This window comes from Paenibacillus sp. MER TA 81-3 (genome assembly GCF_023713585.1).
Lineage (GTDB): Bacteria > Bacillota > Bacilli > Paenibacillales > Paenibacillaceae > Paenibacillus_B > Paenibacillus_B profundus.
The window spans coordinates 461,241-507,229 of the sequence record NZ_JAMAWB010000001.1 but is presented as its reverse complement, the minus strand read 5'-3'; the positions used below and the strand labels follow the sequence as shown (position 1 = coordinate 507,229).

Genomic DNA, 45,989 nt, shown 5'->3' with positions numbered 1-45,989 from the left:
AAGACAAATAGCGCAAAATGCCGTAGCCGATGCCTTTGTGCGGGATACTCCGCAGCGTTTCCTTGACCAGCTTGATGCGCCGCGGCAGATCCAGGCCCGCCTTCATGTCAAGCATGACCGGGTACGCGCTGGTGAACCAGCCTACCGTCCGGCTGATATCCACATCCGGCAGAATGGATTCCCTGCCGTGTCCCTCCAGCATGACGGCCACCTGCTCGATTCCGCTCCACTCCTGAACCGCCATTCCCAGCGCGGTCAGCAGCAGGTCGTTGATCTCCGTCCCATAAGCCCGGTGCGCTTCGGTTAACAACTGCTGCGTCTCGTGCCGGGACCATTGCAACGCCAGCGTTTCGCTGTTTTCGACTGCGTCTCCGCCTTGCTCGTTATCCTTCGGCAAAGGCGCTTGTTCGACATTCGCCAGCTGGCTCCAGTATCCGCGTTCCGCCTCCATAGCCGGACTTGAGGCATAAGCTTCCAACTGCTGCGCCCAAGCTTGGAACGAATCGGTCTTCTGCGGCAGCCGGATGTCCTTCCCTTGCGCGGCCTGTTCGTACGCTGCAGCGATGTCCTCCAGCAAGATCCGCCAGGAGACGCCATCAATGACGAGATGGTGAATGACGATGAGCAGATGATCGCCGTCACCGCACTGGAATAAGCCCAGCTTCACGAGCGGACCTGTATCTAAGGAGATACCGGCCTGCAGCTCGCGGGCCTTCGCTTCGACTAACCGACTCCACGCCTGCTCTTCCCGGAAGTCGAATACTTCCAATCCGTACCGGTCCCCTTCATTAACGGCCCGGTTCCAAGCGGCATAACCTCCGTCCTCTGATGACACAAATACCATGCGCAGCGCGTCATGGTGAACCGTGATCTGCTTCATCGCAAGGCGCAGCGCCTGCACGTCAAAGCGTTCTTCCCGGTACAGCATCACGGCTTGGTTGAAGTGATGCGCATCGGCAAGGTCCCGCTCTACAAACCAGTGTTGAATCGGCGTGAGCGGCACCGGTCCGCGAATCTCCCCCTGTTCCGCGATGCGGCTAACCGGGGCGATATGATCGCTGAGCTGGGCCGCAGCCGGATAACGGAACAGGTCCTTCATCTCCAGCTTATAGCCAGCTTGCAGCAGCCGGGAAGCAGCTTGAATCGCCTTGATCGAGTCGCCTCCCAGGTCGAAGAAGCTATCATGGATGCCGATCCGGGTCACACCGAGCACCTGCTCCCATACCGTCACCAGCGCCTGCTCCACCGGCGTGCGGGGAGCGGCATACGGCGTATGGGCCAGGGCTGCATCCGGCTTCGGCAGCGCTTTGAGATCGATTTTGCCGTTGGCAGTCAGCGGCAATTGCTCTAGCTGCACGAAGGAGGCGGGAATCATATACGCCGGCAGGGCGGAGGACAGCAGGCTGCGCAGCTCAGGAAGATCCAGCTCGCCGCCAACGACATAGGCACACAGCTGGAGACTGCCCGAAGCATCCGGCAGCGCGGCCACGACGGCTTCGCTTACCTCAGCCAACTGCAGCAGTTGGGCTTCGATCTCGCCCGGTTCGATCCGGTATCCCCGGATCTTCACTTGTCCGTCCATCCGGCCCATATACTCGAGATTGCCGTCCGGCAGCCAGCGTACCAAGTCCCCGGTCCGGTAGAGGCGCTCACCGGGCGCGAACGGACTGGCGGCGAACCGCTCAGCCGTCAGCTCCGGCTGATTCAGATACCCCCGGGACAATCCCGGACCGCTGATGCATAGCTCACCCGGGACGCCGATCGGCTGCAGTTGTCCATCCGCTGCCAGCACATGGACTTTCGTCTGGCCGATGGATCTGCCGAGCGTATGAGACTGCCGCGGGTCGGTCACCGGCAAAGCGGTCGTCACCACGCTGTTCTCCGTCGGTCCATACTCGCTGACAAACTCAATCTGGCTGTAAACAAGCATCTTTTCAATCAGCGCCGCGCTGATTTTCTCCCCGCCGGTGACCACGCTCCGTACGGTAGCCAGCTGCTCCGGCCGGATCATCTCCAGCAGCGCCGCGAGCAGACCCGTTGGGAATTGCGCGTGGGTAATCTTCTGCTCGACGAGCGTGCGGATAATGACCTCTGGATCTTTGAGCTCTTCATCGCGGAGCATCACGACGGTGGCGCCCGCAACGAGGGGGCCAAAAAAGTGCGAGATGAACGCATCGAATATGAACGGGCTGGCATGCAGCACCCGTCCGCCGTCGAAGCGGTAGGCCGCTGCCTTCCATTGAAGCGTATGAACGATGCTGCGATGCTCCACCATGACGCCTTTAGGCTGACCCGAGGTTCCGGAGGTGTAGATCACATATGCCAGGTTGTTGGGATTCGCAGAGCTCGCGAAATCTTCCGGCACCTCCAACCGAATCCGGTCATCATCCAAGCGCAGCACCGGGCAGGAAGCCTCCTGTGCCGAGGAAGACAGCAGTACGGTCGCGCCGCTGTTCTCCAACAGGAACTGCACCCGCTCTGCGGGCTCTTGCGGCGATATTGGCAGATAGGCAGCTCCGGCTTTCAGCACGGCGAGCAGCGCCATAGCCATATCCACGGAGCGTTCGCACTGCACCGCAACAAGACTTTCGGGCCCTGCACCGTAGCGGAGCACGACTCTGGCAAGCCGGTTCGCCCGTTCGTTCAGCTCCCGGTAGGTCAGGGCATCGTCGCCGCATACAACGGCCAACCGATCCGGCGTCTTCGCCTCCTGCTCCTCGAACATCGCATGCAGCGTGGTGTCTCGCGGCGCCTCTCCGAGGGTGTCATTGAACTGCGCCAACAATTGATTCTGTTCCACAGCCGTCAGTAAGCTGACGCTTCCCAGCGTCACCTGCGGATCCCGAGTAACCTGACGCAGGAGTTCTCCAAAGTGACCGGCCCAACGTTCTATCGTGGCCCGCTCAAACAATACGGTGGCGTATTCCCAAGAGCAGCGCATGCCATTTTCCTGTTCGCTGACCGAAAACGTCAGATCGAACTTGGCCGCGTAGGAATCGAACGGATACGAGGTGAACTGCAGATCGGGGAGCTCAAGCTCCGCCTGATCCATGTTCTGCAGCACGAGCATCGCATCGAAGATCGGATTGCGGCTCGTGTCGCGCTGCCGCACCACCCGTTCCACCAGTTCCTCGAACGGGTAGTCCCCGTGCTCGAAGGCTCCGAGCGCCGTCTGCTTCACTTCCTGCAGGTAGGCGGCAAAGCTCTTCTCCCCGGCCGGGTACGTCCGCAGCGCCAAAGTGTTCACGAACATCCCCAGCATGCCTTCCAGATCTGCATGCGGCCGTCCCGCCACCGGCGAACCGACAATAACTTCTTCTTGCCCACTAAGCCGCGCCAGCAGTGTGCTGTAGGCGGCTAGCAGCACCATGTACACCGTAGCACCGCTCGTGCGGGCCAGCTCACGCACGGCCGCCGCAAGCTCGCCGTCCAGCTCAACGTCCACCCGGCCGCCCTCGAAGCTGCGTACGGCCGGACGCCGATGATCGGCCGGCAGGCTCAGCACTGGCAGTTCGCCCGCAAACTGGTCCACCCAGTACGCTTCCAACTGCTCGTACGCCCGGCTGTCGGCGTAGTGTTCCCGCTGCCATACCGCATAATCTTTGTACTGAAGCTGCAGCGGCTCCACCGCTTCGCCGGCGTACAGCTTCACAAATTCGTCTACCAAAATGCTGATCGACGTGCCGTCCGAGATAATATGGTGCATATCGAACAGCAGCAAGTGCCGCTCTTCTCCGAGACGCACGACGGTTGTACGCAGCAGCGGGGCCTCGCTAAGGTCAAACGGGCGGAGAAATGCCCGGATGCGCTCCTCGGCTTCCCCTTCCACCGCTTCCTCATAGGACACGCAGAAGGTCCACTCCTCCTGCACCCGCTGCACCGGTTCGCCGTCCACGACGGCAAACGAAGTGCGCAGCGATTCATGGCGGGCGATGAGCGCTTGCAGCGCCGCTTCCAGCCGTGCCCGATCCAGCGTTCCTTCGAGCCGCAGCGCCACCGGCATGTTGTAGCTCAGCTCGGCTCCCTCCAGCTGCTGCAGGACATACAGCCGTTTTTGGGCCGAGGACAGCGGGTAATGCGCCCGAGCGCCTGCCGGGGCCAGCGCTTCGTACGTGCAGCCACCCGCCGCTTCCAGCGCAGCCGCCAATCCTTCAACCGTCGGCGAAAGGAACAGCTGCCTCAGCGGTATCTCCACATCCAACGCCTGGTGAATCAGCGATACGAGCGTCATGGCCTTCAAGGAATGGCCGCCCAGCTCGAAGAAGTTATCGTGGATGCCTACGCGCCTGACACCCAGCACATCCTGCCACAACAGCGCCAGCTTCGCTTCTGCTTCGGTTCGCGGCGCTGTATATCCAGCAGCGGATCCGCTTCCCGATGGCTTCGGCAGCGCCCGGCGGTCCACTTTCCCATTCGGTGTCAGCGGAAGCTCTTCCAGCTGTACGAAGCGCGATGGAACCATGAAGCCCGGAAGCCGTGCAGACAGGGCCTTACGCAGGGATGAAACCTCCGTTTCTTCGCTCGTGACCACATAGGCGCACAATTCGAGGTCCCCCTGCTCCAACTCCCAAGCGGCGACTGCCGATTCCGTAACCCCTTCAAGCTCGGCAAGGTGTTGTTCAATCTCTCCCAGTTCGATCCGGTATCCGCGAATTTTTACTTGGTGGTCATTGCGTCCGGCAAATTCGAGACTGCCATTTGGCAACCAGCGCACCAGATCCCCGGTTCTATACAACCGTTCTCCTTCCATAAAGGAACTCGGAATAAACCTTTCCTCGGACAGCTGCGGTCTGTTCACATATCCGCGTCCTACGCCTGCACCGCCGATGAACAGCTCTCCATATACTCCGACTGGCTGCAGCTTGCCATGTTGAGGATCTACGACATAAAGCCTCACATTCTGAAACGGTTTTCCGATCGGTACGTGCCCCGATGGTGTTAACGGATACTGTTCCGGTGCCCCTGTCCACTCATAGAAGGAAGAGTCAACGGTCGCTTCGGTTACCCCATAGCAGTTGATAATCCGCATCCTCTGTCCGAACCGTTCAAGCAGCCAGTGAAAATCAGGATTGAGACAACGGTCGCCGCCCAAAATCAGCAGTCGCAGAGACGGTACGTCCACCTGTCGCTCATCGATGTATTTCATAATGGACATCACTAAGGATGGTGTCGAGTTAAGCAGCGTAATCGCATGCGTGCGGATCAATCCAGCTATGGCCGCGGGCTGCAGACGCAGCTCGCTTGGACAAATGACCATCGACCCTCCGAAAGGAAGTGTCCGGGCCATATCTTCGACAAACACATCGAAGGAGAAACTGGCCATCTGCAGCAGCCGGACTTCCTGTGAGTTCAGACTATAAGCTTGGTTCCATGCAAAAATTCTCTCCATTAGATGTCCATGTTCGATCATGACACCCTTCGGTTTGCCCGTCGTGCCCGATGTAAAAATAACATAGGCTAAATGTTGGGGCATGGGCAGTTGCAGTGAAATACCTTCTGTAACTGCTGCAGCATCGACTTCCAAATATAAAACGTCATATGCTGCCTCCCATTCCTCGCCGTACTCCCGCTCTGTCAGAAGCAGGCGGGCCCCGCTTTCTTCGAGCATATACGCAATCCGTTCGGCTGGATAATCGGCATCCAGCGGCAAATAGGCACCGCCCGATTTCCAGACTGCCAATACAGCCACAACCATCCAGGCAGAGCGGGTCACGAGAACGCCGACAATGTCCTCGGGTCCAGCGCCTCGCTGCTTCAGCGTCTGAGCAAGACGGCTGGCACGATCATTCAGTTCGGCATAACTCATTTCATGGTTGTCAAAAACGACTGCCGTACGGCCCGGATGCCGCAGCGCTTGTTCTTCGAATAACTCGATTAGTGTCTTGCTGCTGACAAGATCTATCCGGGCCGGATTAAACTCCTGCATCAATTGACGCTCCTGCGCTGCTGTCAGCAGAGGGACTGCTCCCAATGCCGCTTCAGGCTGGCTCGACACATGGCGCAGAAGCTCTGTAAAATGTTCCGCCCAACGTCTGATAGTCTCTTCTGTAAATAAAGCGGTTGAATATTCCCAGCTGCAGGAAAAGCCCTCCCGCTGCTCGGTTACGATGAGCGTCAAGTCAAACTTGGCTATCGTGTCCTCCATAAGATACGGAGTCAACTGGAGATCGGGGAGCTCAAGCTCCGCCTGATCCATGTTCTGCAGCACGAGCATCGCATCGAAGATCGGATTGCGGCTCGTGTCGCGCTGCCGCACCACCCGTTCCACCAGTTCCTCGAACGGATAGTTCCCATGCTCGAAGGCTCCAAGCGCCGTCTGCCTCACTTCCTGCAGATAGGCGGCAAAGCTCTTCTCCCCGGCCGGGTACGTCCGCAGCGCCAACGTGTTTACGAACATCCCCAGCATGCCCTCTAGATCCGCATGCGGCCGGCCCGCCACCGGCGAACCGACAATGACTTCTTCCTGCCCGCTAAGCCGCGCCAGCAGCGTGCTGTAGGCGGCCAGCAGCACCATGTATACCGTAGCGCCGCTCGTGCGGGCCAGCTCGCGCAAGGCCGCCGCAAGATCGCCATCCAGCTCAACGTCCACCCGGCCGCCTTCGAAGCTGCGTGCGGCCGGACGGGAACGATCGGCCGGCAGGCTCAGCACAGGCAGTTCACCCGCAAACTGGTCCACCCAGTACTTTTCCAATTGCTCGTACGCCCGGCTGTCGGCGTAGTGTTCCTGCTGCCATACCGCATAATCTTTGTACTGCAGCTGCAGCGGCTCCAATGCCTCGCCCGCGTACAGCTTCACAAATTGGTCTACCATAATGCCTATCGACGTGCCGTCCGAAATAATATGGTGCATATCCAGCAGCAGCAAGTGCCGCGCTTCGCCGAGACGTATGACGGTCGTACGCAGCAGCGGAGCCTTTCCAAGGTCAAACGGGCGGAGGAATGCCCGGATTCGCTCCTCGGCTTCCCCTTCCTCCGCTTCCTCATAGGTCACGCAGAAGGTCCACTCCTCTTGCACCCGCTGTACCGGCTCGCCGTCCACGACGGCAAACGAAGTGCGCAGCGATTCATGGCGGGCGATGAGCGCTTGCAGCGCCGCTTCCAGCCGTACCCGATCCAGCGCTCCTTCGAGATGCAGCGCCACCGGCATGTTGTAGCTCAGCTCAGCCCCCTCCAGCTGCTGCAAGACGTACAGCCGTTTTTGGGCTGAGGACAACGGGTAATGCGCCCGCTCGTCTGCCGGGGCCAGCGCTCCGTACGTGCAGCCATCCGCCGCGCCCAGCGCAGCCGCCAGCCCTTCGACCGTCGGCGAGAGGAACAGCTGCCTCAGCGCCAGCTCTACGTCCAACGCCTGGTGAATCCGCGATACGAGCGTCATGGCCTTCAAGGAATGGCCGCCCAGCTCGAAGAAGTTATCGTGGATGCCTACACGATCGACGCCCAGCACCTCCTGCCACATTAGCGCCAGCTGCGCTTCCGCTTCGGTTCGCGGCGCTGTGTATCCGGCTGCCGCTCCGCTTCCCGACGGCTTCGGCAGCGCCCGGCGGTCCACTTTGCCATTCGGCGTCAGCGGCATCTCTTCCAGCTGCATGAAGTGCGTCGGCAGCATATACGATGGCAGCGATACGGTCAGGGCGGTACGCAGCTCAGCCGCCGCAAGCGGACGGTTGCCTGTCACATAAGCGCACAGTTCCTGCGTGCCCGCACCCATTTCTGCTGCAGTTACAACGGCTTCGATTACGCCGGGGATTTGCAGCAGCCGGGCTTCGATCTCACTGAGTTCAATCCGGTGCCCCCGGATCTTCACCTGATGGTCGATCCGCCCCAGATGCTCCAGCCGGCCGTCAGGCAGCCAGCGTGCCAAATCTCCGGTCCGGTAAAGCCGCTCGCCAGACACAAACGGGCTGTCCACAAATTTCTCAGCCGTCAGCTCCGGACGCGCCCAGTATCCGCGGGCGACTCCGGCGCCGCCGATGCACAGTTCGCCGACTACGCCAACGGGCTGCGGCTGCAGCGCTTCATTCACCACATACACCTGTGTGTTCGGCATCGGCCGTCCGATGCCGATCCGTTCTTCCCCTTCAAGGGATTCAAACGTAGACCAGACAGTCGTTTCCGTCGGCCCGTACATGTTGTACAGCGCCGCATCCGTCCGTTCCTTCAGCTGCCCATACAGGGAGGAAGGGAAAGCTTCCCCGCCGACCAGCAGCGTCTGGACGTTCCGCAGCTGCGCCGCGCTTCGCGCATCGCCGAGCAGCAGCATCAGCCGCGAAGGCGTCGTCTGCATCATATGCACCGGATGCTGACTCAACAGTTCCGCCAGCAGAACCGGATCCTGCTGCGCTTCTTCGCTTGCGAGGACGATCTGCATGCCGCAGCTGAGCGGCACCCAGCTCTCCGTGACGAAGATGTCAAAGGACGCGGTCGTAACGCACAGCATCGAAGAACACGTCCCAAAAGGAAGCTCGCGGAGCATCCCCGAGATGAAATTCACCACGTTCCGGTGCTCCACGACCACTCCTTTCGGCGTGCCGGTCGTTCCGGAGGTGTAGATGACATACGCGCTGCAGGATGGTTTTATCTCCACGCCAACGGGCGCGGAAGAATACCCTGCCAGCTCCTCTGCGGAGGAGAACGAGATGGTTTCGCCGCCGAGGCTTATTTTGTCTCCTTCATTGTCTCTTGCCTGATCAACTTGCTCCGTCCGCCCGGCCAGTTCTTCCGTCAACGCATCATTCAGACACAATACATGGCGCAGCGATGTCTCCTGCAGGCCTGTCACAATCCCAAGCTGTGCCGAATCCGTCAGCATAACCTGCATTCCGGCATCCCGGATCATCCCCTCCATGCGCTCCTCAGGCAGAAGGGAGTCGATCGGCACATAGGCCGCACCGGCTTTCAAAATACCCAGAAGCCCGGCGATGAGGTACGGCGAACGATTCATCAGAACGCCTACACGGTCTTCGGCCGTTACGCCGTGCGCCCGCAGCCATTGGGCGATACGGTTGGCCTGTTCCTCCAGCTCCCGGTAGGTCAGCCGCTGTTCTGCACACACGACCGCCGGACGATCCGGCGTTTTCGCCGCCTGCAATTCGAACAGGGAAGGTATGCTTGCCTCTTCAAGAATCGTCACCTTCGTGTCGTTGAACTGAACCAATACCCGCTCTTGTTCAGCAGCCGCCAGCAAGCTGACGCTACCCAGCATTACCTGCGGATTGCTGGTAACCTGACGCAGAAGCTCCGTAAAGTGATTCGCCCAACGTTCGATCGTCTCGCGTTCAAACAGCATGGCACCATATTCGAGCGAGCAGCGCATCCCATTCTCGTGTTCGCTCACCGATAGCGTCAGATCGAATTTAGCCGCGCTGTAGTCGAATGGATAGGAAGATAGGCGCACGCCGGGAAGCTCCAGCTTCACCTGCTCTGTGTTCTGCAGCACGAGCATCGCGTCGAAGAGCGGATTGCGGCTCGTGTCGCGCCGGCGCACGACCTGCTCCACCAGCTCCTCGAACGGATAGTCCCCGTGCTCGAAAGCTCCGAGCGCCGTCTGCTTCACTTCCTGCAAATAGGCTGCAAAGCTTTTCTTTCTGTCCGGATACATGCGCAGCGCCAATGTATTCACGAACATTCCGAGCATACCTTCCAGATCGGCGTGCGGCCGGCCCGCCACCGGTGAACCGACGATGAGCTCCTCCTGCCCGCTAAGACGCGACAGCAGCGTGCTATATACTGCCAGCAGCACCATGTACACCGTAGCGCCGCTCGCGCGGGCCAACTCGCGCACCGCCGCCACTAGTTCGCTGTCCAATTCGAAGTCCACCTGGCCGCCTTCAAAACTGCGCACTACCCGGCGCGGATGATCGGCCGGCAGGCTCAGCACCGGCAATTCGCCCGCAAACTGTTCCAGCCAGTAAGCTTCCAGCTCGCGGTACGCCGACATCTGAGTATATTCCCGCTGCCAGACGGCGTAGTCTTTGTACTGCAGCCGCAGCGGCTCTAATTCTTCGCCGGCGTACAGCTTCATAAATTCTTCGATAAAAATGTTCATCGACATGCCGTCCGAGATAATATGATGCATATCGAACAGCAGCAGGTGCCGCTCTTCGCCGAGACGTACGACGGTCGTGCGCAGCAGCGGGGCTTGCCCGAGATCGAACGGGCAGATGAATGCCCGGATTCGCTTCTCGGCTTCCTCTTCCTCCGACTCCTCATAGAACACACGGAAGGCCGGTTCCTCCTCCACCTGCTGCACCGGCTCGCCATCCACGACGATGAACGAAGTGCGCAGCGACTCATGGCGGCCGATTAGCGCCTGCAGCGCGGTTTCCAGCCGGACCTTATCCAGCGTTCCTTCGAGCTGCAGCGCCACCGGCATATTGTAGCTGAGTCCCGCACCCTCCAATTGCTGAAGCAAGTACAGCCGCTTTTGAGCAGAGGACAGCGGATAATACGCCTGCTTCTCCACAGGCAGCAGCGCTTCATACGCTTGACAAGTTACTGCTTCCAGAGCCGCTGCCAAGCCTTTGATCGTAGGCGACTGGAATAACAGCCGCAATGGAACTTCCACATCCAGAGTCTGGTGAATACGCGACGCAAGGGTCATCGCCCTCAAAGAATGGCCGCCTAACTCGAAGAAGTTGTCATGGATGCCTACGCGTCCCACACCCAGCACATCCTGCCACAACGGCGCGAGCTGGGCTTCCATATTTGTTCGCGGTGCCTCATACCCTTTGCCTGCTCTGGCCCCGTCCGGGTTCGGCAGCGCCCGGCGGTCCACTTTACCATTCTGTGTAACAGGCAGTTGGCCGAGCTGGACGAAGTATGAAGGTATCATATAGTCCGGCATTACCGTCCCTAGAGCCTCCCGCAGCTCAACAAACGCAAACTCGCGTTCACCTGCGATATAAGCGCACAGCTCATTATTACCGTACTCGTCCCGAAGAACGAGAACGGCCGCTTCCCGAATCCCTCTCACCCCGAGAAGCCGCGTTTCGATCTCGCCCAACTCAATCCTGTATCCCCTTATCTTCACTTGATGATCCATGCGGCCCAGATACTCGATGTTCCCATCTGCCAGCCAGCGGGCCAAATCCCCTGTCCTGTACATCCGCTCGCCGGGAGAGAACGGATCGGGGACGAACTTCTCGCGAGTCCGTTCAGGCTGCTGCAAATAACCTTCGCCGACACACGCTCCCCCGATGTACAACTCGCCTGCGACACCTATCGGTTGCGGGCAACCCAGCGGATCCAAAATATAAATCGAAGAGTTGCTGATAGGTCTGCCGATTGGAGGAAGCTCGGTCATGATGTCCTTCGGTATAATCGTGTACGTAGTGGCAACATGCGTCTCTGAAGGTCCGTAGTGATTATGGAGAGTCACCCCTCGCTCGCGCAAATATCGCTGCAGTGACTTTCCGACGACCAGAGCCTCGCCTGCTGTTATCATGTGACGCACGCTCTTAGGCCACACAGGCTCGTAGGCAGGGTCATTCCACACGAACTTTACAAAAGAAGTAGGCAGCCAAATCGTCTCGATGCCCTGATCCTCGATATAACGGAAAAGCGCAAAAGGATCCTGACGCATCTCCTCATCGACCACATGAAGCGTCCCGCCCGCAAGCAGCGTAGTGAAAATCTCCTGATAGCTGGCATCAAAGCTGTAGGAAGCATACTGAAGCACGCTCTTGTGAAAGGGTATGGAGGTATGCTTATGCTGATAAAGCGCCAGGTTGATAAGGTTGCTATGCTTCAGCATGACTCCTTTGGGATTGCCGGTAGTTCCTGAAGTATAAATAACGTAAACCAGCATCCCGTTCTCTTCGGCCAACGAGACCTCATCTGGATCCGGTTCGCGGGGAACCCCGACATCATGATTCGCGGCAAGCATATCGCTGATAAGTAGCGTTTCTCCGTCATACGCAAGGCGCTTGTCCGTCTGAGCTGAATCGACGAGCAGGCATGATACCTGAGAATCCTCCAGCATATAAGCAATCCGGTCCGCGGGATAAGACGGATCCACAGGAAGCAAGGCTGCCCCTGCTTTAAGAATTGCTAGCAAACTGATAATCATATAAGGAGATCGGCGTGCCATGATGCCGACAATGCTGCCGATACCTATATTTCGATGTTGCAAAGCAAGCGAGACTTGATCGGATAACTGATCCAACTCTTGATAGGTCAGCATGGTTTCACCAAATACCAAAGCTATGCCGTCCGGAGTCTTTACCGCCTGTTCTCTGAATAACTGATGCAGGGTTGTATTTGGCAGCTCCATGGCAGGTCCGTCATGCCATGTTACCAGCGTATTCCGTTCTTGTTCACTCAACAAATTTACTTTACCGAGTGCAATCCCCGGTTCAGCAACCGCATGCTGCAGCAATTGGATGAAAGTTTCTTGCCAACGTTCTATGGTGCCAAGTTCAAACAGAGCTGTGGTGTACTCCAGACTGCAATGCAGCTGATCTCCCCGTTCGCTGATTAACAAGGACAAGTCGAATTTCGAAGTGGGATTCTCCAGTTCATAGGGAGATACCTCGACATCCTGCATCTGCAGCTCGGATTGTTCCATGTTCTGCAAAGCGAACATGACGTCAAAGATCGGGTTGCGGCTGATATCCCGGTGCTGGACCACCTGCTCGACGAGTTCTTCAAACGGGTAATCCGCGTGTTCAAACGCTGCAATGGAAATCTCTTTGACTTCTTCAAGATAATCCGCAAATGTTTTCTCCCTGGAAGGCATCGATCTGATGGCCAATGTGTTCACGAACATACCCAAAAGATTGGACAGATCGGCATGAGGACGGCCTGCAACAGGCGTTCCGACAATGATATCATCCTGTCCGGATGTTCTTGCCAGAAACAAGCTATAAGCTGAAAGCAGCACCATGAATAAGGTAGTCCCTGTGTTCTGCGCGAGCTTGCGCAATTTGCCGGTCAACTCCGCATCAATGATGAAATTCAGGTGGCTTCCCTCAAAGCTTTGTACCGGCGGACGAGTAAAATCAAACGGCAAGGAGAGGATTGGAAGTTCGCCGCCGAGCTGTTCCAGCCAGTATTCTTTGTGTCGGTTGTACACCTCGGAATGTTCATTTGTGTTCTGCCACACTGCATAATCCTTATATTGAAGGGACAGCGGCGGCAAACTCTCGCCCATATACAGCCTTGTCATTTCCTTAATGAAAATCCCCATGGATGTGCCGTCGGAAATGATATGATGCATATCAAACAACAACAGATGCCGTACATCCGTCAGCTTAACCAATTGGATGCGCAGAAGCGGCGCTTGGCTCAGATCGAAAGGACGAATGAAATTCTGGATGATTTCTTCAAGCTGCATCTCCTCGGCATTGCGGAAAGACAGCGCAAAATCAACCTCCGGGCAAATTTTCTGCACGGGTTCGCCATTTACAAGCTCAAAGCGGGTTCGAAGGACTTCATGGCGTGTTGCCAGTTCCTTGAAGGCAAATTCCAATCTTACAAGGTCCAATTGTCCCTCAAGGAGCATCGCTGCGGGTATATTGTAGCTTCGCTCCGCTCCTTCGAGCTGCTGCAGAACATATAGTCTCCTCTGTGCAGAGGACAGGGGGTAGTATTCCCGCTGCCCGGCAGGTTGCAGGCCTTCATACACGTCTGCAGCTCTCCCGTCCACGGTCAGCGCCATGGCTTCAATGGTCGGGAACCGGAATACGTCCCGGATGGCGATGTGTATACTCATCGCCTGATGTATGCGCGATACTAATATCATCGCTCTCAGAGAATGGCCTCCGAGTTCAAAGAAGTTGTCACGGATCCCTACTTGCGATACGTGCAATACCTCCTGCCAAAGCTTGGCAAGCAGAGCTTCCGTGGCTGTTCGAGGAGCTATATATTGGGAAGCCGCTGCCATGTCGTCTTTAGGCTCCGGCAACGCCATCCGATCCAGCTTGCCATTTCTCGTAAGCGGCAGTTCCGGCAGATGGACGAAATACGCAGGAACCATATATTCGGGTAAAGCGATGCTCAGGTGATTTCTCAATTCGACCGCTTCCAGGCGCTTGCCGCCGACATAGTAAGCGCACAAAACCTCGCTTCCCGGCCGCTCTGTCCAAGTCACTACAGCCGCTTGGCGAATGTCCGCATGAAGCTGCAGGCGCGCTTCGATCTCACCGAGTTCAATCCGATAGCCCCGAATTTTGACCTGCTGATCGATTCTCCCCCAATATTCAAGCTCTCCATCTGGCAGCCAGCGTGCCAAATCTCCTGTTTTATACATCCTCCCGCCTTCAATAAAGGGATCCGGTTTGAACTTTTCCAGCGTAAGCTCAGGCAGATTCCAGTAGCCTGCGGCTACCCCGGCGCCCCCAAGGCACAATTCTCCGGGCACACCGACCGGAAGCAACTGTCCCTGAGCGCTCAGCACGTAGGCTGTCGTTCCTTCGATCGGCCGGCCAATCGGGATGCTATGGTTCCCGTATGTCGTTTTGACCGCGAATGAGGTCGAGAAAGTCGTGTTTTCGGTAGGGCCATATCCGTTCCAGATTGTAATTCCCGGACATGCGTCCCTCACTGCGTAAGCATGCTTCGGCGACAGAATCTCTCCGCCCATAATCAAATGCTCTACACCGGCAAACAGGCCCGCATTCTCATCAGCCAGATGATGAAAGAGCGATGTCGTCAAGAACATGACCGTAATGCCGTGCTCTGCCAGAAACGGCCCCATCCGGCGCGCGTCCAGCAGCACGTCTTTCTCAACCGGATGCAAGGACCCTCCATGGAGAAGGGCTCCGAATATTTCGAACGTAGCCGCATCAAAGCTTACCGAACCGGTCTGAGCGAAGCGGTGATTGGCATGGAACGGCACGTACGCCTTGTTTTTCACCAAGTTGATTACATTTCCATGCGTCACCAGCACTCCTTTAGGTCTTCCCGTGGTGCCCGAGGTATACAGGATATAAGCCGGATCATCGGAACTGCATGCCTGTACTTCTTCGCGCTCCAACACCTCTAACGCTTCATCTGGAAGAGTCCCGTCATCAAGCATGATGACCGTCCCCGGGTAAGACTCCGGCACTTTGAACTTCTGTACAGCCAACAGGAACTCCGCGCCGCAATCGCCCAGTATATACAGGTGACGCTCCTCGGGCGCTTCCGGATCCAGAGGCACATAGGCTCCGCCCGCCTGCAGAATTCCCAGGACAGCAACGATAAATTCGATCGAGCGCTCCGCCAGAATGGCAACAGCTGCCCGTGGCCGCATTCCTTCCCTCAGCAGTCTGCCGGTCACATGACTCGCTTGAAGCTGTAACTCCGCATAAGTGAGTTGCCGATCGCCACACACGATGGCCGTCCGATCCGGATAGAGACAAGCCATTTCTTCGAAACGCTGATGAATCGTCGTTCGAGGCAGGCCTTGGACAGGCAAACCGCTGTATTTCATCAGCTGGCTAAGCTGTTCTCCCCCGCTTATTAATCTGGCTTCAGCAAGGGTCGTATCCGGTTCAGAAGCCACATGATCCAGCAGTTCCGTCAAATGGCCGGCCCACCGTTCGATGGTTTCCCGTGTGAATAAGGCTGTAGTGAACTCCAACGAGCCGTGATAGCCCTCCGCACTCTCGGTTACCATCAAGGTAAGGTCGAACTTGGCCTGCGTATCGGCAAATGGACAAGACTCTACCTTCAAGCCAGGGAGATCCAACTGCAAGTTTTCCGTGTTTTGAAGCACGAATACAGCATCGAACAGAGGGTTCCGGCTCATGTCCCGCTGGCTGACAACACGGTCTACCAATTCCTCGAAAGGATACTCTCCATGCTCAAAGGCATCCAGCGCCGTTTGCTTGATTTCCTCAAGATATTCGGCAAAGGATTTTAGTCCGGAAGGGAAGGTGCGTAAAGCAAGAGTGTTGACAAACATCCCCATCATGTCCGTCAGATCCGCATGCGGACGCCCGGCTACCGGCGAGCCGACAATTATTTCATCGTTGCCGGACAGACGGGACAGCAAGGTGCTGTACGCGGCTAAGAACACCATAAATACGGTGACCCCTTTGTCCAGCGCCAGTTGCTGCACGGCTTCCGACAGTGTTCTTCCCAGCTTGAAATCAACCCGGTCGCCTGCAAAACTGCGCAAGGCTGGGCGCGTAAAATCGGTTGGCAGCTGCAATACCGGCAGCTCGCCTGCAAACTGACGAAGCCAATACCTCTCCTGCATCTGATAAGCATCGCTGAGCACATATTCCTGCTGCCACACCGCATAGTCTTTGTACTGCAGTCTCAGCGGGGCAAGCTCTTTCCCGGCATAAAGCTTCGTAAATTCCTCTACAAAAATGTTCATCGACATGCCGTCCGAGATGATATGATGCATGTCCAACAGGACATAATGAAGCAGGCTCTCCACACGTACGACCTTCACACGCAGAAGAGGCGCCTGACTGAGATCGAATGGGCGTATAAAGTCCGCGATAATCGGGTGAAGCTGCGCTTCTTCCGCTTCACAATAGACCGCTGCAAGCTTCACTTTCTCGTGTACTCTCTGCACTGGCTCTACGTCTGCTTTGGCGAAGGAAGTGCGCAGCGATTCATGACGTGTGACCAGCTGCTGCAGGGACGCTTCCAAGAGCATCCGGTTCAGCACGCCCTCCATTCGAAGAACGGCAGGCATGTTGTAACTGATCTCCGCTCCCTCAAGCTGCTGGAGCACATACAACCGCTTCTGTGCGGAGGTAAGCGGATAATGCTCCTGCGAATCAGCAGGCTCAAGTCCCTGAAATGCCTTATTCTGTCGGGAAGCTATAACTTCAGTCAATGTCTCCACGGTTGGATACTGGAATAAATCCCGTAGCGTGACGTCGGCTTGCAGTTGCTTTTGGATGCGCGAAACCAAGAAGGTTGCTTTCAACGAATGTCCGCCTCGTTCAAAAAAATCATCCCGCACGCCTAACGGACGGACGCCCAGCACCTCCTGCCACACCTCTGCCATCTTCTGTTCGGCAAGGTTCCGCGGGGCGATGTAGCTGCTGTCTTTCTCCAATTGGCCGTCAGGCAAAGGCAACGCCCGCCGGTTCAATTTTCCGTTGGCTGTCAGAGGCATCTGCTCCATCGGAATGAAGTAGGCGGGAATCATGTAAGGCGGCAGCGTTCTGCCAAGCGCCGTCCGCAGCTCTTTTACTGAATAATCCCGGTCCGCTACAAAGTAAGCGCACAGACTAAGGTTGTTCTCCGCTTCTTCCACAACCGCAACGGCTGACTCTCTAATGTCGGGAAGCGTCAATAGATAGGCCTCAATCTCCCCTAGCTCAATCCGGTTGCCGCGAATTTTGACCTGGTGATCGATTCTTCCCCAATATTCCAAAGTTCCATCCGGCAACCAGCGGGCCCAGTCTCCGGTTCGATACATTCGCTCGCCCGATACGAACGGATCCGAAGTGAACTTGTCTGCCGTTAGCTGCGGCTGGTTTACATAACCGCGCGCCACACCGGAGCCCGCAATGCACAGCTCGCCCGGTACGCCGAGCGGAGTGAGCAGCCCTTGAGGGGTAAGAATATATACCCGTGTATTGGGGATCGGCCGCCCGATCGTAACAGCCTTCTCTTCCTCAAGCTCAACCGATGTCGTCACTACGGTATTTTCGGTTGGGCCGTACTCATTCATCAGTACCATGTTGGGATTCATCGTCTTCAAACGGCGGATTAGCGGCATTCCGACGGCTTCGCCAGCCAATACCGCGCTGCGCACCGTACGCCAATCCTCGGGATTCATGCTCTCCAGCAAGGCCGAGTAGAAGCTCGGCGGGCTCTGCATATGGGTGATTCGGCGCTTCACGATGGCCTCGCGAATGGCCGACGGATCTTTGCTGTCTTGAGCGTTCAACAGGACAACCGCCGCTCCCGAAACGATGGGACCAAAAAAGTGGGTCACGAACGAGTCAAAAATAAAAGGATTCAACATCAACGCCTTGTCACCGGCGCTAAACTGATAGTGGTTCGCTTTCCACTGAATGGTATTGGCAAGGCTTCCATGTTCGATCATAACGCCCTTGGACGCCCCCGTAGTGCCTGATGTATAAATAACGTATGCCAAATGCGCGGGTGCGGCTGTTCTCTCCAGGCTCTCAGCGGGCACCTCCCGGAGCGGGTTGTCTTCGAAGTAAAGGACGGGAATCTGGTTGGCTACCTCCGCTGTCAGAGGCTGGTGCTCTATCGAAGTCAGCAGAACTTGGGGATGACTGTCGCCCAGCATATAACGAATCCGTTCCATCGGGAATTCCGGATCGATGGGGAGGTAGGCCCCTCCTGCCTTCAAGACGGCGAGGATGCCCGCCGCCATTGCGCAAGACCGGTGGATCATGACGGCGGCAATCGTCTCCGCCCCTACCCCTCGCGCGCGAAGCACAGCTCCCAGCTGCTCCGCCCACTCGTTCAGTTCACGGTAACTTAGCTCCTCATCTCCACAAATAACCGCCGGCAGATCAGGGGTGCGGGCAACCTGCTCTTCGAACAAGGCGAGCACCGTTGCCTCCGGGCGGTAGTCTGCTCTAGTTCCGGCAAATTGCTCCAGCAGCAGCTGTCTTTCCTTATCGGTTACCAAATTATACTCACCCAATTGGGAGTCTGGAGAATCAATGGCCTGACGCAGTAGCTCCAGGAAACAGCCAGTCCACCGATCTATCGTGCTCCGAGCAAACAAAGCTGCGGCATATTCCCAACTGAAGGAGAAGCCCCCGGCCTGCTCTGTAACGGTGAGCGTCAGGTCGAATTTAGACGCAGTGTAGTCAAATGGGTATGGAGAAAGACCTACACCTGGGAGCTCTAACACCGCGTGTTCGGTATTTTGCAGCACAAGCATCGCGTCGAAGATCGGATTGCGGCTTGTGTCGCGCTGCCGCACGACCTGTTCCACCAGTTCCTCAAACGGAAAATCCCCATGTTCAAAAGCAGACAGCGCCGTCTGGCGGACCTCCTGCAGATAGACGGAAAAACGTTTCTCCCCGGCTGGATGCGTGCGCAGCGCCACCGTATTTACAAACATGCCGAGCATGCTTGCGAGGTCGGCATGCGGGCGGCCAGCCACCGGCGTGCCAATGATGAGCTCCTCTTGCCCGCTAAGACGCGACAGCAGCGTGCTATATACTGCCAGCAGCACCATGTACACCGTACTGCCGCTCTCCTGTGCCAACTTGCGAACACCCTCCGCCAACTCGCCTTCCAGTTCGAAGTCCGCCCGGCCGCCCTCGATGCTGCGCATCGCAGGGCGCGGATAATCAGCCGGAAGGCTCAGCACCGGCAGCTCGCCGGCCAGTTCCTTAAGCCAATACGCTTCCTGCTTCGCATAGGCCTGCGACTGCCTGTATCCCTGCTGCCATACCGCATAGTCTTTATACTGCAGCCGCAGCGGGTTCAGCTCTTCTCCGGCATACAAGGCGGCCATTTCTTCCGTTAGGATTTGAACGGAAATTCCGTCCGAGATAATATGATGCATATCGAACAAGAGCAGATGGCGTTCTTCCCCGAGTTGAATCACCTTCGTGCGCAGCAGCGGGGCCACGCCGAGATCAAACGGGCGGATGAATGCCCGGATCTGCTTATCCGCTTGCCCTTCTTCCGCTTCCTCGCAGGATACGGAAAATGAAACCTGGTGCTGGACCTGCTGCATGGGCTCGCCGCCCACGACCGTAAACGAGGTGCGCAGCGCCTCATGACGGGTAATCAGCGACTGCAATGCCGCTTCGAGACGCGCCTTATCCAATCGACCTTCCAGTTCGAACACGGCCGGCATATTGTAACTAAGACCTGCCTCATCCAGCTGTTGCAGCACATACAACCGCTTCTGCGCCGACGACAGCGGATAATAAGCCTGCTCCGATGCCGGAAGGAGAGCCTCATAGGCGCGTCCGGCTGCCGAAGTGACTGCTTGGGTCAGTGTCTTCAGATTGGTTGTCTGAAAGATGTCGCGCAAGCCGATCTCGGACTGGAATTCCTGATGTATGCGCGTCAGCAGCGTCATCGCTTTAAGCGAATGGCCCCCGAGCTCAAAGAAATTGTCATGGAGTCCCACGGAGTCCTTGTTCAAGACCTCTTGCCACAGTGATGCCATTCTCTGCTCGGCGTCTGTGGCTGGACGAACGTATTCTTTGCGGGATGCAATTGCATCGGGTTTCGGCAAAGCTTTACGGTCCACCTTGCTATTCGACGTCAAGGGAAGCCGCTCCAGCTTCATATATACGGATGGCACCATGTAGTCTGGCAGCATCGAAGATAGGTATGCCCGCATCTCCGCGATCTCCAATTCGACCTCGCCCGTGTAATATGCACAAAGCACAGGCTCTCCCTGCAGATCGGGCATTACGGCAACCACTGCCTCACGGATGCCTACGAACTGCAACAATTGCGCTTCAATCTCGCCCGGCTCGACCCGGTATCCGCGGATATTGAGTTGATCGTCCAGCCGTCCGAGAAATTGCAAATTTCCATCCGGCAGCCAGCGGGCCTGGTCTCCGGTGCGATAGATCCGTCCGCCAGCCGCATAAGGGTCTTCGGCAAAGCGCTCACTCGACAGATCCGGCCTATTCAGGTAGCCCCGGGCTACTCCTTCTCCTCCGATACACAGTTCCCCGGGCACGCCTACCGGCTGGAGGGTTCCGCCCCGTCCCAGCACGTACAGCTTGACATGGGGAAGCGGCCTGCCGATTGGCACATTCCCTTCCTTAGGCGGCTGACTCCCCTGTTCCACTTCATAATAAGACGCATCGATGCATGCCTCCGTCACCCCATAGCTGTTGAGGATGCGCATGACGGAGCCAAACCGCCGGTACACCCGCCGGAAGTCTTCAGCTGCAAGACGGTCCGAGCCCAAGATCAGCAGTTCCAGCCGGCCGGTGCTCAAACGGTGTTCATAAATGTAGTCCATGAGCGGCACTAGCAGTGCAGGCGTCGACTCCAACAGCGTAATGCCGCATTCGACGATCATCTGCTGGAGCCGGGGCAGCTGAAGCCGGACCTCGTCCGGGCAGAAGACCATCATTCCCCCGTTAGGCAGTGTTCTGGCCAGATCGCCGGCAAACACGTCAAAAGAGAAGCTGGCTAATTGCAGCAGCCGCACCTCCATCTCTTCCAGCCTATACTCTTGACGCCATGAGCAGGCAGTCTGAATCCAGCTCTGGTGTTCCACCATAACCCCTTTGGGCTTCCCAGTCGTCCCTGACGTATAGATGAGATAAGCGAGCTGTTCCGGTCGGCAGTGAAGGTGTAGATTCGTAGTGTCATCGGCGTAGCATTCCTCCTGCCGCAAATCGATGACCCCGCACGCATCAGGCACAGGAAAGGCAACAGAATCAGCCGTCAACAAAATGCCGGCTCCGCTATCTGCCAGCATATAAGCCAGCCGATCGGAAGGCAAAGAGTGATCCAAAGGTACGAACGCCCCTCCCGCCTTAAGGATAGCAAGAACAGCCGTTACAATTCTCGGCGACCGTTCCCCGAGAATCGCCACGGGTTGGCCCATCCCAATCCCCAGATTGATCAGGGTGCGGGCCAGCTTGTTGGCGCGTTCATTCAATTGGCCGTAGGTCAGTGATGAGCCGTCCAGTCCTGATAGAACAGCCATCCGCTCCGGCGTCTTCGCAGCCTGCTCCTCGAACAGCTCGTGCAGCAGACCGTCAGGCTGTTGCACGATATGGTGTCCCGGGCTAAAGGCTTGGAGGATCTCATGGCGTTCCTCCGGCGGTAATACTTGTAGTCGTTCTACCGCCTGCAAAGGTGCAGCCATTCCTTCCTGAAGGACATGCATCAATCTGGAAAACAAGCGGTCCATGTCTTCCGCCGCGAACAAATCGGTCAAATAATCGATTTGAATGGCCATCACACCGGTCTTTACATTTTCACGTATATGGACGGTTAATTCATTATCCTGGTGACCATTTCCGAGAGGTAACGTGTCATACTGAATGGGAGCATCCTCCGGAAGAGTATCCCATGCCAACGGATGATAATTAAAAAAAATGGGCAGCAAGGATTCCGTAAAGCTAAATCGTTCACGGAGTTCAGGCACAATTCGATTGAAGGGGTATTTCTGATGGCGGATCAGCTCGCCCTGCTTTAGCTTCACCTGCTTTAAGAGATCAGCGAATGACAAAGAAGCATCCACGCTCAAGCGAAAGGGAGTTGTACTGACGAGCATGCCTACCATCGTTTTTTGCTCCATGGACGTTCTATTGGCATACATGGTTCCCAGCACAACTTCTTCTTCTCCACAAATCCGGGCGAGATACAGGCATAGAGCCGTTACAAACAAGTTGAAGGCAGAAACTTGCTGTTGTTCACAAAATTGGTGAATTTCTTGGCATGCGGATGAGGGGATCCGGTATCGGCTATAGGCGGCTAAACTGCTGGCAGTCTGGGCTTCGCGTTCGGAACAAACCAACCGTGTGATTGGAGGCAGCGAACTGAATTCTTTGTCCCAGTATGCTTTGTCTTTGAGAAAGCGGGAAGATGTAAGATAAGTCTCCTCACTAGAAAGCAGTTCTGTAAAAGAGGGCGCTTTTTCCGCCGTGAGCTCCTCGTTGCGTAACAAGGACATATAATTTTGGATGATTTCGTTCCCTAACAGGTTCAAGGAATAACCGTCTGCTATCACGTGGTGAATTTTCAAAAACAATTTGGCCTCCAGCTCTCCTGTCCGGAACAACGTAAATTCAAATAATGGGGCATCAAATAGAGTGAAGGGCAGACGTGAACGAAAATCGACGACCTCCTGCCATGCTTCGGACTCTTCCTCTCTCACATCCATCTTATCGACATGGAAGGGTTCGAAGGGAACAACATAGATTTGCGGCTCCTGACCATCCATCTGTTTTAAGCGCATCCGCAGGGAATCATGCCGAAGAGCCAGCATCTGCAATGCTTGTATGATCATGTCTTCGATAATCGTTCCCTTTAAGGTAAGCAAACTGTTCAAAGTGGCAACCGTCGTATTGGGATTGAGCAGTTCCATGTACCATACTCTTCGTTGCGCTTCTGTCAATGTCCAAGTATGTTGCATAGTTAATTGTGCTTCTTTTCCGATATTTGACATTCAAATCCTTCTCCCTATATAAATTAAGTGTGTAAGTGAGCTCTTGGATAGACTCTGTACAACCTAGTGGGGTGCTGGGGATGTCAATAGCAGTTCGGCATGGTGAGGGACGTATAACCCATTGATTATTTCATGATTCGGTTCGTGACCTTCAATAGATGTTGTACGGAATCACCCGTGAGGTTCTATCTTATCCGAAACGGTACGTTTGGCTTGAGCGACGACGTCAATTCGCTCCTGTAAAAAGGTATCAAACGCAAATCCTCCCGTACCTCTGGCAACGGAAGCATCTTGGTTGCGGATATATCTGCTGACTAGCCCCTGATGAACATTACGAAATTTGATGATCTCGTTGTAAATATCGACAAGAAGGTTGAGTTCGGAAGAACGATCTCTCCCAAATTGCAAATCCGCCGAATAGATTTGCTTTAAGGAAGGGGCAGCCAACGCATTTTTAATGCGGAATTGCTCACATGGCTCCAAATATGGCAAAAGATTATGAGTCGTTTCAATATAGGCATCATCTGCGGTGCCCGTAATGAGATCGGTTAGGATCACGCCCGCAATGTGCACGCCGCTAGGCGCATTGTAGCTTATCCCATTCACTTCAATGGGGAAAAAATAATCTCTGAAAAAGGTAATAAAAAAGACGGGATCCACCCCTTTGTGTACCTCGGCATTTTCCTTGCGCACCTGCCTCATCGCCGCTCTTACGGCACTAAGAATGTCCAGGCGTTCCGGCATATTCGGCTCAAGCTGAAGCTTCAGCAATTCCTCAACCGCTGGCTTAAGCGCTAGCTCCGATTGCTGGTGCCGGGTGATAAAAGCGATTTCACTGGCATCCCCAGTAAACGTTCGCAAAGAATCGGCAGGGTTGTATGCAATATACGAAGCATAGGTATCCCGTGGAATTAAACCGGTAGCCAAGGAAAAAAGATCTAAAATGGAGTACACCCTGCGTAGTTCAGAAGCAAGAATCCCTCGTTTCAAGCACGAAACTAGGAAGATCCCCAACTCTCCCATTGCCAATACCTTTTCATTGTAAGGACGGTGATATACGAAATCGATAAGCTGCTGCTGATCATCTGGTAGAAGAGAAAGGCCGCGCCTCAGGAGGTCAGCCGGGGACCCCGTCTTATTCAGGGGGGGAAGTTCATTTACCACAAAACGGCTAAAGTTACCCAATGGATAGTGCAGGTCTTCACATATACAATTCACCATAGTCATAAAAACTCTCTCCTTATATCCGAAGTTATTAACGAGAAAGATTTCAACCTATTACTCTTGCGGGAAGATACACTACATATGAAGTAGATTTGCAAACAGCTTCACCGGGAGGAAATATACAATCCAAACTATCACAATAAGGTTATTGTGTCAATTTTATCCTTTTGGACATTTTGTGACATGTATTTCTACGGATGAACCACATCAACATCAAATCAACACGAACTTACGTACTGTTGTGCTGTGCATAAAGCTCTCGTTTCTATGTGTCTATTCTATTGACAACCTACTAGGAGGGCTGCTTGTTAAAAACTTCAAAATACTGTCTTGAGATTTTTATGTTTTACACTTTAGACATTCGCTTTATTCACACTCTCAGAAATATATGGTAAATTGGGGTTGTTGACGTTTTATAAGAAGGATAGGCCGTACCGGGAGCTTAGTTATCGGAGCAGACATTGCCAGTAAATACACGTGGCTCAAACTATGGATTTCAAGGAAACAAAAATGACGGGAAAATACCCCCTTCCTCACGCCATTATGTAGGTGGAATAATAAAAATTTTACCCAAGAAGGTGGGATGAAAGTAAGTATTCAAGAAATCCCATGATCTATCTGCCTTGGCGAATGCCCAGAGGCTATTTTATAGTGGGAGGTAAGGGATTAACGTGATTCAGTTTATCATTGATTATCGCTGGAATTTGTTGATTATCGCTGAAATTGTTTTTTGGGTTTCCTTATTTATTGCAACCACATTGCGGTATTGGTTCGATAAGCCCAAGGCAGCGCTTCTTGTGTTTATTCTGACTCTTGTCAATGAGCTGTGGATTCTATATCTAGGAGTATTGGATTTAAGGCAAACTGGCAAGCTATCGATCTTTCAAATCGTCATCGTCATTATCATTCTGTATACGCTCGTCCTTGGAAAGTATGATTTGAAAAAGGTAGACCGATTCATTTATAGAACGATTGCAAAAGTAAAAGGAAAACCGATCATGGATTCACAGGAAAATAAACGGTATGGAATGGCGAAAGCCAAGGAAGAATTAAAAGTTTTCAGTCTTCACGTAATCCTGTTTTTAGGGGTACATGTATTCTACCTCATGTTGTATGCGGTCAATCAGGAGTCTCATCCGATTTCGTCAGCAGAGTTGATCCCGTGGCTGCAAGAACAATTTCAGAACAATTATGCTTTAGTTCAAGTCAATAAAATTTGGTTGGCTTTCTTGCTTCTGGATGGGATCATTAGTTTCTCTTATTTGCTTTTTCCCAAGAATGAGAGCAACAAGCCCGTTAATCGGTAATTCCATCGGAATGTGATTCTCTTTACAATAATCGGTGATCAGCCCGAGGAGCCTAGCAAAATGTTTGGGTTTGGCAGCTCCTCATGTGGAATAGAGATACACTTTATCGTCAAGATAGAAAGTCTGCTGCTCTATGGTTATTCTAACTCCTAAAAAAACGGTTGTTCCCTGACAGAATATAGGGAACAACCATTATTTAAACAAAAATCCTTTAAATAAACTTTTTATAAGATCGTCTTTTCTGTGTGTTAAACAATCAAGTACTTCAAGTATCTTGAGCACAGCCGCAACCTTAGACTGATCGTCAACAGAGCATCAATAGAATCCGCTTTCCTCACGATGTCAAGTATGCTGTATAACCCGAATCAGATCATATTTTTTCAACAGACGATCGAGCTCCACCTTCTTCTCCTGCGACAGCGAGCGTGCCGGTGGCAACACATCGGTCGGAATATCCACGCCAGTGGCTCGGACCGCTTCCTTCAACACATTGAAAAACGGCGTATCCACCGCATACACCTCGGTCACGACGCGGAACAGCTTCCGCTGGAGATCCTGAACCATCGCAAAATCGCTGCGCCGATAAGCGTCATACAGCCCGCACGTCAGATGCGGCGCGAAGTTAGCGCTTGCCGGAACAACTCCGTCGCCGCCCGCAATCAGCGTTTCCAGCAAATGATGATCATAACCAGCGAACACCTGGAAATCCGGGCGCACGCTCTTTACCTTCGCGATGGCTTCCAGAACCGGCTCCATACGGTCGACCGTCTCCTTAATGCCGACGATGTTCGGGTACGTCAAGGCCAAATCCTTGACCAGATCCACCTTCACATCCTGCCCCGTCAACGCCGGGAAATTATATATGTAGATCGGCACACTGACGGCCTCCGCTATATCCGCATAATGGCGGAACAATAGCTCGTCGCTCAGCTTCGCAAAATACGGGTTGATGACAACCACCCCGTCCGCCCCGATGGCTTCCGCATGCTTGCCGTAATCCACCGCTTCCGCCGTGCTCGTCGAACCGATGCCGATCAGCACCGGCAGGCGCCCATTCACATGCGACACGGCGAACTCCGCAACCTCTTGTCTGAGCGCCTTCGAGAGATGGAAGCATTCCCCCGCCGAACCGAGGAAAAACAACCCGTGCACGCCGGAGGCGATCAAATGATCGATCATGCGGCCCATGCCCGGCCGATCCAAAGATCCGGATGAATTAACTACCGTAATGACTGGAGGGACGATGCCATGTAACCTGTTGTGTTGCATATCTACTCGCTCCTTTGCCAATGCTTCAAATTTTATATTGTGAAAAAACTTACAATCCAAGAAACATAAAATGAGATATCGATAACTCACTCTGCAACTTAAAGATATCACGGCTCCCCGGCATTTACAATCTTCCTTTATGGAGATATTGTAACAAATTGCACAAACTACTGCCTACCTGAACATTTGGGAGAGTGGCCATAAGGCACGAATCGGCGGATACGTTTCGCCACAAGCATATTCCCTATTCTCTGCCCCCTTGTCACAAACTCCCTCACTCCTCGTTATATGTGCAAACCACAACAAGGAGAATGCCTGCTTCCAGAAGACGTGCAGGTCGTCCAAGGTACGTAACGGCGATTAGGCCAGAAGCGGCGGCTTCCATCCGTGAGAGTATGGTGAAATAACGAATAAGAGGGCAACAAAAAAACGCATGTCGCAGCAACATACGTTTTTTTCAGACAGCGACTGACATATATGTGATTTACAAATCGGGCTCTTGCTTTGAAAGCTCTTGAAGCATCCCGCTTATCTGTTCTACCAATGGCGCCGGTGCTTTCTTAGTTGAACCCGTATCAAATGGAGGCTTAGGATCGTATTCCAAAATCAACTGGACTCCTTTGCTCATATCTTCCCCCAATTCCCATGCTACTAATTGGAGTGCCATGTCGATACCGGAGGAGACACCGGCTGCTGTTATGATTTTGCCATGGCGAACCACTCTTTCATCTGTTGGAATGGCTCCAAGAGAATGGAGCAGGTCGAAGGAGCTCCAATGAGTGGTAGCCTTCGCTCCATTCAACAAGCCTGCGGCGCTCAAGATCAGAGAGCCGGTACAAACCGAAGTAGTCCATTTCGTGGTCTCATGTAATTGGCGAATCCAATTCAGAGTTTCTTCGTCATTCATCGGAGTTTTATAATTAGGCGGACTACAGCCAGGAACGACGAGAATATCAGCTGAAGTAACTTCAGAAAAGCTGTAATCAGCATGCAAACAACCCATTTTTGAATCCAGTTTAATTAACCCTTTTTTCTTGGCGACAAATTTCACGTTACTTTTCATTGTAGCAGCAAATACTTCATATGGACCAATTGTATCTAATGCTGTGATTCCATCATAAAGCATGACTGCGATATCCATGATCATCTCTCCCTTAAGCATGATGTTTAATTCGTCTTCAAACAAACTATACCACCCCCCCTATAGTATACAGGTGTCAATATTGTGAAATTCACTACGCGGTGTTAGGGTCATTCCTCCCTTATTAACAAAAAAAGCCGCAAATGAACAAAGCGTTCATCTGCAGCCGCAAATCATAATATCTCCAAATAAAAACACCGGATTGCTCCGAGCCTGTTTAATAAACTATTATTTCCCGTTAGCGCACTTCAGATTTGATATTCATCGGCGTGTCCCGATGAATCAAACAAGCCGCAAGCAAGCCAATGCCTAGCACGAGTGCAAGCAAAAGAAAGGTAATCGCAAAACTGCCTGTCTTCATGAATTGAATAGATAAAATTGGGCCTAAGCTCGTTCCTGCAAATAGGACAAAAGTATACACCGACACCGCTATACCCCGCGATTTCCCGCCCAATTGGCCAACGAGCGCAACCAATGAAGGAACGGCAATTGCAATCCCCGTTACAAAGACTAGGCTCATTACCACCAGTAGCGGCAGGTTGGATATGAAGCCCAATGAAGAGAGTCCAAGTATAGCTAGGGTCAAGCCGCCCCGCAACACGGATCGTACACCATACCGCTTGGCGAGCCGCCCTGCAAACGGTGAAATCATCATGCCAAGTACTCCAAAGGAACGAACGTATAGAATTTCCTGCTTGCCCAGCCCGAACGCTGGACCGCTCAGATAAGTGCCTAGCACAGTATACATACTCACAAAAGACATTAGCAGCACAAGCGCCACCAGATAACTCAGTACTAGATTTTTCTGGCTAAATACCTTTCCGATGTGCTTGATGGGTTCCCACACGTTGGCATGCGCCTGATGGATTTCTCCCTTTGGCAACAGCCACAGTACTAGAAGCGAAGTAATTGCATACACTGCTGCAAGCAGATAGAAGATAGCGTTCCATCCATATTGCTGACTGATGAGACCGCTGATGACCTGGCCAACAATTCCCGCAACCAGGAATCCAGTGCTGATAAATCCGATGGTGGTTACCCGCTTCTCTGCTGGAAACATCTCTACCGCATAGGCCAAAGCAACAGGAGAAAATGTCGCCGCGGCCGCCCCCTGCAGTCCTCTCAGAACAATAAGCCATGTTAAGCTGTGAACCATTCCGAGCAGCAATGAGATAATGGTTAATGCGATAAGTCCTATAAATATTACCCTTTTTCGCCCATATTTATCAGATAGCGCGCCATAAATCAGGCATCCCACGGCAAAACCAAGTGAAAAAATACTGCCTGTCGCCGCCGCATGTGTAGTGGTAATGCCAAATGTGGTGGCAAACACGGAAATCAGGGGAATGGTTACGTACAAGCTGCACATGACCACCATTCCTGCCCAGCACAGCACCGCTGTCATCAGTAAGTAGTTTCGGCGCACAGCGGATTGATTGCTTAACTGAGTCATTATAAACACCTCTTCTTTTCAAATATTCAAATAATCGTTGTTCTGACTTGCGGGAAATTGCATCTCATCAATGATTGCTTTCGTCATTTGAGGAATGGAAAATTCAAGAAATGAAATGGACAGGATGGATACTGCCGTTAATATAATAAGTTTCCACTCCGCCCGTACTTCCGAAAATGTATAACGAAACATCCCCCATGCCACAAAATGCTCCTCAACCTTATCCTTCGTTTTTTTTCTGTAAATTGCTTGGATTTCCCCTTTCTCCAACGCATCGTTTCCATTCACCACTCATTTCAAGCTCGACATATAGTTAGATAATCTAATTATAATGCTAAAAAAATTTATCTTCCCACGCCCAATCTTCTCTCTAAGCTTCCATTCAGCTTCATTAAAATTTTCTTCAGCACTACTTGCTCCTCCACCTCCAAATCACTGATGAATGAGTCGCAAGTTGACCAAAAAATTGGCAGTATCTGATCAACCAGATTACGGCCTTCTGGCGTAATGTGGACATGAACCATACGACGATTGTTCTCATTCGTCTTACGTTCAATCCAGTTTCTTTTCTCTAGCCAATCGAGCAGAGCTGTTGCTGAAGCGCGCCGGATTCCAAGCCGACCTGCGATAGATGAAGGGGTAATCCCCTCTTTATCTTGATGCAGAATCAGCAACAGCAACAGGTCCAGCTTGCTTTCTGTAATTCCGAATGAAGACAGGTTTAAATCCATCATATCCTGGATGTTATCGCCAATCCATAGCAGCAGTAAACCCATATGAGCTGATGCTTGATTGGTATCCTTAGAAGCGGTTTTCCCCATAAGCTCCAAGTAAGGAGCAACGCCCAATCTGGGCAGCTGCTGTTCACCCACATGCTCCTTCTCAATCTTTTTTCTCATTCCATCACCCTGATTACAATTAGATTATCTAACTATAAGCTAATATAATCGATTTTTCTTTTTTATTGCAACCCTTGTGTTTATTGAACTATTTTTTCCGTTATTCCCCTCTATCTCTATTTTCACCCTATGAAAAGCGGCCAATAATATCGTACAAGACCCCATTCACCTATCTTGTAGAAGAATATAATGAACCAACTCCTGAATGGTACATCCCATCATTTTTTACTCAAGCGCAGAACCATCTCTTTACGAAAGGATGATAGAATGAAAAATGATGAAATGCACGTGAGTAAGACAAGCAAGGGGAATGGAACTATTAAGCCGAGGCAAGCTTGCTTGATTGGGCCGTTTAATAGTTGCGAACGCCGCCGTAAGGCATTGCGAATTCGTACAACAGCAGCCCAACTGCAAGATAGACTCCCTTCCCCTGATCACCCATGCAATGCAATGGTGACGAAAGCAGGTATCCGAATAAAATCGGCAGCGATTTTCGCGGACCGAAAGTAAATGGAGCCGTCACCACTGGCACCCTGTTCAGAGGGGATACCCCTGGTGACATAGCGGGACCGTATATCTCTCAGTTCCTATGGAAGGACATTCCCTTCGGAGCCACAACTGTTGTTCAGAGATATCGTACGACTATTGCCGGCGATGACCATATGACGTCGTATGAAGAGTGGCTGCGAATTCAAAACGGATCCTCTCCGAATGCGCCAAATGTACACGATCCTATTTCCCGTTATATCCGCAACGGCCGCGATTTAGGGGAATATGTTCATGTGGATTTTTCCTACCAATCGGTTCTTAGCGCTTGTCTAATTCTGCTCAGTTACGGAAAGAACGCATTAGATCCAGCCAATCCCTATTTTAACTCTGCACCCAGAGCGGTTTCTCCACATTCGGCGCACCGTATGTTCTAGATTGGGTAGCTCGAACGGCGAGAGCGGCGCGGGTTTCCGAGACCTTCAACAAGTTTGGAACTTACCTGCTGCCTGCAGCTTATGCGGAAGGCTCTCCAATCCATCCAGCTTCCCCCTCTGGTCACGCCTGTTTAGCTGGGGCTGGGGTTACTGTGCTGAAGGCGTTTTTTAACGAATCGTTCTCTATCCCCCATCCCGTCGCAGCCAGTTCGGATGGACTCTCATTGATCCCCTATTTAGGTTCTCTGTTAACAATAGGCGAGGAATTAAACAAATTTGCCGCAAATATTGCTCTTGGCCGCGATGCGGCTGGTATCCACTAGCGATCGGACGGCATCGAGGGACTAAAGTTAGGCGAAGCAGTGGCTATAGGAATGCTTCAGGATTACAAAAAAACCTATCATGAGGACTTTTGTGGCTTTTCCCTCACCAGATTTGATGGGACTACGATTACAATCGGTTAGCCGGCAGAAGCCAGACCTAATCTCGGAGAGTGTTCGATCAAAATAATGTATTAGACTGAAAAATATTTTATCTGATGTACAATAATTGTATGAACCTTCCTTAATCATGGGATTTTATATGAGGTAGTACTTTTAATAAGATATTATCGAGTATTGGTACAGTGGAGGTCATTATTTGGAGGGCCTCCACTGATAGACCCTTGACATACCATAATTATTAATTTATATTTATAGTTCTTTTTTTACTTAAAGCCATCTAAATCAACTGTTATATCAGATGAATCACTGTTAGCAGTAAGCGTTAATGAAGTGAGAGCTTCTATATAAGACACAGCAATATCTCCTGACTTTGTTTCTACAAGTAATGACTTTCCTTCTTTTGTATCTTTGATTTATACTTCACCATCTGTTGAAGTAATTTTCCAAAACTGAATCCTGCAATAAAACCTCCCTTCTGGTCTTGCTGATTAACGGCAATTTCTTCCCATCATTTTAATTGTTACAGGATCGTTCTTCTTGTCTATCCATTACACGGGGGAATCAATCATGAGTTAAATTGTACGAAACGAACATCTCTTTCTTCTTACTCAACCCCTACAACTTCCTTAAGCTCAAAAAAGCTTGTAGAACCCATATATCAATGCATTACAACCTTTCATCACTTCTTAAAGTCATGCCCAGTATTTTTCCATCATCCCCATACGTAATCGCGTTCGAGATGCTGATCTAGAGGGGCAGTTTTGTGAAGGGAGGGTATTCGTGTATTGTATATAAATTCAAGTTAGTAAATCATATTCTTTATAGATTAGAGAATGAAATAAAGGAGGATTAGTTATGTCTACTACAGGAGTTCCGGCGTGTAATGGGGGAAATAATTATTATGATACAAAGAAATTGAAAGATAGACTACAAACACTTCTCCAACAAGACATTTGTTCTGTTTCTGAATTAGAGAGGTGGCTAGTTGAGGAACGTCTATTAAGTGCTGAAGTGGAAGAAATAATAACTAGTCATCTAATCGATTTTTATAGGGATACTAAAAACATAAATAAACGCGACTTATATTTGTATTGCCAAACCGATATCCAGCCACTTCTTACAAAATATAATGCAGAGCTTGATAAGAAATTTAGCAATTGTCCGTTCTCAAAATTGCTGGGAGACGACAAATACGGTTATATGCGCAAAGTAAGGTTAGTAAAGAGTAAGATATTTAATAAAAAAAACATTTTGCTTACTGTGAAGGAGCAGAAGTTAATAACCAGCTACAGAGAAATTATGGCTGCTATAACGATTGATTGGGATGGAGAAACAAAACCTTATCCGTACATAAAAGCAAAGTTAGATAGCCCACATAGGGGAATTCGTGAACGCGCATGGCGTGCTTTATCTGAGTCACATATGCTTGTAAAGCCTGCTGTAGACAGTATCATGAATGAACTAGTAAAATTACGTCATCAAATGGCGCTTAATGCTGGATTTAGTAATTACCGTGACTATGTATTTACACTGAAAAATAGAGAATACAGTATTCAAGATTGTTATACTTTTCATGAGTCTGTTGAAAAGCATGTCATCCCAGTATGGAAACATTTAGCGAAATTCTTTAAAACAGAACTTGGTATAGAGAAGTATCGTCCGTGGGATCTTGGTCCCTGTACATTACCAAAATCCCCATTCAACAATTTTATTGATTTATTGGATGGAGTCGAAAAAATGCTGGGTAAGACTGATTCATATTTCCAAGAGAGATTTCAGTACATTCGTAAGCACGGATTAATTGATGTGGAGGATCGAAAGAATAAGGCTCCTGGAGGTGCTTGTTTTACCTTACCGCAAACAAAAAATGTATTCATCTATGCCAACTTTAGTCCATCGTTTAATGCTGTTAATGCTCTTATACATGAAATAGGTCATGCAATCCATTTTTATAAGCAGTTTGCTAACGAGAGTGGTGTACAAGAACAATATCTTCGTGAAGAAGTAGCTGAACTTTACTCCCATAGTTTAGAACTAATGTTGATGGACAAACTTGATATTTTTTACCCTGAAGACAATGAATGCAAGAAAGCTCAGCGTGAACAAATGCATCGTGCATTTTCTATGCTCATTTCTCCACTAGCAGGTGACCTATTTCAACACTGGCTCTATACTAATCCAAACCATTCACCCGAAGAAAGGGATGCAAAATATCTTGAAATCAGCAAAAGATTCCGGTATTCATCAGTTGATATTGCAGGTTTCGAGACACAAATCGGAGCAAGCTGGATCGAGTCTTTCCACTATTTTCAGTCACCTTTTTATAAAATAGAATATGCAATATCAGAACTAGGAGCGTTACAACTGTTTCAAATCTATCGCGAGAATCCAGAGAAAGCAATCGCTTTATTTAAAGAAGGCGCAGGTATGGATTGGAATTTACCGATTGCGGATATCTATCGAAATACAGGTGTTAATTTTGACTTCTCTGAACAAACCATAAAAAATATCTCCGAATTCATTATTAATATTATTGAAGATTTAAACTAAATGTGTATAGTCACGAAAAAAGCTAATATTGAGTTTTAATTTCCTAAGTCCATTAGAATACCAAAAATCCCTACTTTTTGTGTCGAAAGCAGGGATTATTTTTTGGTTAAAGATTTGTCTTTTTTCTCAAAGCACTACACTACGTTGTAGACTGAGTTAATAATGATTATATGATCCCATACTTTTTTAATGCAAACTCGATTCCATTTTCACTTACTTTTTAGTTACGAAATCAGCTACTTTTCTTAATTTTTCATTCCCATTCCCCATGGCTACACCAAGTCCTACTAATTCCAACATGTCTATGTCGTTCTCGCCATCACCAAACGCAATAGCTAGATGCGGAAATTTATACTATTTCCCTAGAAATCCGCCTTCAGATTTTATCACTTGTCCAGTAATCCACTGTGATTCATCGCTCGCTAAGAAGCTAATCGTTCTGGCTGCATCTTCCGGCAATCCGATCCGTCCCATAGGAAACATCGGCAGAAAAAGTGCTTGCATCTCTTCATTTATCCATCCTGAATCGGTTGGCCCTGGATCGAACCCGTTCACTGTAATTTGGAGCGGAGCCAAAGCTACAGAGAGAGGCTCGATTAGCCCAATCAGAGCTCCCTTCGTTGCAATATACGCCAAGTTGTCAGGGTCAGGGCCTTTGGAAACCATGAAGACAATTCTCCCCGGGGTCCCTTTTGCATGGTTCTTTTCAAATCTTCTTGCAAATTCTGTGCTGAGCATGATCGTTCCACGATTGTTCACGACGTAGTGTTGATCGAACGAAGCGATATTTAGGTTCCGAAAATTGGTTGACACGCAATAGGCTGCATTATTAATCAAAATCGAAGCGTTGCCTAGCGATTTTTCTACCTGATCCATAATAAGTGACGGCATTTCCGGGTTGGCATAATCCGCCTCCATATGACTTGCCCCCACGCCCAAACTTTCCAATTCCTTGCGTAAATGTTCAGGCCACTCCTTGTCTCCGCCATTGCCTTCCGTTTCATCAAAAGGATGCCAATGAGTAAAGAATATATCTGCTCCAAAACTTGCAAGGGAACGGCATATCGCTGTTCCAATCCCTGTTGATCTGCTTGCGCCAGTAACGATTGCTATTTTGTTTTTCAATGAGAACATGTATTGTTCCTCCATTCATGATGTGGAGGGTAAGCAGTCAGAGAGCAATAGAGATGCAATTTCCCTTCAAACTAAAAACGGATGCCAATAGGCATCCGCAACATGGGTTTATGATACACTCATCCCTGCGTACCCGTAAGGTTAAAGATATGAACACCAAATAGAATAGATAAATCACTATAATTGGTATTCTATCTATTTGTTAATCCTTACAGAGTTGTACACACGATAGGTTCTATGCTCCTTCTCAACACATCTCTGCTTTAATAATAGCAATGATGAGAGCTAAAGGCAAAGATTTAAAGACAATTCCTGCAATTACGGGAATCGTTGTTACTGACCGAAGGGGAGAGTGAGTAAAAGCATCGAAAGAGATAATATCGCCTCTCACCTAACCTCGTTATTTACCTGTTTTTCAAGAATTGTTCCCATTGAGTGATGTTTTCAAAACGATAAGTGTCAACACCTTGGGCTTTAAGGTGGTTTTCAGAAGAAAATCAAGACGATCTCCCCCTTTGTTGTTCAAAAGGCACGTCAGTACTTCGGCTGACCCTTGATTAAATTGTATTCTTTATCCATAATTGAATGGGGGCATAAAGTACAAATCACCTTAGAGCTTAATCCTCTAATACGTTTAAAGGAGTGATGGTGTTTGGATACGAACAAACAAATCGAGAAGCAAATGAGAGGTTTATATGTATAGTTGAATAAAAACCTCTCATTTGCTCATGGGAGGCAAAAAACGGACATGATGTATTCCAAGAACATGGTTCAGGGAATGGAACTCACGAGCGAAAACTTTTATAAAGCAGCAGGTCTTTTTGAAGCTTTGCAGCAACATTTATCCATTAAAGGTGTCATTACAGGTGCTGTACCCGGCAGAGTTTTTCTGTCTAATGACTGCGCAACAGCCGTGTTAGCAAATCCTCAAGGCATTTTTCTAGGCGGCAGTCCAGAGAACAGCCTGTTTTTTGAAGAAGCTAATAAGTTGCTCAAAGAGGAGCTGTTACCGAAGCTCGCGTCTAATGGAGAGTTAGACTATGTACTGTTTTATCCATTGGATAAGGAGTGGGAAGATGCTCTTGAGGTGGTTATGAAAGATATATTGCCTATGAGAAGCGGGCGAATGACTTTTACTCACGATTTGAGTAGTATAGATGCCCCCTTTGAAGATGGTATTGTCCCGGTAAATAGCAACTTATTGAAGCGTCAAGATTTAGTCGGGCTCGATGATGTAATACAAGAAATTTTAGAAGGCTGGCCTTCATTAGAAGTTTACGAGGACAAGGGCTTTGGATGTGTTGCCATTCAAGACACGGATGAGGGTCCAACCATTATTAGCTGGTGCCTTACGGACTGGGTAGTTGAAAACGAATGTGAACTTGGTATTCAAACGGATGAAAGGTATCGCGGAAACGGGTGGGCGCGAAAGACAGCATTAGGCGCGCTCTCACTCGCAAAGCAGTGGGGCATAACAAGAGTCGGTTGGCAATGCTGGTCCAACAATATAGGCTCGCAGAGAACAGCCTTATCTGTAGGCTTCAAGCTGCTTGCAGATTTCCCGGTCCTGTTCGGGTGGAACCTTCCTTTGAACAACCTCCTTGTCAACGGAAACCATTATATGCGTGGTGATATGAAGTATGGCGTGGAAAAAGACTACGCCCGCGCAGCATGGTGTTACGCCCAAGCGCTAGATAAAGGTTGGGACTGGAATGGAGATGTGGCATTGTATTGGAACGCAGCCTGCTTGTTTTATTTGATTGGTGAAAAAGAACGCGCCAAACACTATTATAAACAGGCTGTCGACAAGGGATGGATAGACATCCACCAACCCCATTACCATGAATATGTCTACAGAGAAGAGGACAGCGAACAGATCGCACGTATTCTTGCTGGCTCACATTAAGAAAGCACCTTGTTCGCAGGGTTCTTCGGATTCTATTATCAACATATATATTGTTTACCTGCCGCCGCATTATTGGCGGCTTTTTTGTTTAGCAGAGACTGCCGATCCATTCCCCCATACGCTTCTCTGACAACAGCATCTTGAACTATCGCTTTCCGTTAGCGGAATGACCCGGCTCTTTGGCACCATATAACTAAAAAATAACCATCCGCTAACGGATGGCTATTCCTCTCTGCCTGTATTTACGTGTTCCAATTCGCAAGCATGCCTCTAGCCATCTCCATATCGGCTTCCTGGCCTGTAATAAGCGCAAACTTGGCCACCAACACCGGATAAGCGGCCCATTGCTCGACGATATGCTCATGCATGCGCGGCCATAACTTGCCCCCGGCTTTCTCATACCGTGCGAGCAGATCCCGAAGTCCTTCTTCGCCAAAGAGAGCGTAGTAAATGACAAAATCCTTGCCTGGATCGGCAACCTCCGCCTCCGTCCAATCCAGAAATCCGGTCACGCGCTGCGTCTCGTCCACGATGATGTGGGGAGGATGCATATCCCCGTGGTTCAGCACCGAATTCCCGGGCCAGTAAGAGTCATCAGACAACCATGCCGTCCAGCGCTCTTGCAGTATCTTCGGTATCGTAAAGCTGCCTTTGATTTCATCTATATTCTTTGAAAATTCCGCGCGCGCCTCCTGAGGACTTTTTATGCGGACACCCGCCTTGGCAGCCGTGTCTTGATCCGTGCGATGCAGCGCTGCCAACGCCCCCGCGAACGAATCGAAAAAGACATCCGAAAGCGCCTCCTGCTCGAACTGCCATAGGTACCCGCCGCCCCCTGGATCTACCATCGCGATCGGTTTTCCGCGGAGCAGCGGATACGCGATAAGCTCGGGCGTAAAAATACGCCAGTCCGGTACCTCGATCGGCAGCTGCTCCCGCACAAGCTGCAGCACCTTATGCTCATTCTCAGCCCGCTCCAATACGTCCGATCGTCTTGGCTTGCGAAGCACCCACGGCTCGCCTGCATCATCGGTCGCGAAGGCCACAAGGAAATCCATCCCGGATTCGTTTAGTTCCACTTGATTGGCGTTTATGCGCAGCCCATTATAATTTGCGGTGGTTACTATCTCTTCAATCCTATTTTGACGATTTGATTGTGCCGATGTCATTGAACATCTACTCCTCACGTCCATGGCTAATTGGGTTACAGCTTGCTTGCATGCCTGGCGGCATTCCATGCGGTCAGCAATTCATCTACTCTTCCTTCACGAACCGCGCGCAATGCAACTCCGACGCCCCTATGCTAATTTTCCTATATTTTACCATCAATCACTTGTTACAGTAAACAACAAATGAAACAGTTAGCTAATGTACCAACGGTATCACATGACTCCGAACTATTTTGGAGAATAGGAACATATAATTACGATGTTGGCTCTAAGCTTTTCAGAGTCAGCAATACATTCCAGATTTTAATTCCTCTGCACTACCTTCTAAGTTGGCATTACGCACAGATAAGTTGTAAAGTGAAATTAATAATTCGTAAAGGAGCGAAAAATGGTGAAAGGTACGCATGAAGATTGGATTTTGTTTAATGGGAGAATTGTGAATATAAAGGAAGAGCAGCCAATGGTTGCATTAGAAGAACGGGGCTTGCAATTTGGTGATGGAATCTATGAAGTGTTTCGTTTATATAATGGGAAACCACACTTGCTAGATTTACATTTAGAAAGATTCTTTACATCTATGAAGGAAATTCATCTTAATCCGCCTTTTACCAAGGAGGAATTGATTGGACAGCTTCAGCAATTAATTGAAAAAAATCAATTTCAGGAAGATGGAAATGTATATATGCAAATATCAAGAGGTGCTCAGCCACGAAATCATGTATACGAATCGAATCTGAAACCAACCTATTTTGCAAACATTGTACCGTTTCCAAGACCGACTACCGCTATGAAAGAGGGAATAAAAGCAACTGTGGAAGAGGACATCCGCTGGAAATTTTGCCATATAAAATCCTTAAATCTACTTCCGAATATTATGATTAAAAATAAAATTAGTGAAGAAGGATACCAAGAAGCAATATTAGTTCGAGATGGAATTGTAACAGAAGGGTGCCATTCCAATTTCTTTATTATAAAAAATAATAAAGTGATTACGCACCCAGCCGATCACTTTATTTTACATGGAATTACTCGTCATCATGTTATTTCGTTAGCACAAGCTCTACACATTGAAGTAGAAGAGAGAGAGTTTCCATTACAAGAAGTATATGAGGCGGATGAATGCTTCTTTACGGCGACGCCCCTTGAAATATTCCCAGTTATTCACATTGGAGATGAGCAATTTGGTAATGGAGAAAGCGGCCCAGTTACGAAGAAACTACAAGCTGCTTATGAGGAAAGTATTGCACCTTTAAAAGCAACAAATTGAATGCATAAGGAAAGAGAAGCTGGTATTTCACCAGTTTTTTTCATGAACTAATCAAGCGTAGGACAAATTTTAAAAACGTTGTAAAAGTGAATTTTATGTATATGAATTATGAAGCATTTAAAGAAGTAAATCACGTGGTACGTCTTTAGCATCATCGATTATCATGTTCATGGCTCTTTTCTTATTCGGTTCTATAACCACAAGAACCAATAATTTCATTGGATTCTGATTCAATTATAGCGAAACGAGCAGCTTTGTTGACGAATCAGACACTTTCAATTATCTTAAAAATAATCTTTCTGTGTGTAATTCTGTAATCAATACTTTTACCTCCATTATGTTATGCTTTTAAAGTCGGGTTAAAAATATTGATATCTGCGCATAGTTCAGTCCCTTCATTATTTGAGATGGCTTTATTATACAATAAAAATTTATAGTTCGGATAAGCTCGGAAAGCCCATGTAAAAACAAGAACTTATTTATTTTGAATACGATAATTTCGGGTTAGTTCAGGTACAAATATGGTCACGAATGAGTTCAGGAACAGGGCGTGTGTTGAATCGAATAATAGCTTGATTTTGCTTGGGCCTCGGATTACTCCGGGGCTTTAACTAACGCATCATATAGGTGCTTATTACTCTATTGGGTTCATGTCGATTTTCCTTTCTTTTTTAGCTCCCGTTCGTTTTTAATGTACTGAGCAACGATACGTAACTTTTTCAGACCATCCCCTCCTCTCATATTTTGTAATAGGTTAATACGCTGCTTGCGGTGAATACTGCGGTTTTCTCCAACCATTCATATAGTGACCACCTTAATAATATCCTCGACCTTCACCCACTGCTTTTCACCATCGAGCAATAACTTGATACGTTTCCCAAGCTTGTCAATATCTATAACCATTCCTATCAATTCGCAGCGTTCAAATGGATCGAACATATCCAATGTGACGCATTCCTGCCATTCCATTGATTGGGCAGGCATGTAAAATATTCGTTCAATTCCTGCTCGTCGATAGTTGGCCGGCTACGGCGTCCAAACTCATATCTATGTTGTATAATGGTTTCCTTATGTTCGGGGAGCATCATACGCGATGACTCCCATAGCCCATTGCCCTGTAACTTCTTACTCATTTGTAATGGCCTTCAATTTTTATGTGGATTGTCGATTGTGTAATCTTAAAAATTTTCTTCCTAGGGCCTGTCTTCAGACCTAAGCGAGCCAACGTCAAAAAAGCTTTGAACGTACATGCTAATTTATCGAATCGTGTGGCGATTCGACGATAATGTTTAATTCTATTGAAAAAGCATTCCACTCCATGGCGTTCGTCTTCTCATATCCTGATTCTACCACTATTTATGCTTGAGTTATAGTTTGAAGACAGACCCTAACTGATTATTTGATAGCGTTTCGATAGCAAACATTTTTCTATAATTGTCTTTGAAATTATCATACTTATCCGACACTTCGGCAACGTCTATATCATTCTTAGGAAGTTCGATACCCCATTCCATTAGCCGAATTGCTTCACTATCGGTACTTTCCAATTTCCATTGTTCCCAATCACTTCTTTGAGTTGCCCTTAGTCTAATCTTAGTACCTTGCCAAAAATAACTTGATTCAATGATTGTCATTCATTTGTTCCCCCAACACATATTTGAATTACATGGAACTTACATCCTTTTCCATTGTACCATTTGTTGGACTTGTCAATTTGTCTTTTCGTGTCATATTTTACTAATAGTCGGTCGATGGATGTGCCTATGGCATATCTGAAAACAATAAGCACGAAAAAGGTGTAAACCATCCCCCCACCTAAACTACCACATCAGACCACCTAGAATCCATTCTGACGCCCCCCTAGCTATTGTTACACTAATGTCCCTCTATGAAGAATCACCTTTCTCTTAAATGCTCGCGTTTTCTTAGAATTTGACCATGTTGCATAGTTAAAAGACAACTTATTCATGGATTTGATTTGAAGGTGATGAAAATTATGGGGCTACAGGAAGCGCAAAAACATCCTCACCTAAACCTCTTCTCTGTAAAAAGTGGTTAATTCGGTAAAGTATGGTTGCACCTATGGATCTCCACATTGGCTCATGGTGGTCAACCCTCCCATGTCTCACAGAGTCTACGCTCCCACATTCCTTCATTCAACCTGTCCATGAGGTGGAGGTCAGATATGCTGCCCGACAGGATCTTCGTCCGTATGTTAGTGCCGTTCCGACTCATCCGTGCTTTAGTTGTCAGTTGTTTGTTACGACTTCAATTTCTAAGAAGATGCTGCTGTATTTAAGCTGCTAGTGGTACTTCCATGAATCGAGGGATATCCTGCATCATTTTTTCTTCACTGAATTCATGTCCCTTTTTCATGATGCCGAACAGGATCCGAATAAGCTTGTTACACAGGGCGATGAGAGATTGCATCTTTTTCAGCGGATTATCTGGCCGCTTGGTGTAATACTCGTGCAATGCTTTAAAAGCTCCGTTCTTCGCTACCAGTGGCATCACGACACGGAAGAGCAAGGCTCGAAGTCGCTTCCTGCCTCTCTTCGTAATTTTGGTCTGTCCTTTGTGTTTGCCCGATGTATTTTCCCTTAAGTTTAATCCTGCGAGTTTTACGATCTGCTTGGGATGTCGGTACTGACGGATGTCACCAACTTCAGCCAGGAATCCGGCTATTGTATCCCGACCAATCCCTTTAATCGCCAGCAATTTCTGAACATATGGGATTTGCTTCATCAGCTCTTCCAACTTTGCATCAAGCTCTTCGAACTTACATTGGAGCAGTTCGTACTGTACCAATAGTAGCTGAAGCTCCATCTTGGCTAGCTCTGCACCTTGTTTCATGCCTATTGAACGACTGGCCGCGGCTTTCAGGCCCTTCACGCGTCCCAGGCCGAGTCCACGCTTGGCAGCTTCCCTTAGATGTCCCAGCAAAAACTCGTCTGACCTTGAAACAAGTTCATGCGGCAGCAAATAAAGGCTGAGCATTTGAAGGGCCGACTTGCATTCCCAATCCTTAAAAACTGTAAGGAATTCCTGAAAGTACCGATCCAGCCAGTTATGAACACGTCCTTGTACTACACGCAGGTCAGTCGATAGATGATCGCGAATTTTCATGGCTTCCCGCAGCTCTGCATAGATACCTTGGGGAAGATTCGGTACGGCATATCTTCCATCTTTGACTAGCTGTGCGATGACTTTAGCGTCTTTGATGTCATTCTTGGTCGGTGAGTTGTCATCCAGTTCTTTGCTTTTCTTCACATGCAGTGGGTTCACCACGACGCATAAAACTTGTTGTTCTTTTAGGTAATGTGCAAGGTTCAACCAGTAATGACCAGTCGGTTCCATACCGACTATGACCTCCTTGCAGGTCTGTTCTTTCATGATCTTCTGATACCAGCCTACGAATAATTCAAACCCTTCCCGACTGTTCTCAAAAGCAATTGGCTTCCCATACTCGACTCCGCGGAAGTCTTGTGCGCGAGCCACATGTTTGAACTTTGCAATATCTACACCCACGATGAGTGTAGTAGAAGTGATTTGATTAATTCGTTCATTTTGAGTAGAATGCATCTTGTAGTCTCCTTGGTTTGTTTTTGGTTCCGGTCGCTGGCCAGCATATGGGACCCATAAACATCATACCAAGGAGTCTTTTTGTTTCTCAAATCTCATATTTCTTCATTATAGGAATGCTGCCCGTTACTTCAACAAAAGAAAAAGGAGCTGCCTCCATGCAAGCTCCTCTACCATCGTTCCTCGTTAGCTTAATCATTGTGAATGGAATGTATCGAGTTTGAATGACGCTTCTCGACACAAGCACATTATTCAATACTTTTTTTACAATACTCCTCAAGAGTCACAACAAGTGAAGACGGAAGATCTATTTCATCCTTATCACAGCAGCCTCCGGGGACATAAATACCTTTGGAGGACAATCGTTCGATCTGAGACGCCATTCGAGCCGAAAAATCGGGAGCGAGCAGGTCGGGGTTTAGGGCAATTATGAACAAGCCTACACCAGGCGAGTGACTCCCTTCCTCGAAGGATGGTGCATCAAGCGACCAGTTCGCGCCTGTCGTACCTGCGGCGAGAATTTCAACCATGAGTGCGATATTGGCACCGCGCCCCCCCCCCGAAAGCAAGTAAATCCCCCTTGATCGCTTCACGCGAATCCATTGTATGTTGTCCCTTCCCATCGATAGCCCAGCCTTCGGGAATCATCTCCTCCCGTTCGGCCGCCTGCCGTATGTTGACAAATGACGTGGCGCTGGACGCCTGATCGATAACCAAGGGGGCCCTGTTGTCGACGGGCGCAGCGAATGCGAGAGGATTAGTGCCATAAACAGCCTCGATGCTTTGGCCCGCAGCCATTAAGGCAGATCCATTGGTCGCAGCCATCGCTACCAACCCCTTACAGGCGAGACGCCTTACATAATAGCCCAATTCTCCAGCCGTGTAGCTATTCTTTAAAGCGAGTACAGTAACACCATAGGTACTTGCCCGTGTTTGCAATTCCTCGAATGCACGATCAAAACCATGTTGGGCAATGCCTCCCTTGGCATCGACCTGAATGAGAGCAGGAGCTGGAAAGAAGATCGCAGGATCTTCTGTACCAGTAATGCGACCACACAAAAAGCCTTCCAGATAGTCGGGAAGATGTGCAAATCCAACCGAACTCCGACCGGAACATTCCGCAGCGACAGTTGCTTCAGCAAGAGAGACTGCCACCGATTTGCTCGCACCAGCGGCAACACACGCGCGAATAGCCAACTCTCTTGCGCTCTTAAGATTGTATCGCATTGGCTATTATCCTAAAACTCGACTGAATTTGTGGCTTGAATCCTTTTAAAACCGAATTATATATTACTTTCCTGTTTCCTCTCATTTTTGCTTCATGCCCCTCCCGGATCCCGTCATTTCAATAACGAACCACAATATTTTCGAATATACGCTGCGGTTTCTTTGTAGGATAATTTAGCCAGAATCTTCGATGATTCTATCATCATTACCTCGTCTATTTCTTTGCCGCAGGGCTTAAGATCATGTTGACTCCCGGTAAACTCGACAATAAACATAGTCGTCTCCTGGCGTTCATATCCTATTTTCCGCGTCGTATCTTCTTTAAAATTAAACGCAATCTTCTCAGGAAGCTCTTGTTTAATTAACAAAGTACAGGATTGATTGGCTTAAAAATTCCGAGAAATCTCCCTTGTCAAATTGATTGAAGTAATGGATAAAGCGACTATCAGTAGAATAGACTTCTGCTATGCAGGTTAAAATTTCCGCATCACAAACCATAAACTCTTCAAGGCAGCTTTCCCATTTGCTTATTAACTTTTGAACCTCAGCAGAAGCTGGAGACTTATCTTTATGTTTCGCCAAATCACGAAATACATTCTCCATGTTTACCGAGAACTGTTGGTATGCTCTTTCTTTCTCTGTAGCAGACAGTTGGTTTACTTTTCCTTCAAATTCCTGATATTTTTCCGTATCACCATAGACGAATTTCGCTTCTGATTCGTATTGCTCTTGGATTGAAAGTATTGGTGAATCACGAAACATATTGAGATGATAGATATCCGTTCCTTCTACATATTCATCTAATTGATCAATGATCGTCTCGAGCTTTTGCTTTCTTTGTACTAGTGTACTACGATGTTCAGTTAGAATGTCTCTTTGTTCTGATTTTGATAGTCTCATCATTTGTGAAATTTCATTCAATGAAAAATTCATTTCTTTGAATAATAAAATCGATTGTAGTTTTGCTAGTGCCACTTGATCATAGAACCGATATCCATTATCAGCTTTAATGGGCTTCAATAATTCGAGTTTATCGTAATAATGTAATGCTCGTTTTGTTATACCTGTAATCTTTATGACATCTTTAACTGTGAATAATTGTCTTTTCATTCCAAAATCCCTTTGTTTCAGCAAGAATTGTAGCTGCTGGAGTTATTGTCGCCTCAGTAGTACTTTTTCCTGTTTTGTTTAAATAATATTGGATTAAGTAGTAGCCGCAGGCATATCCACTTGCATAAGGCATTCCAACAGGATTAAAATTTTGCATCTTCGCAATTTCATCACCATATAGATACGGATTAATTTTATCAAAACCCGTTACATTTAGCTGATCTTTTATTTTTGGTTTATTTTGTGTATTTAACGTTTCCATGCTCGTTTTGGCTACCCAAGGTCCTAATAATTCATCACCATACATGGATGTAGCGAAGTTTTCTGCTAATCCCTCACTAACA

General features: G+C 49.8%; 22 protein-coding genes and 4 pseudogenes (1 of these 26 only partly in view). 5 read left to right on the top strand and 21 right to left on the bottom strand.

From position 1 onward, the window contains the following. Together M3650_RS02205 and M3650_RS02200 are read right to left on the bottom strand one after the other, a co-directional pair. Positions 1-23,041, bottom strand: a 23,041-nt coding sequence (locus M3650_RS02205; RefSeq protein ID WP_251571972.1) for a non-ribosomal peptide synthetase, incomplete at its 3' end; no start/stop codon positions are given. A 171-nt stretch (positions 23,042-23,212) separates the two neighbouring features. After that, entirely contained in the window at positions 23,213-24,268 is a 1,056-nt protein-coding gene (locus tag M3650_RS02200; RefSeq protein ID WP_251571969.1) for a monodechloroaminopyrrolnitrin synthase PrnB family protein, read from the bottom strand. 668 nt (positions 24,269-24,936) lie between these two features. Here M3650_RS02200 and M3650_RS02195 point away from each other — a divergent pair. Next, complete coding sequence (locus tag M3650_RS02195) at positions 24,937-25,572, top strand: hypothetical protein (protein ID WP_251571967.1); 636 nt, start codon at positions 24,937-24,939, stop codon at positions 25,570-25,572. A gap of 342 nt (positions 25,573-25,914) precedes the next feature. Here M3650_RS02195 and M3650_RS02190 read toward each other — a convergent pair whose 3' ends face one another. From M3650_RS02190 to M3650_RS02170, 5 genes are all read right to left on the bottom strand, one after another. Continuing rightward, the gene (locus M3650_RS02190) at positions 25,915-26,841 is read right to left on the bottom strand and encodes a dihydrodipicolinate synthase family protein (protein ID WP_251571964.1); all 927 of its coding nucleotides are present in this window, start codon (positions 26,839-26,841) and stop codon (positions 25,915-25,917) included. Between the two features lie 484 nt (positions 26,842-27,325). Then, the gene (locus tag M3650_RS02185; protein WP_026010889.1) at positions 27,326-27,982 is read right to left on the bottom strand and encodes a DJ-1/PfpI family protein; all 657 of its coding nucleotides are present in this window, start codon (positions 27,980-27,982) and stop codon (positions 27,326-27,328) included. A gap of 238 nt (positions 27,983-28,220) precedes the next feature. Then, entirely contained in the window at positions 28,221-29,435 is a 1,215-nt protein-coding gene (locus tag M3650_RS02180) for an MFS transporter (protein WP_251571962.1), read from the bottom strand. An 18-nt stretch (positions 29,436-29,453) separates the two neighbouring features. Beyond that, the gene (locus M3650_RS02175) at positions 29,454-29,705 is read right to left on the bottom strand and encodes a hypothetical protein (protein ID WP_251571959.1); all 252 of its coding nucleotides are present in this window, start codon (positions 29,703-29,705) and stop codon (positions 29,454-29,456) included. A 74-nt stretch (positions 29,706-29,779) separates the two neighbouring features. After that, a complete protein-coding gene (locus M3650_RS02170; protein ID WP_251571957.1) occupies positions 29,780-30,334 on the bottom strand; it encodes a MarR family winged helix-turn-helix transcriptional regulator in 555 nt (184 codons plus the stop codon). A gap of 485 nt (positions 30,335-30,819) precedes the next feature. On the opposite strand from M3650_RS02170, the pseudogene M3650_RS33075 reads away from it, so the two are divergent. Beyond that, a pseudogene (locus tag M3650_RS33075) lies at positions 30,820-31,721 on the top strand (vanadium-dependent haloperoxidase); the annotation flags it as partial. A 245-nt stretch (positions 31,722-31,966) separates the two neighbouring features. On the opposite strand, the pseudogene M3650_RS02160 reads toward M3650_RS33075, so the two are convergent. Further along, positions 31,967-32,140 (bottom strand): annotated as a pseudogene (locus M3650_RS02160) (DUF4097 family beta strand repeat-containing protein); the annotation flags it as partial. Between the two features lie 415 nt (positions 32,141-32,555). On the opposite strand from M3650_RS02160, the gene M3650_RS02155 reads away from it, so the two are divergent. Then, positions 32,556-34,250, top strand: a complete 1,695-nt coding sequence (locus M3650_RS02155; protein ID WP_251571952.1) for a M3 family oligoendopeptidase — start codon at positions 32,556-32,558, stop codon at positions 34,248-34,250. Positions 34,251-34,416: 166 nt separating this feature from the next. Here M3650_RS02155 and M3650_RS02150 read toward each other — a convergent pair. Next, positions 34,417-34,586, bottom strand: a pseudogene (locus M3650_RS02150) (HAD hydrolase family protein); the annotation flags it as partial. 18 nt (positions 34,587-34,604) lie between these two features. Then, positions 34,605-35,384 (bottom strand): SDR family oxidoreductase, encoded by a 780-nt coding sequence (locus M3650_RS02145; protein ID WP_251571950.1) that lies wholly within the window; start codon positions 35,382-35,384, stop codon positions 34,605-34,607. Positions 35,385-36,132: 748 nt separating this feature from the next. On the opposite strand from M3650_RS02145, the gene M3650_RS02140 reads away from it, so the two are divergent. Continuing rightward, on the top strand, positions 36,133-37,290 hold the full coding sequence (locus tag M3650_RS02140) for a GNAT family N-acetyltransferase (RefSeq protein WP_251571947.1): 1,158 nt from the start codon (positions 36,133-36,135) through the stop codon (positions 37,288-37,290). A 242-nt stretch (positions 37,291-37,532) separates the two neighbouring features. On the opposite strand, the gene M3650_RS02135 is transcribed toward M3650_RS02140, so the two are convergent. After that, complete coding sequence (locus M3650_RS02135; protein WP_251571944.1) at positions 37,533-38,459, bottom strand: macrolide 2'-phosphotransferase; 927 nt, start codon at positions 38,457-38,459, stop codon at positions 37,533-37,535. Positions 38,460-38,850: 391 nt separating this feature from the next. Between M3650_RS02135 and dat the strand changes: the two genes are divergently transcribed. After that, on the top strand, positions 38,851-39,726 hold the full coding sequence (gene dat, locus M3650_RS02130) for a D-amino-acid transaminase (RefSeq protein ID WP_251571941.1): 876 nt from the start codon (positions 38,851-38,853) through the stop codon (positions 39,724-39,726). A 648-nt stretch (positions 39,727-40,374) separates the two neighbouring features. Here the strand turns inward: dat and M3650_RS02120 are convergent. From M3650_RS02120 to M3650_RS02075, 10 genes and pseudogenes are all read right to left on the bottom strand, one after another. Beyond that, a complete protein-coding gene (locus tag M3650_RS02120; RefSeq protein ID WP_019419571.1) occupies positions 40,375-40,524 on the bottom strand; it encodes a hypothetical protein in 150 nt (49 codons plus the stop codon). Then, positions 40,525-40,710 (bottom strand): YolD-like family protein, encoded by a 186-nt coding sequence (locus M3650_RS33070; protein WP_483311718.1) that lies wholly within the window; start codon positions 40,708-40,710, stop codon positions 40,525-40,527. A 223-nt stretch (positions 40,711-40,933) separates the two neighbouring features. Beyond that, positions 40,934-41,053 (bottom strand): annotated as a pseudogene (locus M3650_RS02110) (IS5/IS1182 family transposase); the annotation flags it as partial. A 40-nt stretch (positions 41,054-41,093) separates the two neighbouring features. After that, positions 41,094-41,360: a hypothetical protein gene (locus tag M3650_RS02105; RefSeq protein ID WP_251571938.1), complete on the bottom strand. Its 267-nt coding sequence runs from the start codon at positions 41,358-41,360 to the stop codon at positions 41,094-41,096. 661 nt (positions 41,361-42,021) lie between these two features. Then, positions 42,022-43,308, bottom strand: a complete 1,287-nt coding sequence (locus M3650_RS02100; protein ID WP_251571936.1) for an IS110 family RNA-guided transposase — start codon at positions 43,306-43,308, stop codon at positions 42,022-42,024. A 248-nt stretch (positions 43,309-43,556) separates the two neighbouring features. Further along, the gene (locus M3650_RS02095; protein WP_251571933.1) at positions 43,557-43,838 is read right to left on the bottom strand and encodes a hypothetical protein; all 282 of its coding nucleotides are present in this window, start codon (positions 43,836-43,838) and stop codon (positions 43,557-43,559) included. Next, positions 43,831-44,505, bottom strand: a complete 675-nt coding sequence (locus M3650_RS02090) for an Ldh family oxidoreductase (RefSeq protein ID WP_251571931.1) — start codon at positions 44,503-44,505, stop codon at positions 43,831-43,833. The genes M3650_RS02095 and M3650_RS02090 overlap by 8 nt, the downstream gene beginning before the upstream one ends. 143 nt (positions 44,506-44,648) lie before the next feature. Further along, a complete protein-coding gene (locus M3650_RS02085) occupies positions 44,649-44,903 on the bottom strand; it encodes a hypothetical protein (RefSeq protein WP_251571929.1) in 255 nt (84 codons plus the stop codon). Next, entirely contained in the window at positions 44,893-45,645 is a 753-nt protein-coding gene (locus tag M3650_RS02080; protein WP_251571926.1) for a MerR family transcriptional regulator, read from the bottom strand. The genes M3650_RS02085 and M3650_RS02080 overlap by 11 nt, the downstream gene beginning before the upstream one ends. Then, positions 45,620-45,989, bottom strand: partial view of a DUF2268 domain-containing putative Zn-dependent protease gene (locus M3650_RS02075; RefSeq protein ID WP_251571924.1) — the 3' portion only. It continues 557 nt past the right edge of the window; 370 of the gene's 927 nt are visible here — the last part of the coding sequence; its start codon lies beyond the right edge, outside the window — the gene reads right to left on this strand; the stop codon is at positions 45,620-45,622. The genes M3650_RS02080 and M3650_RS02075 overlap by 26 nt, the downstream gene beginning before the upstream one ends.

Excerpts from the sequence above, each read along its gene's own strand:
- M3650_RS02200 (WP_251571969.1), bottom strand. The coding sequence starts at position 24,268 with ATGACTATGGTGAATTGTATATGTGAAGACCTGCACTATCCATTGGGT.
- M3650_RS02190 (WP_251571964.1), bottom strand. The coding sequence starts at position 26,841 with ATGCAACACAACAGGTTACATGGCATCGTCCCTCCAGTCATTACGGTA.
- M3650_RS02185 (WP_026010889.1), bottom strand. The coding sequence starts at position 27,982 with ATGGATATCGCAGTCATGCTTTATGATGGAATCACAGCATTAGATACA.
- M3650_RS02180 (WP_251571962.1), bottom strand. The coding sequence starts at position 29,435 with ATGACTCAGTTAAGCAATCAATCCGCTGTGCGCCGAAACTACTTACTG.
- M3650_RS02170 (WP_251571957.1), bottom strand. The coding sequence starts at position 30,334 with ATGAGAAAAAAGATTGAGAAGGAGCATGTGGGTGAACAGCAGCTGCCC.
- M3650_RS02155 (WP_251571952.1), top strand. The coding sequence starts at position 32,556 with ATGTCTACTACAGGAGTTCCGGCGTGTAATGGGGGAAATAATTATTAT.
- M3650_RS02145 (WP_251571950.1), bottom strand. The coding sequence starts at position 35,384 with ATGTTCTCATTGAAAAACAAAATAGCAATCGTTACTGGCGCAAGCAGA.
- M3650_RS02140 (WP_251571947.1), top strand. The coding sequence starts at position 36,133 with ATGATGTATTCCAAGAACATGGTTCAGGGAATGGAACTCACGAGCGAA.
- M3650_RS02135 (WP_251571944.1), bottom strand. The coding sequence starts at position 38,459 with ATGACATCGGCACAATCAAATCGTCAAAATAGGATTGAAGAGATAGTA.
- M3650_RS02120 (WP_019419571.1), bottom strand. The coding sequence starts at position 40,524 with ATGGTTGGAGAAAACCGCAGTATTCACCGCAAGCAGCGTATTAACCTA.
- M3650_RS33070 (WP_483311718.1), bottom strand. The coding sequence starts at position 40,710 with ATGCCTGCCCAATCAATGGAATGGCAGGAATGCGTCACATTGGATATG.
- M3650_RS02105 (WP_251571938.1), bottom strand. The coding sequence starts at position 41,360 with ATGACAATCATTGAATCAAGTTATTTTTGGCAAGGTACTAAGATTAGA.
- M3650_RS02100 (WP_251571936.1), bottom strand. The coding sequence starts at position 43,308 with ATGCATTCTACTCAAAATGAACGAATTAATCAAATCACTTCTACTACA.
- M3650_RS02095 (WP_251571933.1), bottom strand. The coding sequence starts at position 43,838 with ATGGTTGAAATTCTCGCCGCAGGTACGACAGGCGCGAACTGGTCGCTT.
- M3650_RS02080 (WP_251571926.1), bottom strand. The coding sequence starts at position 45,645 with ATGAAAAGACAATTATTCACAGTTAAAGATGTCATAAAGATTACAGGT.